The organism is Mycobacterium zoologicum, from assembly GCF_020181635.2.
Lineage (GTDB): Bacteria > Actinomycetota > Actinomycetes > Mycobacteriales > Mycobacteriaceae > Mycobacterium > Mycobacterium zoologicum.
In genome coordinates this window covers 1-57,671 of sequence record NZ_JAYJJS010000009.1, presented here as the reverse complement: position 1 = coordinate 57,671, position 57,671 = coordinate 1, and the positions used below count along the sequence as shown (strand labels likewise).

At 68.6% G+C, this 57,671-nt stretch carries 52 protein-coding genes (1 of these 52 running past the window's edge); 37 read left to right on the top strand and 15 right to left on the bottom strand.

The annotated features are described in order from the left end of the window. The 3 genes in view from zwf to tkt are tightly spaced (at most 16 nt apart) and all read right to left on the bottom strand, a layout consistent with a single transcriptional unit that may run on beyond the window. A protein-coding gene (gene zwf, locus K6T84_RS09790) for a glucose-6-phosphate dehydrogenase (RefSeq protein WP_224860604.1) crosses the window boundary here: on the bottom strand, window positions 1–194 show its 5' end (the start). It extends 1,360 nt beyond the left edge of the window; 194 of the gene's 1,554 nt are visible here — the first part of the coding sequence; it begins with the start codon at window positions 192–194; its stop codon lies off the left edge, out of view. Next, on the bottom strand, window positions 191–1,306 hold the full coding sequence (gene tal, locus K6T84_RS09785; protein ID WP_225400163.1) for a transaldolase: 1,116 nt from the start codon (window positions 1,304–1,306) through the stop codon (window positions 191–193). Before tal ends, zwf begins: the two co-directional genes overlap by 4 nt. Window positions 1,307–1,322: 16 nt before the next feature. Further along, the gene (tkt, locus tag K6T84_RS09780) at window positions 1,323–3,413 is read right to left on the bottom strand and encodes a transketolase (protein ID WP_224860600.1); all 2,091 of its coding nucleotides are present in this window, start codon (window positions 3,411–3,413) and stop codon (window positions 1,323–1,325) included. Window positions 3,414–3,525: 112 nt separating this feature from the next. Here tkt and K6T84_RS09775 point away from each other — a divergent pair, with 112 nt between their 5' ends. From K6T84_RS09775 to K6T84_RS09765, 3 genes are all read left to right on the top strand, one after another. Then, window positions 3,526–4,449 carry a heme o synthase gene (locus K6T84_RS09775; protein ID WP_225400162.1) on the top strand — a complete coding sequence of 308 codons (924 nt, stop codon included), beginning with the start codon at window positions 3,526–3,528 and terminating at the stop codon, window positions 4,447–4,449. Window positions 4,450–4,652: 203 nt separating this feature from the next. After that, window positions 4,653–6,293 (top strand): PPE family protein, encoded by a 1,641-nt coding sequence (locus tag K6T84_RS09770; RefSeq protein ID WP_225402016.1) that lies wholly within the window; start codon window positions 4,653–4,655, stop codon window positions 6,291–6,293. 51 nt (window positions 6,294–6,344) lie between these two features. Further along, the gene (locus K6T84_RS09765; protein WP_225400161.1) at window positions 6,345–7,832 is read left to right on the top strand and encodes a PPE domain-containing protein; all 1,488 of its coding nucleotides are present in this window, start codon (window positions 6,345–6,347) and stop codon (window positions 7,830–7,832) included. On the opposite strand, the gene K6T84_RS09760 is transcribed toward K6T84_RS09765, so the two are convergent. Then, window positions 7,829–8,812, bottom strand: coding sequence for a quinone oxidoreductase family protein (locus tag K6T84_RS09760; protein WP_225400160.1), 984 nt, complete (start codon window positions 8,810–8,812; stop codon window positions 7,829–7,831). The two genes, K6T84_RS09765 and K6T84_RS09760, sit on opposite strands and share 4 nt — an antisense overlap. A gap of 31 nt (window positions 8,813–8,843) precedes the next feature. Between K6T84_RS09760 and K6T84_RS09755 the strand changes: the two genes are divergently transcribed. After that, a complete protein-coding gene (locus tag K6T84_RS09755) occupies window positions 8,844–9,545 on the top strand; it encodes a DcsG N-terminal domain-containing protein (protein ID WP_225402015.1) in 702 nt (233 codons plus the stop codon). On the opposite strand, the gene K6T84_RS09750 is transcribed toward K6T84_RS09755, so the two are convergent. The 4 genes from K6T84_RS09750 to mptB are packed head-to-tail and all read right to left on the bottom strand — an operon-like array spanning window position 9,495 to window position 13,840. Continuing rightward, complete coding sequence (locus tag K6T84_RS09750; RefSeq protein WP_225396315.1) at window positions 9,495–10,436, bottom strand: COX15/CtaA family protein; 942 nt, start codon at window positions 10,434–10,436, stop codon at window positions 9,495–9,497. The genes K6T84_RS09755 and K6T84_RS09750 overlap by 51 nt on opposite strands. A gap of 1 nt (window position 10,437) precedes the next feature. Then, window positions 10,438–11,229, bottom strand: coding sequence for an ABC transporter permease (locus K6T84_RS09745; RefSeq protein WP_224860591.1), 792 nt, complete (start codon window positions 11,227–11,229; stop codon window positions 10,438–10,440). Then, a complete protein-coding gene (locus K6T84_RS09740) occupies window positions 11,226–12,164 on the bottom strand; it encodes an ABC transporter ATP-binding protein (protein ID WP_224860589.1) in 939 nt (312 codons plus the stop codon). Before K6T84_RS09740 ends, K6T84_RS09745 begins: the two co-directional genes overlap by 4 nt. After that, on the bottom strand, window positions 12,161–13,840 hold the full coding sequence (mptB, locus tag K6T84_RS09735) for a polyprenol phosphomannose-dependent alpha 1,6 mannosyltransferase MptB (protein ID WP_224860587.1): 1,680 nt from the start codon (window positions 13,838–13,840) through the stop codon (window positions 12,161–12,163). Before mptB ends, K6T84_RS09740 begins: the two co-directional genes overlap by 4 nt. 128 nt (window positions 13,841–13,968) lie before the next feature. Here mptB and K6T84_RS09730 point away from each other — a divergent pair, with 128 nt between their 5' ends. From K6T84_RS09730 to K6T84_RS09695, 8 genes are all read left to right on the top strand, one after another. After that, window positions 13,969–14,772 (top strand): helix-turn-helix transcriptional regulator, encoded by an 804-nt coding sequence (locus K6T84_RS09730; protein WP_224860585.1) that lies wholly within the window; start codon window positions 13,969–13,971, stop codon window positions 14,770–14,772. A 58-nt stretch (window positions 14,773–14,830) separates the two neighbouring features. Beyond that, window positions 14,831–16,288 (top strand): Fe-S cluster assembly protein SufB, encoded by a 1,458-nt coding sequence (sufB, locus tag K6T84_RS09725; protein WP_224860583.1) that lies wholly within the window; start codon window positions 14,831–14,833, stop codon window positions 16,286–16,288. Further along, complete coding sequence (gene sufD, locus K6T84_RS09720) at window positions 16,289–17,455, top strand: Fe-S cluster assembly protein SufD (protein WP_225400159.1); 1,167 nt, start codon at window positions 16,289–16,291, stop codon at window positions 17,453–17,455. A 29-nt stretch (window positions 17,456–17,484) separates the two neighbouring features. After that, window positions 17,485–18,270 (top strand): Fe-S cluster assembly ATPase SufC, encoded by a 786-nt coding sequence (gene sufC, locus K6T84_RS09715; RefSeq protein ID WP_225400158.1) that lies wholly within the window; start codon window positions 17,485–17,487, stop codon window positions 18,268–18,270. 3 nt (window positions 18,271–18,273) lie between these two features. Further along, window positions 18,274–19,536: a cysteine desulfurase gene (locus tag K6T84_RS09710; RefSeq protein ID WP_225400157.1), complete on the top strand. Its 1,263-nt coding sequence runs from the start codon at window positions 18,274–18,276 to the stop codon at window positions 19,534–19,536. Window positions 19,537–19,540: 4 nt separating this feature from the next. Further along, window positions 19,541–20,038, top strand: coding sequence for a Fe-S cluster assembly sulfur transfer protein SufU (sufU, locus tag K6T84_RS09705; protein ID WP_225400156.1), 498 nt, complete (start codon window positions 19,541–19,543; stop codon window positions 20,036–20,038). Continuing rightward, the gene (locus tag K6T84_RS09700) at window positions 20,035–20,376 is read left to right on the top strand and encodes a metal-sulfur cluster assembly factor (protein ID WP_225400155.1); all 342 of its coding nucleotides are present in this window, start codon (window positions 20,035–20,037) and stop codon (window positions 20,374–20,376) included. Before sufU ends, K6T84_RS09700 begins: the two co-directional genes overlap by 4 nt. A 97-nt stretch (window positions 20,377–20,473) precedes the next feature. Beyond that, complete coding sequence (locus K6T84_RS09695) at window positions 20,474–22,183, top strand: amidohydrolase (protein ID WP_329786673.1); 1,710 nt, start codon at window positions 20,474–20,476, stop codon at window positions 22,181–22,183. 4 nt (window positions 22,184–22,187) lie between these two features. Here K6T84_RS09695 and K6T84_RS09690 read toward each other — a convergent pair whose 3' ends face one another. After that, the gene (locus tag K6T84_RS09690) at window positions 22,188–22,829 is read right to left on the bottom strand and encodes a DUF5666 domain-containing protein (RefSeq protein ID WP_225400153.1); all 642 of its coding nucleotides are present in this window, start codon (window positions 22,827–22,829) and stop codon (window positions 22,188–22,190) included. 170 nt (window positions 22,830–22,999) lie between these two features. Between K6T84_RS09690 and trxA the strand changes: the two genes are divergently transcribed. From trxA to K6T84_RS09670, 4 genes are all read left to right on the top strand, one after another. Further along, complete coding sequence (gene trxA, locus K6T84_RS09685; protein WP_225400152.1) at window positions 23,000–23,365, top strand: thioredoxin; 366 nt, start codon at window positions 23,000–23,002, stop codon at window positions 23,363–23,365. A gap of 26 nt (window positions 23,366–23,391) precedes the next feature. Further along, on the top strand, window positions 23,392–24,213 hold the full coding sequence (locus tag K6T84_RS09680; protein WP_225400151.1) for an enoyl-CoA hydratase: 822 nt from the start codon (window positions 23,392–23,394) through the stop codon (window positions 24,211–24,213). Window positions 24,214–24,230: 17 nt separating this feature from the next. Continuing rightward, complete coding sequence (locus tag K6T84_RS09675; RefSeq protein ID WP_225400150.1) at window positions 24,231–25,868, top strand: ABC-F family ATP-binding cassette domain-containing protein; 1,638 nt, start codon at window positions 24,231–24,233, stop codon at window positions 25,866–25,868. A gap of 98 nt (window positions 25,869–25,966) precedes the next feature. Next, window positions 25,967–26,164 (top strand): helix-turn-helix domain-containing protein, encoded by a 198-nt coding sequence (locus K6T84_RS09670; RefSeq protein ID WP_225400149.1) that lies wholly within the window; start codon window positions 25,967–25,969, stop codon window positions 26,162–26,164. A 129-nt stretch (window positions 26,165–26,293) separates the two neighbouring features. Here the strand turns inward: K6T84_RS09670 and K6T84_RS09665 are convergent, their stop codons facing one another. Together K6T84_RS09665 and acnA are read right to left on the bottom strand one after the other, a co-directional pair. Then, window positions 26,294–26,857 (bottom strand): TetR/AcrR family transcriptional regulator, encoded by a 564-nt coding sequence (locus K6T84_RS09665; protein WP_224860554.1) that lies wholly within the window; start codon window positions 26,855–26,857, stop codon window positions 26,294–26,296. Window positions 26,858–26,871: 14 nt separating this feature from the next. Further along, a complete protein-coding gene (gene acnA / locus K6T84_RS09660) occupies window positions 26,872–29,688 on the bottom strand; it encodes an aconitate hydratase AcnA (protein WP_224860552.1) in 2,817 nt (938 codons plus the stop codon). A gap of 201 nt (window positions 29,689–29,889) precedes the next feature. Here acnA and K6T84_RS09655 point away from each other — a divergent pair, with 201 nt between their 5' ends. The 9 genes from K6T84_RS09655 to K6T84_RS09615 all read left to right on the top strand — a co-directional run bounded on the left by K6T84_RS09655 (window position 29,890) and on the right by K6T84_RS09615 (window position 38,599). Further along, a complete protein-coding gene (locus K6T84_RS09655; RefSeq protein ID WP_408066086.1) occupies window positions 29,890–30,372 on the top strand; it encodes an Rv1476 family membrane protein in 483 nt (160 codons plus the stop codon). Window positions 30,373–30,615: 243 nt separating this feature from the next. Continuing rightward, entirely contained in the window at window positions 30,616–32,037 is a 1,422-nt protein-coding gene (ripA, locus tag K6T84_RS09650; RefSeq protein ID WP_225396304.1) for an NlpC/P60 family peptidoglycan endopeptidase RipA, read from the top strand. An 83-nt stretch (window positions 32,038–32,120) separates the two neighbouring features. After that, entirely contained in the window at window positions 32,121–32,756 is a 636-nt protein-coding gene (gene ripB / locus K6T84_RS09645; protein ID WP_408066085.1) for an NlpC/P60 family peptidoglycan endopeptidase RipB, read from the top strand. A gap of 101 nt (window positions 32,757–32,857) precedes the next feature. After that, window positions 32,858–33,973, top strand: coding sequence for a chaperone MoxR1 (gene moxR1, locus K6T84_RS09640; protein WP_225400146.1), 1,116 nt, complete (start codon window positions 32,858–32,860; stop codon window positions 33,971–33,973). 53 nt (window positions 33,974–34,026) lie between these two features. Next, on the top strand, window positions 34,027–34,938 hold the full coding sequence (locus tag K6T84_RS09635; protein WP_224865800.1) for a DUF58 domain-containing protein: 912 nt from the start codon (window positions 34,027–34,029) through the stop codon (window positions 34,936–34,938). A 30-nt stretch (window positions 34,939–34,968) separates the two neighbouring features. Further along, window positions 34,969–35,976 carry a VWA domain-containing protein gene (locus K6T84_RS09630; RefSeq protein ID WP_225400145.1) on the top strand — a complete coding sequence of 336 codons (1,008 nt, stop codon included), beginning with the start codon at window positions 34,969–34,971 and terminating at the stop codon, window positions 35,974–35,976. 37 nt (window positions 35,977–36,013) lie between these two features. Continuing rightward, entirely contained in the window at window positions 36,014–36,757 is a 744-nt protein-coding gene (gene fabG1 / locus K6T84_RS09625; protein WP_225400144.1) for a 3-oxoacyl-ACP reductase FabG1, read from the top strand. A gap of 15 nt (window positions 36,758–36,772) precedes the next feature. Then, entirely contained in the window at window positions 36,773–37,582 is an 810-nt protein-coding gene (inhA, locus tag K6T84_RS09620; protein WP_224860538.1) for an NADH-dependent enoyl-ACP reductase InhA, read from the top strand. Next, window positions 37,583–38,599 carry a ferrochelatase gene (locus K6T84_RS09615; RefSeq protein WP_225400143.1) on the top strand — a complete coding sequence of 339 codons (1,017 nt, stop codon included), beginning with the start codon at window positions 37,583–37,585 and terminating at the stop codon, window positions 38,597–38,599. Here the strand turns inward: K6T84_RS09615 and K6T84_RS09610 are convergent. After that, window positions 38,596–39,408, bottom strand: a complete 813-nt coding sequence (locus tag K6T84_RS09610) for an Rv1486c family protein (protein WP_225396301.1) — start codon at window positions 39,406–39,408, stop codon at window positions 38,596–38,598. The two genes, K6T84_RS09615 and K6T84_RS09610, sit on opposite strands and share 4 nt — an antisense overlap. 41 nt (window positions 39,409–39,449) lie before the next feature. On the opposite strand from K6T84_RS09610, the gene K6T84_RS09605 reads away from it, so the two are divergent. Genes K6T84_RS09605 through K6T84_RS09595 form a run of 3 tightly spaced genes read left to right on the top strand, consistent with a single transcriptional unit; the run spans window position 39,450 to window position 41,437 of the window. After that, window positions 39,450–39,884, top strand: a complete 435-nt coding sequence (locus K6T84_RS09605) for an NfeD family protein (protein WP_224860532.1) — start codon at window positions 39,450–39,452, stop codon at window positions 39,882–39,884. Window positions 39,885–39,902: 18 nt separating this feature from the next. Continuing rightward, complete coding sequence (locus tag K6T84_RS09600) at window positions 39,903–41,051, top strand: SPFH domain-containing protein (RefSeq protein WP_224860530.1); 1,149 nt, start codon at window positions 39,903–39,905, stop codon at window positions 41,049–41,051. Beyond that, window positions 41,048–41,437 carry a DoxX family protein gene (locus K6T84_RS09595; RefSeq protein WP_224860528.1) on the top strand — a complete coding sequence of 130 codons (390 nt, stop codon included), beginning with the start codon at window positions 41,048–41,050 and terminating at the stop codon, window positions 41,435–41,437. The genes K6T84_RS09600 and K6T84_RS09595 overlap by 4 nt, the downstream gene beginning before the upstream one ends. Here the strand turns inward: K6T84_RS09595 and K6T84_RS09590 are convergent. Continuing rightward, on the bottom strand, window positions 41,434–42,291 hold the full coding sequence (locus K6T84_RS09590) for an MIP/aquaporin family protein (RefSeq protein ID WP_224860526.1): 858 nt from the start codon (window positions 42,289–42,291) through the stop codon (window positions 41,434–41,436). The genes K6T84_RS09595 and K6T84_RS09590 overlap by 4 nt on opposite strands. A 65-nt stretch (window positions 42,292–42,356) precedes the next feature. Here K6T84_RS09590 and K6T84_RS09585 point away from each other — a divergent pair, with 65 nt between their 5' ends. Then, window positions 42,357–44,186, top strand: a complete 1,830-nt coding sequence (locus K6T84_RS09585) for a DUF2207 domain-containing protein (protein WP_225400142.1) — start codon at window positions 42,357–42,359, stop codon at window positions 44,184–44,186. A 34-nt stretch (window positions 44,187–44,220) separates the two neighbouring features. Further along, entirely contained in the window at window positions 44,221–44,790 is a 570-nt protein-coding gene (locus K6T84_RS09580) for a LemA family protein (RefSeq protein ID WP_225396299.1), read from the top strand. Here the strand turns inward: K6T84_RS09580 and K6T84_RS09575 are convergent. Beyond that, a complete protein-coding gene (locus tag K6T84_RS09575; RefSeq protein WP_225396298.1) occupies window positions 44,775–45,266 on the bottom strand; it encodes a nitroreductase family deazaflavin-dependent oxidoreductase in 492 nt (163 codons plus the stop codon). The two genes, K6T84_RS09580 and K6T84_RS09575, sit on opposite strands and share 16 nt — an antisense overlap. Window positions 45,267–45,322: 56 nt before the next feature. Continuing rightward, window positions 45,323–46,099, bottom strand: a complete 777-nt coding sequence (locus tag K6T84_RS09570) for a TVP38/TMEM64 family protein (protein ID WP_225400141.1) — start codon at window positions 46,097–46,099, stop codon at window positions 45,323–45,325. Between the two features lie 176 nt (window positions 46,100–46,275). On the opposite strand from K6T84_RS09570, the gene mutA reads away from it, so the two are divergent. The 7 genes from mutA to K6T84_RS09535 form a co-directional block, all read left to right on the top strand. After that, window positions 46,276–48,195, top strand: coding sequence for a methylmalonyl-CoA mutase small subunit (gene mutA / locus K6T84_RS09565; protein ID WP_225400140.1), 1,920 nt, complete (start codon window positions 46,276–46,278; stop codon window positions 48,193–48,195). A gap of 5 nt (window positions 48,196–48,200) precedes the next feature. Next, window positions 48,201–50,495: a methylmalonyl-CoA mutase gene (gene scpA, locus K6T84_RS09560; RefSeq protein WP_225400139.1), complete on the top strand. Its 2,295-nt coding sequence runs from the start codon at window positions 48,201–48,203 to the stop codon at window positions 50,493–50,495. After that, complete coding sequence (gene meaB / locus K6T84_RS09555) at window positions 50,496–51,485, top strand: methylmalonyl Co-A mutase-associated GTPase MeaB (protein ID WP_225396294.1); 990 nt, start codon at window positions 50,496–50,498, stop codon at window positions 51,483–51,485. 47 nt (window positions 51,486–51,532) lie between these two features. Continuing rightward, the gene (gene lipL / locus K6T84_RS09550; RefSeq protein WP_224860509.1) at window positions 51,533–52,798 is read left to right on the top strand and encodes an esterase/beta-lactamase LipL; all 1,266 of its coding nucleotides are present in this window, start codon (window positions 51,533–51,535) and stop codon (window positions 52,796–52,798) included. 28 nt (window positions 52,799–52,826) lie between these two features. Further along, complete coding sequence (locus tag K6T84_RS09545) at window positions 52,827–53,540, top strand: thioesterase II family protein (protein ID WP_224860507.1); 714 nt, start codon at window positions 52,827–52,829, stop codon at window positions 53,538–53,540. A gap of 521 nt (window positions 53,541–54,061) precedes the next feature. Then, entirely contained in the window at window positions 54,062–55,819 is a 1,758-nt protein-coding gene (locus K6T84_RS09540) for an AMP-binding protein (protein WP_224860505.1), read from the top strand. Window positions 55,820–55,859: 40 nt separating this feature from the next. Continuing rightward, window positions 55,860–57,671, top strand: a 1,812-nt coding sequence (locus tag K6T84_RS09535; protein WP_329786672.1) for a type I polyketide synthase, incomplete at its 3' end; no start/stop codon positions are given.

Sequence of the window (57,671 nt, the reverse complement as noted above, 5' to 3'; positions counted from 1 at the left end):
AAGGTGGGCGGCAGCATGCCCCGGTTGGCCAGGTCGTAGATCGCCGGCATCAGCTTCTTGCGGGCCAGGTCGCCGGTGACCCCGAAGATCACCACCCCGCACGGACCTGCGATGCGGGGCAGGCGTTTATCGCGCTTGTCCCGCAACGGGTTCAGCCACGGCGCTGCGTCAGAGCGAGCGGCTGCCCCGGTCATTTCGAGGCGGCCTCGAGGCGGGTCTGGGTGGCTTCGAGAAGTTCGGCCCACGACTTCTCGAACTTCTCGACCCCCTCGGTTTCGAGGACCTTGAACACGTCCGGGATGTCGATGCCTATCGCGACCAGCTGATCGAAGACCTGCTGTGCCGCCGCACCGGTGCCGCTGACGGTGTCACCGCGGATCTCGCCGTGATCGGCGACGGCCTCAATCGTGTTCTCCGGCAACGTGTTGACGGTGTGTGGGGCCACCAGCTCGGTGACATAGAGGGTGTCGGGATAGTCCGGGTTCTTCACCCCGGTCGACGCCCACAGTGGCCGCTGAACCCGAGCGCCGTCGGCGGCCAGCGCGGCGAACGTGGCACCGCCGAAGACCTCTTCGTAGGCGGCGTAGGCCAGCCGGGCGTTGGCCACACCGGCCTTGCCGCGCAGGGCCAGAGCCGCCTCGGAGCCGATCTTCTCCAGTCGGGCGTCGATCTCGGTGTCCACCCGGGAGACGAAGAACGACGCCACCGAGTGCAGCTTCGACAGGTCGTGGCCACCGGACCTGGCGGCTTTCAGGCCGGCCAGGTAGGCGTCCATCACCTCGCGGTGCCGCTGCACGGAGAAGATCAGCGTGACGTTGACCGAAATCCCCTCGGCCAGTACCGCGGTGATCGCCGGAAGGCCCGCCTTGGTGGCAGGGATCTTGATGAACAGGTTGGGCCGGTCGACGATCTTCCACAGCTCGACGGCCTGCAGGATCGTCTTGTCGGTGTCGTGGGCCAGGCGCGGGTCGACCTCGATCGACACCCGGCCGTCCACCCCGTTGGAGGCCTCCCAGGCCGGGCGCAGCACGTCGCACGCGTCGCGGACGTCATCGGTGGTGACGGTGCGGATCATGGCGTCCACGTCGGCGCCGCGGGCGGCCAACTCGGCCACCTGGCTGTCGTAGGCGTGGCCCTTCTCCAGTGCCTTCTGGAAGATGGTCGGGTTCGTGGTCACCCCTACCACGCTGCGGGTCTCGGCGAGCTCGGCGAGGTTGCCCGAGGTGAGCCGGTCACGGGACAGGTCGTCCAGCCACACCGAGACTCCGGCGGCGCTCAGCGCGGCGAGGTTGGGGTTCTGAGTCATAAGACGGCGCTCCTTCTCAGTTGTTCAGGGCACGTTCTGCGGCCGCGACGACGGCTTCGGGGGTGAATCCGAACTCCCGGAACAGAGTCTTGTAGTCCGCGGATGCCCCGAAATGCTCGATCGAAACAATCTGCCCGGCGTCGCCCACCAGCTTATGCCAGCACTGGGCGATGCCGGCCTCGACGGCGACCCGCGCGCGCAGCGCCGGCGGCAGCACCTGGTCGCGGTAGGAGGCCGGCTGGGCCTCGAACCACTCCATACACGGCATCGACACCACCCGGGCCTTGATGTCCTTGTCAGCCAACAATTTCTGTGCTTCTACGGCCAGCTGCACCTCAGAACCGGTGGCGATCAGCACCACGTCGGGGTCACCGCCGGCCGCTTCGCTGAGCACGTAGCCGCCGCGGGCCACCCCGTCGGCGTCGGTGCCGGCCAGCACCGGCACGTTCTGGCGGGTCAGGATCAGGCCGACCGGGCCGCTGTCGGCGCCGCGGGCCAGCACCGTGCGCCAGGCGTAGGCGGTCTCGTTGGCATCGGCTGGACGCACCACCGACAACCGCGGGATCGCGCGCAGCGCGGCCAGGTGCTCAATGGGCTGGTGAGTCGGGCCGTCCTCGCCCAGGCCGATCGAGTCGTGGGTCCACACGTAGATCGGGTCGATGTCCATCAGCGCCGCCAACCGCACCGCCGGCCGCATGTAGTCGGAGAACTGCAGGAATGTCCCGCCATAAGCGCGGGTCGGCCCGTGCAGCACGATGCCGGACAGAATCGAGCCCATCGCGTGCTCGCGGATGCCGAAGTGCAGGGTGCGGCCGTAGGGATCGGCGGTGTACTCGCCGGTGGAGATCGACGCCGGCCCGAATGACTTCACACCGTCCATCGTGGTGTTGTTGCTGCCGGCCAGATCGGCTGAGCCGCCCCACAGTTCGGGCAGCTTCGGACCCACGGCGGAAAGCACTTTGCCGGACGCGGCGCGGGTTGCGATGTCCTTGGAGCCGGGCTCCCAGTACGGCAGCTCGGCGTCCCAGCCCGCCGGCAGTTCACCGGCCAGCAGCCGGTCGAGCAGGGCTTTGCGCTGCGGCTCCCGCGCCGCCCAGTCGTCGAACCCGGCCTGCCACTCGTCACGGGCCTTTTTGCCCCGGGCCACCAGCGAGCGGGTGTGGGTGATGACGTCGTCGGAGACGTCGAACGTCTTGTCGGGGTCGAACCCGAGCGCCTTCTTGGTGGCCGCCACCTCGTCGGCGCCCAGCGCCGAGCCGTGAATGCCGCCGGTGTTCATCTTGCTCGGGGCGGGGTAGCCGATGATCGTGCGCACCGAGATGAACGACGGCTTGTCGGTGACGGCCTGGGCCGCCGCGATGGCCTCCTCGATGCCGGTGACGTTCTCGCCGCCCTCGACTTCCTGGACGTGCCAGCCGTAGGCCCGGTAGCGGGCGGCGGTGTCCTCGCACAAGGCGATCGCGGTGTCGTCCTCGATGGAGATCTTGTTGTGGTCGTAGAACACGATCAGGTTGCCGAGCTGCTGCACGCCCGCCAGCGACGACGCCTCGCTGGTCACGCCTTCCTCGATGTCGCCGTCGGAGGCGATCACGTAGACGTAGTGGTCGAACGGGCTGGTGCCCGGCGCCGCGTCGGGATCGAACAGGCCGCGCTCGTAGCGGGCGGCCATCGCCATGCCGACCGAGGAGGCCAGGCCCTGCCCGAGCGGGCCGGTGGTGATCTCCACGCCCTTGGTGTGCCGGAACTCCGGGTGGCCGGGGGTCTTGGAACCCCAGGTGCGCAGTGCCTCGATGTCGGCCAGCTCCAGACCGAAGCCACCCAGGTACAGCTGGATGTAAAGGGTCAGGCAGGAGTGGCCGGGGGAGAGTACGAAGCGGTCGCGGCCGAGCCAGTGCGGGTCCGACGGGTCGTGCCGCATCACCCGCTGGAACAGCGTGTACGCCAGGGGAGCGAGGCTCATCGCGGTGCCGGGATGGCCGTTGCCGACCTTCTGTACCGCGTCGGCGGCCAGTACCCGGGCGGTGTCGACCGCCACGGAGTCGATGTCGGCCCAGTCGCTCGGGTGGTGCGGTCGGGTCAGGGCGGAGATCTCTGCAGCAGTGGTCACGAACGCCAAGCCTAGTGCGAATCGACCCTGCGATTCGGCGGGCCCGGCCACGCGGTCTACCATCGTCCGTAGTAGACGCTGCCGTCGCTGCTGTCATCCAAGGAGTCATCACGTGAGTATTCGCGAGGGCGTCGCGCCGCGCCGCATCCGCGCAATACGTTCCACGTTGCTGGCGTACCTGTCGCTGACCAAGCCGCGGATCATCGAGTTGCTGCTGGTTACCACCATTCCGGCCATGCTGTTGGCCGATCGCGGCAACGTCAATCCGCTGCTGATCTTCAACACCATGATCGGCGGCATGCTGGCCGCCGCCGGGGCGCACGCGCTGAACTGTGTCGTCGACGCCGACATCGACAAGGTGATGAAGCGCACGGCCCGCCGGCCGCTGGCCCGCGACGCGGTGCCGACACGCAACGCGCTGATCTTCGGCCTGATGCTGTCCGCGGTCTCGTTCGCCTGGCTGTGGCGCACCACCAACCCGATGTCGGGCATCTTGGCCATGGCCACCATTGCGTTCTACGTGCTGGTCTACTCGATGATGCTCAAGCGGCACACCTCACAGAACGTGGTGTGGGGTGGCGCGGCGGGCTGCATGCCGGTGGTGATCGGCTGGTCCGCGGTGACGGGCACCATCGGCTGGCCCGCGCTGGTTATGTTCCTGGTGATCTTCTTCTGGACTCCGCCGCATACCTGGGCGCTGGCGATGCGCTACAAGGACGACTACGCGGCAGCCGGTGTGCCGATGCTGCCGGTGGTGGCCAGCGAACGCGTCGTCACCCACCGCATCGTGCTCTACACCTGGGCGACGGTGGCCGCCACGCTGGCGCTGGTTCCCGCCGCCGGGTGGCTGTACGCGGCGGTCGCGGCGGCGGCCGGGGCCTGGTTCCTGACCATGGCCCACCAGCTCTACGCCGGGGTGCGCCGCGGTGAGCCGGTCAAGCCGCTGCGGCTGTTCCTGCAGTCGAACAACTATCTGGCCGTGGTGTTCTGCGCGCTCGCGGTGGACTCGGCCATCGGGCTGCCCACCCTGTTCTAACCGTTGGTCTAAGCCCTACTTGCCGAATCGGCATGTGAATGCTTGTTTCAGCCCGTCCATTGATGACACAGCAGTAGCGCAGGTAACACGAGGGCGCAGCGCCTTGTGCGGACGGCGTGGCCGGTATTGAATTTGCCGATAATGAAAATCATGTTCAACAATTCATCGGGTGGCCGACGGTGACCGCAGCTGCGCCGATCTGGATGGCGTCGCCGCCGGAAGTGCATTCGGCGTTGTTGAGCTCCGGGTCCGGGCCCGGCCCACTGCTGGCCTCGGCGGCGGCGTGGTCGCTGCTGAGCAACGAGTACACCGCGGTGGCCGACGAACTGACCGCGGTGTTGGGGGCGGTGCAGTCCGGGGCATACCAGGGGCCCAGCGCCGAATCGTATGTGGCCGCCCATGCCCCGTATCTGGCGTGGCTGAATCAGGCCTCCGCGGACAGCGCTGCGTCGGCGGTCCAGCTCGAGACGGCTGCCGGGTCCTATGTCAGTGCGCTGGCGGCGATGCCGACGATGGCCGAGCTGGCGGCCAACCACGCCACCCACGGGGTGCTGGTGGCGACGAACTTCTTCGGAATCAACACCATTCCGATCGCGCTCAACGAGGCCGACTACGGCCGGATGTGGGTGCAGGCCGCTACCGTCATGGGCACTTACCAGGCCGTTGCGGGCAGCGCCGTCGCCTCGGTTCCCCAGACCGCCCCGGCGCCGCAGATCGTGAAAACAGATGCGACACAGGCGCAGTCGGCCGACGACGACGAGAACCCGCTGGGTCTTCCGCAGTGGCTGGTGGACGAGTTGCAGAAGCTGGGGATCGGCAACAGCCAGCTGGCCCACGATCCGACGATCTCCAACGGGTTCGACCAGTACCTCGCACAGATCTTGCAGAACTTCGGGTACAACTGGAACCCATCGGGAGGCACCCTCAACGGATTCGACTACGACTACTACACCCATCCGGCGCAACTGAGCTTTTGGGTCGCACGGGCGCTGGAACTGCTGGAGGACTTCCAATACTTCGGCCAGCTGCTCTCCCAGAACCCGGTGCAGGCCATCCAATGGTTCATCAGCTGGCAGTTGTTCGACTTCCCGACCCACATTCTTGAGGTGGCCCAATTCCTGGCGGAGAACCCCGCCCTGATCGCCGCGCTGGCCGTCCCGGCCGTCGCGCCGTTGGGGGCCGCGGGCGGCCTGGCGGGATTGGCGGGCCTGGCCGCGCTGCCCCCACCGGTGCCCGCGACGGTGCCGATCGTGGCGGTGCCGGATCTTCTGCCGGCGTTCTCGGCCTCGACGACACCCGCGGTTCCGCCCGCACCGGCCCCTGCGCCCGCGCCGGCCCCGGTGCCGGCCGCCGGTGGAGTCGGCGGCCCGCCGCCCCCGGCGCCTCCGGTCGGGGCGGGCTCGGTCGCCTCGGCCACCTTCCTGCCCTATCTGCTCGGCCCGCCGGGTATCGGAACCGGTTCGGGCATGACTACCGGGGCGGGTGCGTCGCGCAAGTCTGCTGAGCCGCGCGGTTCGGCCGCGGTTGCCGCAGCGGCCGAGGCCGGAAGGGAGCAACGACTGGCCCGTCGCCGTCGGCGCGTCACGAAGCACCGGTCCGGCGACGGAGTCATGGACCTCACCGTCGAGCTGAAGCCGGATTGGGCCGATCCGGGGGGCGAACCCGAACAGCCGGTGACGGCGTCAGCGCGGGGTGCTCAGCTGGGTGGGATCACCGGGAGCTCGACCCGCGAGGACGCGCCGGCCACGGGATTGACGGTGTCGACCGGCGGTACCTATGACGACGGACCCCGGATGCCGTTACTCCCCGGCACCTGGCAGCGCCGGGAGCCCGAAGGCAACTGACGACACGGAGTTCGGGCAACCGAACAATAGTCTTCGAGACTATGAATTATTGTGTTCGAGATGTTGTGGATGGCGTCGCCACCGGAGGTGCATTCGGCATTGCTCGGCGCCGGGCCGGGCCCCGGTCCGCTCTTCGCGGCGGCGGCGGCGTGGTCGGCGCTCAGCGCGGAGTACGCCACCGTCGCCGAGGAACTGGCCGCCCTGGTGACATTGGTGTCGGCCGGGTTCTGGCAGGGCGCGGCCGGTGAGCAATACCAAGCAGCGCACCAGCCGTATCTGGCGTGGTTGAACCAGGCCGGCGCAGACAGCGCCCGGATGGCGGCGGCGCAGGAAGAGGCGGCAGCCGCCTATGTCACCGCGCTCGCCACCATGCCGACGTTGGCGGAGCTGGCCGCCAACCACGCCACCCACGGAGTGTTGGTGGCGACCAACTTCTTCGGGATCAACACCATCCCGATCGCGCTCAATGAAGCCGACTACTTCCGGATGTGGGTGCAGGCCGCCACCACGATGGCGACCTATGAGGCGGTCGCGGGCTCCGCGGTGGCCGCGGTGCCGCAGACCGGGCCGGCCCCGAACATCCTCGGCATCTCCGACGACCCATCCACCCACGATCCCAAGGTCGGCAGCCCGCTGGACCTGTCGATCGCGCAGCTGCTCAAGAACGTCGGGATCAACTGGGATCCGACCGGCGGAACGCTCAACGGGCACCTGTACGACTACTACGCCAACGCCAATGAGCCGATCTGGTACCTCGCCCGGACCCTGGAACTGCTGGAGAACTTCCAATACGCCGGCGGTCAGGACCCGACGGCGGGCCTGCAATACCTGCTCATGATCGCGCTGTTCGACTGGCCGACCCACGTGGCGCAGCTCGCCACCACCCTGAGTCAGTCGGCGCCGCTGCTGGCGGTCGCCGCCGGCGCGCTGGCCGCACCCGTGGGGGCCCTGAGCGGACTCGGCGGGTTGGTGGGCCTGCCGCAGACTCCGGCACCCGTGGCCGCGGCGCAGCCCGTGGCCACGCCGGTGCCGGCCGTCCCGGCGGCTGTCAGTGGCATCCCGGGGGTCCCCGCCACGGGGGCGCCTGCGGCGGCGTCACCGCCCGCGGCACCCGGACCGCCCGCCGCGCCGTCGCCGGTGCCGGCCCCGCCGTCGGCCGGGGTTCCGGCGTTCGCGTACCCGTATGTGGTCGGCGGCGGACCCGGATGCACACCGCGGGTCGGCACCGGCACCGGCGTGGGTGCGGCAGCCATCGCGAAGAAGAAGGCGCCGGAACCCGATTCGTCCGCGGCGGCCGCACAGGCGGCGACACGCTCGGCGGCCCGCCGCCGAAGGCGTCAGACCCGGCAGGACCACGAGGTGATCAAGGTCGGGGCATCGGATCATGGCGCGGGAGAACTGGGTTTCGCCGGAATCACGGCCAAGCCCGAGATGGCCGCGGTGGGCCTGACCCGGCTGGCCGGCACGTTCGACGGTGCTGCCCGGCTGCCGCTGCTGCCCGAGAGCTGGGGCGGTATCGATTCCGGCGGAAACCCTTAGGGCAACAGCACGATCGAGCCGGTCGTCTTGCGGGCCTGCAGATCCCGGTGGGCGTCGGCAGCCTGCGCCAGCGGGTAACGTCCGCTCACCGTCACCTCGATCGTCCCGGTGGCGATCGCATCGAATAATTCTCCTGCGCGCCAAGAGAATTCCTCCACGGTGCGGGTGAAATGCGCCAGGTTGGGCCGCGTCAGGTACACCGATCCCGCGGCGTTGAGGCGCTGTGGATCCACTGGGGGCACCGGCCCGCTGGCGGCACCGAACAGCGCCAGCGTGCCCCGCACCGCGAGGCTGGCCAGGCTGGCGCCGAACGTCGTCGCACCCACCCCGTCGTACACCGCGGCCACGCCACCTCCGGTCAGCTCCTTGATGCGGGCGCCGAACGTGGCGGCGTCGGAGTCCGTCGGGCCGGGATAGTCGAGTACTTCGACGGCACCGGCCTGCCGGCACAGTTCGGCCTTGGCCGGGGTCGATGCCGTGGTGATCACCCGAGCGCCCAGGGCGGTGGCCCACTGGGTCAGGATCAGCCCGACGCCGCCGGCCCCGGCATGCAGCAGGACGGCATCGCCGGGTTGCACCGGGTACACCGACTTGATCAGATAATGCGCAGTCAGCCCTTTGAGCAGGGCGGCCGCCGCCACGCCCGCGTCGATACCGGCGGGGATGGGGGCGGTCAGGGCCGCCGGCGCGGTGCTGTACTTCGCGTAGGCGCCGGTCGCCGAGGCACTGGCCACCCGGTCACCCACGTTCAATCCCGTCACACCGGCGCCGACTTCGGCGACGGTGCCCGCCACTTCGTTGCCGACCACGAACGGCAACGCGGCCGGATAGGTGCCGGAGCGGAAGTAGGTGTCGATGAAGTTGACCCCGACCGCGTCGGCGTGGATCAGCACCTGGCCGGCGGCGGGGGCCGGCTTCGGGCGCTTGACATAGCTCAGGACTTCGGGTCCACCGGTTTTCGCGACTTCGACGGCGTGCATGGTGACTATCATCTCCGAACGTGAGGTCTGCATGAAGTTGGCCCGGCCCGACATCTTCCATCCGCGCATCGTCTTGGCCGGGGATCCGCTGGCACCGGGCGAGAGCGGTGGCCGGGTTGACGATGTGGCTCTGGTGGAGTCGCTGCGGCGCCGCGGCCTGCAGGCGCGTTCGCTGTCCTGGGATGATCCAGACGCCCTGGCGGCGGATCTGGTGATCCTGCGGGCGACCCACGATGTGTTGGACCGCAAAGCCGAATTCCTGGCCTGGACGAGGCGGGTGCCCGCGTTGCTCAACGACCCCGACGTCATCGCCTGGAACGCCGAGGAACGCTACCTGCGGGATCTGGAATACGCCGGGGTGCCCACGATGCGGGGACAGTCGCGGGAAGATCCCATCGCACTGGTGTTCTTCGGCAGCGGGCAGTCGCATGCGTTCCGGACGGGGCACGCCGTCGACCCCGACTTCGAGATGTGGGACCTGGGCCGCTCGGCGCTGCGGGCGGCCGCGGAACGGCTCAGCATCCGCATCGACGAGCTGCTGTACGCCCGGGCCGATGTGATCGGACCGCCGTCAGACGCCCGATTGGTGAGCCTGGATCTGATCGCGCCGCAGCTGGGCTGGCGTCACATAAGTCCGGTCGACCGCGACGGCGCGCAGCGGCGCTTCACGCTGGCGGTGGAGTCAGCGCTGAATCGGCTCGGGTTGGGTCCGCTCGCGCAGCGACGCCCATAGCGCCGCGGTCGCCCCGGTGACCAGTACCGCGCCGGCGACATGCAACGTCACCAGCACAGCGGGCACCCCGGTGAAGTACTGAACGACACCGATCAGCCCCTGCGCGAACGCCAAGATGATCACCGTCGTCAGCCGGCGCAGCGCCGGCCTGCCCGCGCGCACCGCCAGCAACCCGAACGTCAGCCCCACCAGCAGGCCGAGGAAACCGATCAGCAGCGACTCGTGCACGTGGGCCAGGGTGGCCACCTCGACCTTGAGCCGCGCCACCGTGCGGGTCGCGCTCTTGTCCCCGGCGTGCGGCCCCGCTCCGGTCACCAGGGTGCCGCTGACGAGCACGGCGGCCAGCGTCGCCGCACACAACGCGGTCAGCAGGCGCAACGGCGCCGGAACCACCTCACGCACCACGGCGCCGGCGTCGGGCTCGCCGACCTTGACGTAGAACAGCACCGCCAGCCACACCATCAGCATCGACACCAGCAGGTGAACGGCCACCGTCCACCACGCCAGCCCGGTGCGCACCGTGATACCGCCGATCACCGCCTGCACCACCGTGGAGGCCGGCATCAGCCACGCGTAGGTCAGCACCTCGGTCCGTCGTCCCGCCCGGATCACCGCCAGTACCGCCAGCGCCGAAGTGATGACGACTGCGAAGGTGACCATCCGGTTGCCGAACTCGATGGCCTGATGAATCCGCGGCACCTCGGAGACCGCCACCGGGACATAACTGCCCGGGAAGCACTGCGGCCAGGTCGGACAGCCCAGCCCCGAAGCGGTCACCCGGACGATCGCACCGGTGACCGAGATGAATCCCTGGGTGAACACCACCGCGGCGGCCAGCAGACGCTGGGTGCGCAGGCTCGGTTCCGGCAGCAGGCCGATCAGTCGCTTCATCTCAGCTGAACCGGAACCAGCGAACCGCGGCGATCCCGGCCAGTGCGCCCCACACCGCCAGCACCGCGAAGCCGAACCAGTCGACCGAGCAGGCCAGCGCCTGGGCCAGCGACTCGGTCAGCGCACCCGCAGGTGTCAGCCGGGCCAGCCAGCGCGCCGCGTCGGGCACCAACTCGTTCTCCACCGTCAGCGCGGACAATCCGCCGAACACGAACCACAGCAGGTTGGCGATGGCCAGCACGATCTCGGCCCGCAGGCTGCCGCCGAGCAGCAGTCCCAAGGCCGCGAAGCAGACCGTGCCCAGTGCGATCGCGAACGCCCCCAACCCCAGCCCGGCCAGCGTGGGCCGCCAGCCCAGCACGGCGCCGATGGCCCCGAGCACAATCGACTGCAGCACCACCACCGTCGCCACCGACAGCGACTTGCCGGTGATCACACCCCACACCGGTAATGCGGTGGCGCCCAAGCGTTTGAGTGCGCCGTAGCGGCGGTCGAATGCCACGGCGATGGCCTGGCCGGTGAACGCGGTGGCGATCACCGCCAACGACATGATCACCGGCAGCAGCGTCGTGGCGCGCTCGGCCGAGCCATCACCGAAGGGACCCAGCGGCAGCACCGACAAACCGATCAGCAGGGTGATCGGGATGAACATCGTCAGCAGCAGCTGTTCGCCGTTGCGCAGCAGCAGCGTCAACTCCAGCCGGTACTGCGCGGCCAACATGGCCGGCACCCGGCTGGGCCGCGGGTCGGGGGTGAAGGTCCCGGGCGGGAAGGACTGATCGGCTGTGGTCATGCGCGCAGCTCCCGTCCGGTCAGCTCCAAGAAGACGTCTTCGAGGCTGCGCTGCTCGACCCGCAGCGCAGTGGCCAGTACGTCGAGTTGAGCGCACCACGCCGTCACCGTCGCCAGTACCTGCGGGTTGACCGGGCCCTCCACCAGATACTCGCCGGGCAGCACCTCGTTGGCCCGGTAGCCCTCCGGCAACGCGGCCAGCAGCAGCGACAGCTCCAGCTTCGGCGGTGCACTGAAGCGCACCTGGCCCTGGGCGCCGCTGCGGGTCAGCTCCGCCGGCGTGCCGGAGGCCACCACGGCGCCGTGGTCGATGATCAGCAGCCGGTCGGCCAGTTCCTCGGCTTCGCGCAGGTGGTGGGTGGTCAGCACCACGGTCACGCCGTCGCGGCGCAACGCGTCGATCAGCTCCCACACCAGCAGCCGGGCGTGGGCGTCCATTCCGGCCGTGGGCTCGTCGAGGAACACCAGCTCGGGACGCCCGACCAGCGCGCAGGCCAGGGCCAGGCGCTGTTGCTGGCCGCCGGAGAGTCGCCGGTAGGTGGTGCGGGCGGCGTCGGTGAGGCCCAGGGTGTCCAGCAGCCACTGCGGGTCCAACGGGTTCGCCGAGTACGACGCCACCAGCTTGAGCATCTCGCCGGCGCGGGCCGCCGGGTAGCCGCCGCCGCCCTGCAGCATCACCCCGATGCGTTCCCGCAGCCGGTCGTTGTCGGCGACCGGGTCCAGGCCGAGTACCTCGATGGTGCCGGCGTCGGGACGCACGAAGCCCTCGCACATCTCGACCGTCGTCGTCTTACCGGCCCCGTTCGGGCCGAGCAACGCGAACACCTCGGCGGTGTGCACGTCGAGGTCAAGGTCCCGGACCGCTTCGGTCGCCGAAGGACCAGCGCCGAAAGTCTTGCGCACTCCGCGTAACCGCACCGCGACAGCTGAACTCACGGGGACTCAGCGTAAGCGTCGTCGGCCGCGACGGAATCAGCGGTGGGGTCGGGGCCGGCGACGGCAGGGCGGGGGCGTTCGGCCGGCATCTGCCGCCACGGCAGCCAGCGGTGGGTCGCCAGTATCAGCGTCAGCACCACGACACCGCTGGCCAGGGTGGCGTCCACGATCTGGAACAGGGCGAAGCGGTCGCCGTTGGCGGTCGGGCCGAAGATGCCCACCACCAGCGTCACCGCGATCACCGCGACCCGGAAGCTGGGCCGGGTGGCCCAGGCGGCCAGCGGGATGATCGCCCACAGCAGGTACCAGGGCTGCACGACCGGGAACAACAGGACCGTGACGCCCAATGCGACACCGAGTCCGCCGACCGGATGCAGCCGCCCCTGGAACACCACCAGCAGCAGCCAGAGGACCACCACCATGATGATCAACACGCCGATCCCACGGGTCAGCGACAGTACCGCGGTGGTGTGGTCGCCCAAGCCCAGCAGAATGCCCACCTGGCCGGTGCCCAGTGCGATCAGCGTCGGCGGTGACATCCAGCTGCGCACCACGTTGGCGGTGCCCAGCGTGAAGACCCAGCCGAAGCCCAGCCCGCTGGCCCAGCCGATCAGGCCGGTGATTGCGGCGGCGATAGCGGTCATGCCGGTGCCGGCGAGCAGAAACGCCCGCAGATCACCGCCCAGACGCCAGCCCAGCGCCATCGTCACGAAGCCCAGCGCCAGCAGCGACGGCAGTTTGACCTGGGATGACATCGTGATCAGCACAGCGCCGGCGACCAGTTCGGCCAGCGGCATCCAGGCCCCCGGATGTCGGCGTAACTCGGGCAGCAGCGGTTGGGCCGCGGAAATGCCGCGCATGGCGAACTCGGTGCCGGTCAGCATCAGGCCGAGCATCAGAGCCTCGTTGTGGATACCGGCCACCAGGTGCATCAGCAGCAGCGGGTTGGCCGCACCCAGCCACAGCGCACTGACCTCGGCCACGCCGCAGCGGGCCGCCAGCCGAGGTACCGCCCAGACGATCAGCCCGACACCGACCAGCACCACCACTCGGTGACACAGCACCGCGCCGACGATGTTCTCCCCGGTCAGCGCCGAGATGCCCCGGCCGATCCACAGGAACAGCGGGCCGTAGGGCGCCGGCGTCTCGCGCCAGAGGCTGGGCACCGACAGGGTGAACACGTGATCCAGGCCCAGCGCCGGTGCCGGACCCACCCGGTAAGGGTCCAGGCCCAGCCGGGAGATCTGGCTCTGCGCCAGGTAGGAGTAGACGTCCTTGCTGTACATCGGCGGGGCGACCAGCAGCGGCAGCATCCACAGCAGCAGGGTGCGATCGAGTTGACTGCGCGACATCCGGCGCCGCCCGAGTGCGAATCGGCCCAGCATCAGCCACGCCAGGGTCATCATCACCGCACCGGTGGTCGTCATGGTCAACGCCACCGTCTGCAGCCGCGACGGCAGGTTCAACAGTCGCACCCCGAATGTCGGGTCCTGCACCACCGGCCGGGCTCCCGCGCCGAGCGCACCGATCGCCATCAGCACGGTTCCGGTCGCGCCCAACAGCCGGGTTCGCCGCAGGCCGATGAGTTCACCGGCATTGAGCGGGGAGCCGACGGTGCGCTCGTCGCCGTGCAGATGCGCGATCGACGTGCTCAACGAGTGCCGCCGGACTGACATCCCAGCAGCGTAACGGCCGCTTGCCCGCTGGCCGTAGGGCCCGGCTGTGACGAGCGCAACGGTGTTTCGGGGCCGAACTGAGGTAACCCTTTCTAGACCCCGCCCTGGAATTGCGTCACACTGGTGTTGTGAAAATCGAGGCCACCGATCAGGCCGAGGTCAAGGCCGATACCGAAACCGCCGGGCAGCGCCCCGGCGGTCCGGTTCTGCCCGACCCCGCTGACCTGGCCGGTGGCCACGAATCACCCGAAGGCCGCACCCGCCATGCGGTGGTCCGGCTGCTGATGGAATCCGGCTCGATCACCGCGGGGGAGATCGGCACCCGGCTGGGGTTGTCGGCCGCCGGCGTGCGCCGTCACCTCGACGCGCTGATCGAGATGGGCGACGCCGAGTCGCACGCGGCGGCGGCCTGGCAGCAGGTCGGTCGGGGCCGGCCGGCGAAACGCTTCCAGCTCACCGAGGCGGGCCGCGGCAAGCTCGGGCACCGCTACGACGATCTTGCGGTGGCCGCGATGCGCCAACTGCGGGAGATCGGCGGGGAGGACGCGGTGGTCGCGTTCGCGCGCAAGCGCATCGACGCGATCCTGGGCAATGTGGCGGCCGCGGTCGCCGGCGCCGACGGAGAGGTGGAGTCGACGGCCGAACGGATCGCCGCGGCGCTGACCGAGGCCGGCTACGCCGCCACCACCGCCCATGTCGAGGGCGGGGTTCCGGGTTTGCAGATCCTGCAGCACCACTGCCCGGTGGCCAACGTCGCCAAGGAGTTCCCCGAGCTGTGCCAGGCCGAGCGTCAGGCCATGGCCGAAGTGCTCGGCACCCACGTACAGCGGTTGGCGACCATCGCCGACGGCGGCTACGTGTGCACCACCCATGTACCACTGACCGACAAGGCGAAGACCGGCAAGTCTGTAGTCGCCAAAAAGCTTCACTAGCACCACCTTCGGTGCGCATCGAGCACCGAAGCCATGACGAGCATCGAAGGAGCGTCACATGACACTCACACCGGAGGCCACCGCTTCCTCGCCGGTGGCCGCAGAGCCGCTGAGCCAGGACGAGACGATCGCGTCGCTGGGCCGATACGAATTCGGTTGGGCCGACAGCGACGCCGCCGGTGCGGCCGCCCAGCGGGGCATCTCCGAGGCTGTGGTGCGTGACATATCCGCGAAGAAGAACGAGCCGGAGTGGATGCTGGAAGCCCGGCTGCGCGCCTACCGGACCTTCATGAAGAAGCCGATGCCCAACTGGGGCAGCGACCTGTCCGGCATCGACTTCGACAACATCAAGTACTTCGTGCGGTCCACCGAGAAGCAGGCCCAGACCTGGGAGGACCTGCCCGAGGACATCCGCAACACCTATGACCGCCTCGGTATCCCCGAAGCCGAGAAGCAGCGCTACATCGGTGGGGTCGCGGCTCAGTACGAGAGCGAAGTCGTCTACCACAAGATCCGGGAAGACCTTGAGGCACAAGGGGTCATCTTCCTCGACACCGACACCGCGCTGAAGGAGCATGAGGAGCTGTTCCGGGAGAACTTCGCCACGGTGATCCCAGCTGGGGACAACAAGTTCTCGGCACTGAACACCGCGGTGTGGAGTGGTGGGTCGTTCATCTACGTGCCCAAGGGCGTACACGTCGACATCCCGCTGCAGGCCTACTTCCGGATCAACACCGAGAACATGGGCCAGTTCGAGCGGACCCTGATCATCGTCGACGAAGACGCCTACGTGCACTACATCGAGGGTTGCACCGCGCCGGTGTACTCCAGTGACTCGCTGCACTCGGCGGTGGTGGAGATCGTCGTCAAGCCCCGGGGCCGGTGCCGCTACACCACCATCCAGAACTGGTCGATCAACGTCTACAACCTGGTGACCAAGCGGGCGCGCGCCGAGGAGGGCGCCACCATGGAATGGGTCGACGGCAACATCGGCTCCAAGGTCACCATGAAGTACCCGGCGGTGTGGATGACCGGCGAGCACGCCAAGGGCGAGGTGCTCTCGGTGGCGTTCGCCGGCGAGGACCAGCACCAGGACACCGGCGCCAAGATGCTGCACCTGGCGCCCAACACCTCGAGCAACATCGTCTCGAAGTCGGTGGCGCGCAGCGGCGGCCGGTCCTCCTACCGGGGCCTGGTGGAGATCCACAAGGGCGCGCACGGGTCGAAGTCGAGCGTGAAATGCGATGCGCTGCTGGTCGACGACGTCAGCCGCAGCGACACCTATCCCTACGTCGACATCCGCGAGGACGACGTCACCGTCGGCCACGAGGCCACCGTGTCCAAGGTCAGCGAGAACCAGTTGTTCTACCTGATGAGCCGCGGCATCACCGAGGACGAGGCGATGGCGATGGTGGTGCGCGGCTTCGTCGAGCCGATCGCCAAGGAACTGCCCATGGAGTACGCGCTCGAACTCAACAAGCTGATCCAGCTGCAGATGGAAGGCTCGGTGGGCTGAGTGACGACGAATCTGACCGAGGCAGCCGAAGGCGTCAACAAGGGCACCGCATTCACCTCGTTCGACGTGGAGGCATTCGAGGTGCCGCACGGCCGTGATGAGGCGTGGCGGTTCACCCCGTTGCGGCGACTGCGCGGCCTGCACGACGGCACCGCGGTCGCAGCGGCCAGTGCGGCCATCGAGGTGACGGCTGACGCGGCGGTGCGCATCGAGACCGTTCAGCGCGGCGATGACCGGCTCGGTGCCGCGGGCGTGCCCGCAGATCGGGTTGCCGCCCAGGCATTCTCGGCGTTCCGCGAGGCGACCGTGGTCACCGTGCCCAAGGGCGCCGACATCGCCGAGCCGATCACGATCACCGTCACCGGCCCGGGTGCCGGAGCGGTCGCCTACGGGCATCTGCAGGTGCGCGCCGAGGAACTCGCACAGGCCACCGTCGTGATCGACGTGCGGGGCGGCGGAACCTACGCCGACAACGTCGAATTCGTGGTCGGCAACAGCGCGCAGCTGACCGTGGTCTGGGTCGCCGAATCAGAAGCCGACATGGTGCACGTCACCATGCACCACGCGGCGCTGGGCAAGGATGCGGTGTTGCGTCACAGCGCAGTTCAGCTCGGTGGCGAGCTGGTCCGGCTGACCGGCCGGGTGCGCTTCGACGGGCCCGGCGGCGACGCCGAGATGCTCGGGCTGTACTTCGCCGACGACGGTCAGCACCTGGAATCGCGCCTGCTGGTCGACCACAGCCAGCCCAACTGCCGGTCCAACGTGCTCTACAAGGGTGCGCTGCAAGGGGATCCCGATTCGGATCTTCCCGACGCCCACACCGTGTGGGTCGGCGACGTGCTGATCCGCGCCGCGGGGGTGGGTACCGACACCTTCGAGGTGAACCGCAACCTGGTGCTGGCCGACGGCGCCAGGGCGGACTCGATTCCCAACCTGGAGATCGAGACCGGCGAGATCATCCAGGCCGGGCACGCCAGTGCCACCGGACGATTCGACGACCTGCAGCTGTTCTATCTGCAGGCCCGCGGAATTCCCGAAGAGCAGGCACGCCGGCTGATCGTGCGGGGCTTCTTCGGCGAGATCATCGCCAAGATCCCCGTGCCGTTCGTGCAGGAGCGTCTCACCGAGGCCGTCGAGCGTGAACTCGCAGTCACCGAGAACAACTAACCGTCAAGATCTAAGGACTCGAAACAGCAATGAGCACACTGGAAATCAAGGACCTGCACGTGAGCGTGTCGCCGGGCGGCGTCGGCGATGAGGGCGCCGCGGCGATCCCGATTCTGCACGGCGTCGACCTGACCGTGAGCTCCGGCGAGACACACGCCCTGATGGGGCCCAACGGCTCGGGCAAGTCCACGCTGTCCTACGCCATCGCCGGTCACCCGAAGTACACCGTGACGTCCGGGTCGATCACCCTGGACGGCCAGGACGTGCTGGCGATGACCGTCGATGAGCGCGCCCGGGCGGGCCTGTTCCTGGCCATGCAGTACCCGGTCGAGGTGCCCGGTGTGTCGATGTCGAACTTCCTGCGCACCGCGGTGACCGCGATGCGCGGCGAGGCGCCGAAGCTGCGGGCCTGGATCAAGGAGCAGCGTGCGGCGTTCGCCGAGCTGGGCATCGACTCCGCCTTCGCGGAGCGCAATGTCAACGAAGGGTTCTCCGGTGGTGAGAAGAAGCGCCACGAGATCCTGCAGCTGAGCCTGCTCAAGCCCGAGATCGCCATCCTGGACGAGACCGACTCGGGTCTGGACGTCGATGCGCTGCGAGTGGTCAGCGAAGGTGTGAACCGCTACCAGCAGACCGACAACGGTGGCGTACTGGTCATCACGCACTACACCCGGATCCTGCGCTACATCCAGCCGCAGTTCGTGCACGTATTCGCCGGCGGGCGGATCGTCGAGTCCGCCGGGCCGGAACTGGCCGACGAACTCGAAGCCAACGGCTACGAGCGGTTCGTCGGGGCGGCAGCGGCGGGAGCCTGAGCCATGACGCTCTCGGTCAGTCGCCCGGTGATGCCGGACATCGACGCGATTCGGGCGGACTTCCCCATCCTGAACCGCGTGATGCGCGGCGGAAGCCGGTTGGCCTACCTGGATTCGGGCGCCACCTCGCAACGTCCGCTGCCGGTGCTCGATGCCGAGCGGGAGTTCCTGCTGCACTCCAACGGTGCGGTGCACCGCGGGGCACACCAGCTCATGGAGGAGGCCACCGACGCCTACGAGGACGGTCGCTCCGCCATCGCGGAGTTCGTCGGCGCCCAGCCCGATGAGCTGGTGTTCACCAAGAACGCCACCGAATCACTGAACCTGCTGGCGTATGTGCTGGGGGACAACCGCTTTGCCGGCTCTGTGGGCCCCGGCGACGTCATCGTCACCACCGAGCTGGAGCACCACGCCAACCTGATCCCTTGGCAGGAGTTGGCCCGGCGCACCGGCGCCACGCTGCGCTGGTATCAGGTGACGCCCGACGGCCGTATCGACCTGGATTCGCTGGAACTCGACGAGCGGGTCAAAGTTGTTGCGTTCACCCATCACTCGAATGTCACCGGCGCATTGGCCCCGGTCGCCGAGCTGGTGTCGCGGGCCCGCGCGGTGGGTGCGCTGACCGTGCTGGACGCCTGCCAGTCGGTGCCGCACCAGCCGGTCGACTTCCACGGCCTCGGCGTCGACTTCGCCGCCTTCTCCGGGCACAAGATGCTGGGACCCACCGGGATCGGCGTGCTCTACGGCAGGCGTGAGCTGCTGGCGGCGCTGCCGCCGTTCCTTACCGGCGGGTCGATGATCGAGACTGTGACGATGGCGTCGAGCACCTATGCGCCGGCGCCGCAACGCTTCGAGGCCGGCACCCCGATGACCTCGCAGGTGGTCGGACTGGCCGCGGCCGCCCGCTACCTGGATGCGATCGGGATGGACGTGGTGGCGGCCCACGAGCGCGAGCTGGTGGCCGCCGCACTCGACGGCCTGGCCGCCATCCCCGGGGTGCGCATCGTGGGGCCCACCACCATGGCCGACCGGGGTTCGCCGGTGGCGTTCGTCATCGACGGTGTGCACGCCCATGACGTGGGTCAGGTGCTCGACGACGACGGCGTCGCGGTCCGGGTGGGTCATCACTGCGCCATGCCGTTGCACCGCAAGTTCGATGTGGCCGCCACCGCGCGGGCGTCGTTCGCGATCTACAACACCCACGAGGAGGTGGAGCGTCTGCTGGCGGGCGTTCGCCGTTCCGTGGAATTCTTCGGGGGAGCGTGAGACGTTGCGTCTTGAGCAGTTCTACCAAGAGGTGATCCTCGATCACTACAAGCATCCGCAGCACCGCGGCCTGCGGGAGCCGTTCGGCGCGCAGGTGCACCACGTCAACCCCACCTGCGGCGACGAGCTGACGCTGCGAGTGGCGCTCTCGGCCGACGGCACCCGGGTCGACGACATCTCCTACGACGGGCAGGGCTGCTCGATATCGCAGGCGGCCACCTCGGTGCTGGCGTCGGAGTTGATCGGATTGACTGTGCCGCAAGCACTGTCGAAGTTCGACGCATTCCACGAGATGATCTCCTCGCGCGGAACCGTCGACGGCGACGAGGATGTGCTCGGCGACGGCGTCGCGTTCGCCGGCGTGGCCAAGTACCCGGCCCGGGTCAAGTGCGCCCTGCTCGGCTGGATGGCGTTCAAAGACGCGCTCGCCCAAGCGCTGGCGAAGACAGAGGAACAGGCGCTGGCATCCGTCAGCGGGACAACCCAGGAGATGAAGCAATGAGCGAAACCGCATCGGACGAGTTGCTGGCCGAGGTGGAGGAGTCGATGCACGACGTCATCGACCCCGAAATCGGCATCAACGTCATGGATCTGGGGCTGGTCTATGACCTGGCCATCCGCCAGGACGAGGAAGGCGCGGCTGCGGTGGTCACCATGACGCTCACCTCGCCGGCATGTCCGCTGCAGGACATGATCTACGAGCAGGTCGAGAACGCGACTGTGGGCGCCGGTCTGGTCAAGGCGCTCGACCTCACCTGGGTCTGGGAGCCGGCCTGGGGACCGGACAAGATCACCGATGAGGGCCGCGAGATGATGCGCGCCGTCGGCTTCACCGTCTGAGGCACCCAGTACTGACATACTCGTCGCGGGAACCGTCGAGCGGCGGTCTGCGACCGAGGAAGATCGGACACGGGTGACGACGAGTAGGCGACGGTTCATGGCCGGAATGGCCGCCGCGGCGGCCGGAACGGCAGTCGGTGGCCTGGCGGCGTGCGGACCACGGGGCCCCGGCGCCGACACCATCTTCGTCGGCGGCCCGGTGGTGACCGTGGTTCCCGGTGTCCCCGAGGCCGAGGCGCTTGCGGTCAGCGGCGGGCGGATCGTCAAGGTCGGCTCGCGCGACGACGTGCTGCGACTGCGGGGTTCGGGGACCACCGTCGTCGATCTGCGAGGGCGTGCCCTGCTCCCGGCGTTCATCGAACCGCACGGTCACCCGTTCGAGATGGGGACCACGCTGGCGCCCCCGGCGATCGACGTGCGGCCCTTCACCGTATCGACCGCAGGCGGCGTGTTCGCCAAGCTCACCGAGGCGGTGGACGACACCCCCAAGGGGCAGCCGATCCTGCTCAACGGAGTCGACCCGCTGCTGCAGACCGGGCTCAAACCGTTCAGCCGCAAGGAACTGGACCGGCTGGCACCGAACAACCCGGTGGTCATCATCTCCAACAGTGGGCACGCCGCCTACGCCAATACCGCCGCATTCGCCGCCGCGGGGATCACCAAGACCACCCCCAATCCGGTTGGGGCACAGTTCATGCGCGGGCCCGATGGGCAGCTGACCGGCGAAGTGCGCGAAGTGGCGGCGCTGATGGCGCTGGCCGCGCCGTTCTTCGGTGCCGTCACGGCCAATGCCGGCGACAATCTGCGCTGGGCGTACGCGCAGCTGGCGCGGGCGGGCATCGCCACGGCCACCGAGCACTCCTATGACTCACGGACGCAGGCGGAGGTGTACTCCAAGCTTGCTGCGCAGGAAGACTGCGCGATCAGGGTGCGTGCCTACGAGGTCGGCACCCAGGAGCTGGCCGACACCCCGAATCATGTGCGTGGCAAGCGGTCCGGTGCCGATGTGCTGTTCGACAAGATCGGCATGAAGATCTGGGCCGACGGATCGCCGTGGCAGGGAAACATCTTCACCACCTTCCCGTACCTGACGAATGCGACCACCGCGAGCATGGAGCTGGGGCCGGGCCACCGCGGTCAGATGAACTACAGCCCAGAACAGATCCAGCAGCTGACGGCGGCTTTCATCGACCAGCGCTGGCAGGTCTCGGTGCATGTGCACGGCGACGCCGCGATCGACGTCGTACTGGATGCCTTCGAGAAGGCGAAGGTGCCACCGGCACTGCGGCCGCGCATCGAACACGTCGGCGCCATCACGCCCGAGCAGTGCGCGCGCGCCGCGCACCTGGGCGTCACCCCGAGCATGTTCATCGAGCACGTCTACTTCTGGGGAGACGTGCTGGTGGACAAGCTGTTCGGGCCGGAACACGGATCAACCTGGATGTCGGCGCGTTCGGCGATGGACGCCGGCCTGCGGCTGTCGTTCCACAACGACGGCACCGTCACCCCGCCCGACCCGATCGGCAACATCGCCACCGCGGTCAACCGGATCGCCAAGGGCAGCGGCCGGGTGCTGGCCCCCGAGCAGCGGATCGGCATCGACGAGGCGATCCGGGCGCAGACCCTCAACGCCGCCTGGCAGCTGCGGCTGGACACCGAGATCGGCAGCCTGGAGCCCGGCAAGTACGCCGATCTGGTTGTGCTGTCGGCCAATCCGCGGCGTGTTCCGCCCGGCGAACTGCGTGACGTGGCGGTCGAGGCGACCTACCTGATGGGGCGCCAGACCTACGGCAAGCTGCTGGGGTAGCGGCCTAGGCCGGCGGCGTGGGGCAGTTGCCGTTGCCGTTCCACACCGTCACCCGGCTGGCCTGCAGCACGCCGTCGCCGTCGGTGGCGCCACGGGCGGCCACGCACTTGCCCGCGCTGATCGACGGCGCGCTGACCGCGATCATCCGCCGGACGTGGGTGGCGTCGTTGATCGTGACCGTGGTCGGCCCCGACGGCCCGTTGACGGTCACGGTGTCATCGGAGACCGACTCGACCACACCGCGGACGCCGTGGTGGCGTGCGACCGCCGGAGCGTCGGCCGGGCGCTGCGGGCACTTACCGTCCACGGTGGCGGTGATCGCCACGAACTTGGCGGTGATCGCGCCGCTGTCGGCGGGTGCGCTGTCGGGGGTGGCACCGGCCTTGATGCAGGTGCCGGTGGTGATCTCGGCGCGCTGGGCGGGCACCGACTCGAGTACCCGGGCGCCGTCGGCCAGATTGACGGTGACCGTTCCGGCCGAGCCGGCCACCTCGAAGGTGTTGCCCGAGGCCGAGGCCGAGGCGACCGAGCCGATGACGTGGTCGCCCTGGGCGTGCGCCAGTGCCGGGGTCAGCAGTGCTGCGGCGAACAGGGTGGCTGCGCCGGTCAGCGTGCGCAACGCCGGGGTGGTGGTGCTGGGGGCCATCGGGTTTCTCCATTCGTCAAGGCGACGGGTGCCGCCGGACCGTGTCACCACCGTCGACGGTGGAGTTAGCGGCCAGCTTGCCCTCAGCTGTGTGCGCGCTGTGTATGCCGATTCCGGGCCCGCCCGGCCGCGGTGGGAACACCACGGGGTGTCCGGGCGTTAGGGCAATCATGGCAACTCAAGACCTGACCGCTGCGCAATTCGAAGAAACCATCGCCGGCAATGACATCGTGCTGGTCGATTTCTGGGCGTCCTGGTGTGGCCCGTGCCGGCAGTTCGCGCCGACATTCGCCGCCGCCTCGGAGAACCACCCCGACGTGGTGTTCGCCAAGGTCGACACCGAGGCCGAGCAGCAGCTGGCCGCCGCGGCCGAGATCCGCTCGATCCCCACGCTGATGGCGTTCAAGAAGGGCACCCTGGTGTTCAACCAGGCCGGCGCGTTGCCGGCAGCGGCCCTCGAGCACCTCGTCCAGCAGGTCAAGGACCTCGACCTGGAAGCTGCGATGGCCGCTCAGGACAAGCCCGACCAGGTCTGACGGCCCGCACGCGATAGCGTGCAGCGGTGACCACCACATCCGAGTACGTCCTGGTCGACCGTCCGCGGCCGCACGTCGCCTTGATCACGTTGAACCGCCCGGAGCGGATGAACTCCATGGCCTTCGACGTGATGGTGCCGCTGCGCGAGGTGCTGTCCGAGATCGGCTACGACAACGCGGTCCGCGTGGTGGTGCTGACCGGAGCCGGCTGGGGATTCTCCTCCGGCGCCGACCACAAGTCCGCGGGGTCGGTGCCCCACGTGGCCGGACTGACCCGCCCGGCTTTCGGCCTGCGGTCGATGGAGCTGCTCGACGACATCATCTTGTCGCTGCGCCGGCTGCACCAGCCGGTGATCGCCGCGGTCAACGGCGCCGCCATCGGTGGCGGACTGTGCCTGGCGCTGGCGGCCGACATCCGGGTCGCCGCGTCGGGCGCATATTTCCGGGCGGCCGGGATCAACAACGGACTGACCGCCAGCGAGCTGGGCCTGAGCTACCTGCTGCCGCGGGCCATCGGCGCGTCGCGGGCGTTCGAGATCATGCTCACCGGCCGCGACGTCGACGCCGCCGAGGCCGAGCGGATCGGCCTGGTGTCCCGGGTCGTCGAACAGCCGGAACTGCTCGAGACCTGCTACGAGCTGGCCGAGCGGATCGCGGGGTTCTCCCGGCCGGGGACCGAATTGACCAAGCGGACGCTCTGGAGCGGACTCGATGCCGGTAGTCTGGAGGGGCACATGCAGGCCGAGGGGCTCGGACAGCTCTACGTGCGCCTGCTGACCAGCAACTTCGAGGAAGCCGTCGCTGCGCGCGCCGAGAAGCGTCCACCGGTCTTCACTGACGACAAATAGTTCAGGAGTACGCGCGCGTGATTACCGCAACGGGCCTGGAGGTCCGCGCCGGAGCGCGCACCCTGCTCGACTCAGTGGACTCGGTGCTGCGGGTGCAGCCCGGCGACCGGATCGGTCTGGTCGGCCGCAACGGCGCCGGAAAGACCACCACGTTGCGCATCCTGGCCGGTGAGGGCGAGCCCTATTCGGGCACCATCACCCGCACCGGTGAGGTCGGCTACCTGCCTCAGGACCCTCGGGAGGGCAACCTCGACGTGCTGGCCCGCGACCGGGTGCTCTCAGCTCGTGGCCTCGATCAGATCCTGGCCGACCTGGAGAAGCAGCAGGTGCTGATGGCCGAAGTGGTCGACGACGCCGAGCGTGACCGGGCCATCCGCCGCTACGGTCAACTCGAAGAGCGCTTCTCGGCACTGGGCGGCTATGCCGCCGAGAGCGAGGCGGGCCGGATCTGCACCAGCCTGGGCCTGCCCGAGCGGGTGCTGACCCAGCCGCTGCGCACCCTGTCCGGCGGGCAGCGGCGCCGGGTCGAGCTGGCCCGCATCCTGTTCGCCGCGGGTGAGGGTGGATCCGGCGGCGCCGGTTCGGGCACCACGCTGCTGCTCGACGAGCCGACCAACCACCTCGACGCCGACTCGATCGGCTGGCTGCGAGACTTCCTCAAGAACCACAGCGGGGGACTGGTGCTGATCAGCCACGACGTGGATCTGCTGGCCGACGTGGTCAACCGGGTGTGGTTCCTCGATGCGGTGCGCGGTGAGGCCGATGTCTACAACATGGGCTGGCAGAAGTACCTGGACGCCCGGGCCACCGATGAGCAGCGCCGCCGTCGGGAGCGGGCCAACGCCGAGCGCAAGGTGGCCGCGTTGCGTACCCAGGCCGCCAAGCTCGGCGCCAAGGCCACCAAAGCCGTTGCGGCGCAGAACATGCTGCGTCGAGCCGACCGGATGCTGGCCGCCCTGGACGAAGAGCGCGTCGCCGACAAGGTCGCCCGGATCAAGTTCCCCACCCCGGCTGCGTGCGGAAAGACGCCGCTGATGGCCAGTGGACTGACCAAGATGTACGGCTCGCTGGAGGTGTTCAGTGGGGTGGACCTGGCCATCGACCGGGGCTCACGGGTGGTGGTGCTGGGTCTCAACGGTGCCGGCAAGACCACGCTGCTGCGCGTGCTGGCCGGGGTCGAAACCCCCGACGCCGGACAACTGGAGCCCGGATACGGTTGCAAGATCGGCTATTTCGCGCAGGAACACGACACCATCGACAACGCGGCCAGCGTCTGGGAGAACATCCGGCACGCCGCACCCGACACCGGCGAGCAGGATCTGCGCGGGCTGCTGGGCGCGTTCATGTTCACCGGGGCGCAGCTGGATCAGGCGGCGGGCACCTTGAGCGGCGGTGAGAAGACCCGCCTGGCCCTGGCCGGCCTGGTGGCCTCCACCGCCAACGTGTTGCTGCTCGACGAGCCGACCAACAACCTCGACCCGGCCTCGCGCGAGCAGGTGCTCGACGCGCTGCGCAGCTATGCCGGTGCGGTGGTGCTGGTCACCCACGACCCCGGAGCGGCCGAGGCGCTCGACCCGCAGCGGGTGGTGCTGCTGCCCGACGGCACCGAGGACCACTGGTCGCCGGAGTACCGCGACCTGATCGAACTCGCCTAAGCCCTGTAACCGGTTGCATTTCGGGCAAAGTCGCCCGGTTTCGGTGCCGCGTTCCTACGCTGAACCCCATCGGAGCGGCGAGGGGATGGTGAGTGGACGTGGCGACGACGACGAAGCCGAACAAGCTACGTGATCGGCTGAAGGTCGAACTGCGCAGTGCCTATGAGAGCGGGGCCAGTATCCGCACCCTGGCGGCCTCGACCGGGCGCTCCTACGGCACGGTGCACAGCCTGCTGCGCGAAGCCGGCTGCACGATGCGCAGCCGCGGCGGGCCCAACCACCGCCGCCACCGCTGAATTTACTCGCGCGACCGTGCAGAGTTGTTCGGCAAAACGCAGGTGGGGGCGGACATTTCTGCACGCTCGCGCTAGGAGTAGTACGGGCACGCTCGCGCGAGGAGAAGTACGGGCACGCTTGCGCAGGGGTCAGCGCTGCCGCACCGAATCCTCCACCAGATCCAAGACCGCGGACAGTCGCTGGGGGTCTTCGCCGGAGGCCAGCCGGGCCACCAGGCCGTCGAGCACCAGATCCAGGTAGCAGTGCAACACATCGCCGGGCACATCGTCGCGCAGCCGGCCGGCCTGCTTCTGCCGGCTCAGGCGATCTGTTGCCGCAGCGGACAATTCGGCTGACCGCTCGGCCCAGCCGCGGCTGAACTCCGGATCGTGGCGCAGCTTGCGCGCGATCTCGAGCCGAGTGGCCAGCCAGTCGAACTGTTCCGGCGCCGCCAGCATGTCCCGCATGACACCGATCAGGCCCTCGCGAGAGGCGACGTCGGCCATCCGCTCCGCGTCCTCGCGCGCCAACTCGAAGAACAGCGTGTCCTTGTCGCGGAAGTGGTGAAAGATCGCCCCGCGCGACAGTCCGATCGTCTGCTCCAACCGCCGCACCGTGGCGCCGTCGTAGCCGAAGTCGGCGAAGCAGCGCCGGGCGCCGTCAAGGATCTGACGGCGCCGGGCCGCCAGATGATCCTCGCTGACCCTGGGCATCCGGGGCTATCCGCCTACGCGGAATCCTTCGCCTTGAGCATGTTGCGCAGCACGTACTGCAGGATGCCGCCGTTGCGGTAGTAGTCGGCCTCACCGGGGGTGTCGATGCGCACCACGGCGTCGAACTCGGTGACGCTTCCGTCGGCCCGGGTTACCTTGACGCGCACCGTCTTCGGGGTCTTGCCCGCGTTGAGTTCTTCGATGCCGGTGATGTCGTAGATCTCGGTGCCGTCGAGCTTCAGCGACGCGGCGGACTCGCCGGCCGGGAACTGCAGCGGGATCACGCCCATGCCGATCAGGTTGGAGCGGTGGATGCGCTCGAAGGACTCGGTGATCACGGCCTTGACGCCCAGCAGCGTGGTGCCCTTGGCCGCCCAGTCCCGCGACGAACCCGATCCGTATTCCTTGCCGCCCAACACAACCAGCGGAATACCGGCCTTCTGGTAGTTCACGCACGCGTTGTAGATGAACTCCTTGGGGCCACCCTCCTGAGTGAAGTCCCGGGTGTAGCCGCCCTGCGTGCCCTCCAGGCCGATGGTGTCCAACAGCCGGTTCTGCAGCCGGATGTTGGCGAACGTGCCACGGACCATCACCTCGTGGTTACCGCGCCGGCTGCCCAGCGAGTTGTAGTCCTTGCGGGCCACGCCGTGGGCGTCGAGGTAGTCCGCGGCCGGGGTGCCCGGCTTGATCGGACCGGCCGGGCTGATGTGGTCGGTGGTCACCGAGTCACCCAGCAGCGCCATCACCCGGGCGCCGGAGATGTCCGAGACCGGCGACGGCTCCAGCGCCATGCCGTCGAAGTAGGGAGCCTTGCGCACATAGGTCGACGAGTCGTCCCAGTCGAAGGTGTCACCGTCGGGGGTGGCCAGGCTGCGCCAGCGCTCGTCGCCCTTGAACACGTCGGCGTAGGACTTGCGGAACATGTCCTGGCTGATCGTGCTCTTGATGGTGTCGTCGATCTCCTGGGCCGACGGCCAGATGTCGCGCAGGAACACGTCGTTGCCGTCGTTGTCCTTACCCAGCGAGTCGGTCTCGAAGTCGAAGTCCATGGTGCCGGCCAGGGCGTAGGCGATGACCAGCGGCGGGCTGGCCAGGTAGTTCATCTTGACGTCGGGGGAGATGCGGCCCTCGAAGTTGCGGTTACCCGAGAGCACCGCGGTGACGGTCAGGTCTTCGTCGTTGACCGCCTTGGAGATGGCCTCCGGCAGCGGACCGGTGTTGCCGATGCAGGTGGTGCAGCCGTAACCGCCCAGGTAGAAGCCGAGCTTCTCCAGGTAGGGCCACAGGCCGGCCTTCTCGTAGTAGTCGGTCACCACCTGCGAGCCCGGGGCCATGTTGGTCTTCACCCACGGCTTGGAGGCCAGGCCCTTCTCGACGGCGTTGCGCGCCAGCAGGGCCGCGCCGATCATCACCGACGGGTTGGAGGTGTTGGTGCAGGAGGTGATACCGGCGACGGCGACGGCGCCGTGGTCGAGGATGAACTCGCCGCGCTCGCTCTTGACCCGGATCGGCTTGCTCGGCCGGCCCTCGGAACCGTTGGCCGCGGACGGGATGCGCACGGCGTCGTCGTCGGCGAAGCTGAGCTCGGCTGCGGCACCGACCGTGGCGCCACCGGTCGGGACCTTCTCGGCCACCGCGTCGTCGGTGTAGTCGTGGATGTCCTTGCGGAAGGCGATCTTGCTCTCCGACAACGGGATCCGGTCCTGCGGGCGCTTCGGTCCGGCGATCGACGGGACCACGGTGGACAGGTCGAGCTCCAGGTATTCGGAGAAGGTGGGCTCGTTGTCCACGTCGTGCCACATGCCCTGGGCCTTGGCGTAGGCCTCGACCAGCGCGAGCTGCTCGTCGGTGCGCCCGGTCAGGCGCAGGTAGTTGATGGTCTCTTCGTCGATCGGGAAGATCGCGCAGGTGGAGCCGAATTCGGGGCTCATGTTGCCCAGGGTGGCGCGGTTGGCCAGCGGCACCTCGGCCACGCCCTTGCCGTAGAACTCGACGAACTTGCCGACCACGCCGTGCTTGCGCAGCATGTCGGTCACGGTGAGCACCACGTCGGTGGCGGTCACGCCCGGCTGGATCTCCCCGGTCAGCTTGAAGCCGACGACGCGCGGGATCAGCATCGACACCGGCTGGCCCAGCATGGCGGCCTCGGCTTCGATACCGCCGACGCCCCAGCCCAGCACGCCCAGGCCGTTCTGCATGGTGGTGTGGCTGTCGGTGCCCACACAGGTGTCGGGATAGGCCTGACCGTCGCGCACCATCACGGTGCGCGCCAGGTACTCGATGTTGACCTGGTGCACGATGCCGGTGCCCGGCGGGACGACCTTGAAGTCGTCGAAAGCGCCCTGGCCCCAACGCAGGAACTGGTACCGCTCGGAGTTGCGCTGGTACTCCAGTTCCACGTTGCGCTCGAAGGCGTCGGCCGAGCCGAACACGTCGAGGATGACCGAGTGGTCGATCACCATCTCCGCCGGCGAGAGCGGGTTGACCTTGTTCGGGTCGCCGCCCAGGGCCGCGACGGCCTCCCGCATGGTGGCCAGGTCGACCACGCAGGGCACGCCGGTGAAGTCCTGCATGATGACCCGGGCCGGGGTGAACTGGATCTCGATGCTCGGCTCGGCCGAGGCGTCCCAGTTGGCCAGGGCCAGGATGTGGTCCTTGGTGATGTTGGCGCCGTCTTCGGTGCGCAGCAGGTTCTCGGCCAGCACCTTGAGGCTGTAGGGGAGTTTCTCGGTGCCGGGAACGGCGTTCAGGCGGTAGATCTGATAATCGGTGTCACCCACGGTGAGGGTGTCGCGCGCTCCGAATGAATTCACCGAATCTGTGCTGGTCACTTCCGCTCCCCGGGATCGAGTTCTCATCCGGCGACGGGTCCGCGCCACCGGGCGGACTCACTCTAACAGTACGTTTGTCCTGTATGAAGTAAGGTTCCCCTCACCTGCGCGGGGTTGATACCGTCGTCAACCGTGACGATCCAGCACCCGCCGGCCTACATCCCCGGCGAGCTCTGCATCACCGTCGGCCTCGACCCGGCCATGCCGCCGGACGAGTGCATGACGCTGGTGAAGATGGACGTCGCCGGGGACGGGGTCAGCGCGCCGGCGTCCGACGTGCCCGCCCTGCGCGAGGTGGTCGCCGATGCGGGCCGTGCCGGCATCGACCTGAAGATCGTCGAGGTCGCGCGGAACCCCGGTATGGACACCGCATTGCGCGACGTCGCCACCGTGGTGGGCTACGACTACCCCGATGCCACCGTGCTGGTGGTCAGCCCCAACTACGTCGGCAGCTACAGCGGCCAGTTCTACCGGGCCAAGCTGGAGGCCGCCGAGGACCATGCCAAAACCGGTGATCCGGTGGTGTCGGCGCGGCATTTCCTGCACGAGCTTGAAAGCACCGATCTGCCCTGGACGGGCCTGACGGTAGTGCTGTTGATGGGGGTCGCGGCAGCCGCGGTCGGAACCCGCTGGCTGCAACGGCGCAGCAAACGCGCAGACGCCGGGGTTGGCGCAGCCGACTAGGGGATATCGGCAGTTCGCGGTCTATGTCAGCGGCTGCCTGCCGCAAATACTGACGGTCTAGCAAATTATTGTGTCACCGGTTGGTCACAACCGGCTTAATTACAACAACGTAGTTTGTTACGAACGTTTCTCTAGTGACAGATGTGACGTATGGTTCAAAAGTCGTAGCTGTTGTATCAGTGCTATTTGTCACCGGCCGAAGCGCGGCACCGACTGCCCAGAGTCCGAGGAGATACCAGCCGAATGAGACGCACCCGCTGTGGCTCCGATGGCTCCGCCTCGGGGCTCACCGTCCGGCTCACCCAACCCGCGGTCGCCTCGGTGCTCAGCGCCGCGATGCTGCTGGGCACCCCGGGCCTGGCCACTGCGCAACCGGCCGACCCCGACGGCATCGCCGCGCTGATCGCCGACGTCGCCGAGGCCAACCAGCAGCTGCAGGACCTGGGCGCCCAGATCCAGCAACAGAAGGAGAGCGTCAACAAGGCGCTGGTGGACCTGCAGTCCGCGCGTGACGACGCCGCCGCCGCCCAACACGACGTGGAAGCCGGCCGGCAGGCCATCGCCGACGCTGACGCCGCGATCGTCGCCGCGCAGAAGCGGTACAACACCTTTGCGGTCTCGACCTACGTCAACGGGCCGTCCGACAGTTACCTGACCGCCAGTGACCCTTCGGAGATGATCGCCGCCGCCGCCGCCGGCCAGACCCTGGCGCTCAGCTCCCAGCAGGCGATCGACACCCTCAAGCGCGCCCGCACCGAGCAGATCAACTCCGAATCCGCCGCCCGGCTGGCCAAGCAGAAGGCCGAGCAGGCCGTCGCCGACGCGCAGTCCAGCCAGGACGCCGCGGTCAATGCGCTCACCGACACCCACCGCAAGTTCGGCGAACAGCAGGCCGAGATCAACCGGCTGGCCGCCCAGCGCGAGCAGGCGCAGGTCAGGCTGGCCGCTGCACGTCCCCAGCAGCCCGCCTCGGCGCCTGCCGAAGGCGCGCCCGCCCAAGCCGACCGGTGGGGCAATCCCGCCGGGCCCGCGCCCGCCGGCCAAGCCTCGCGGTGGGACGGTCCGTGGGACCCGACGCTGCCGATGGTGCCCAGCGCCAACGTTCCCGGGGACCCGGTGGCGGTGATCAACCAGGTGCTCGGCATCTCCCAGACCTCGGCGCAGGTGACCGCGAACCTGGGCCAGAAGTTCCTGGAGTCGATCGGGCTGGCCCGCCCCGAATCCACCGGCATCAACAACGGCCAGATCCCGCGGGTCTACGGCCGGCAGGCATCTGAGTACGTGATCCGCCGCGGGCTCTCGCAGCGCGGCGTGCCCTACTCGTGGGGCGGCGGTACCGCGGCCGGACCGGGGCGTGGGATCGGATCTGGTTCGGGCACTGTGGGTTTCGACTGCTCTGGCCTGGTGTTGTACGCGTTCGCCGGGGTCGGTATCAAGCTGCCGCACTACTCCGGCGCGCAGTACAAGATGGGCCGGCAGATCCCGACCGCGCTGGCACGCCGCGGCGACGTCATCTTCTACGGTCCGGGCGGCAGCCAGCACGTGGCGCTGTATCTGGGCAACGGTGCCATGTTGGAGGCCCCCGACGTGGGCCAGACCGTGAAGGTGTCGCCGGTGCGTAAGAGCGGCATGACGCCCTTTGTTGTCCGATACATCGAATACTGACGGTGGAGCGAATGCGACAGAGTTCACTACGTCTTACCCGGGGCCTGTCCCGGGCCGTCGGGTCGCTGCTGGTGGCGATCCCGATGATGCTGAGCGTGGCCGGGCCGGCCGCGGCGGACCCGGGATGGGACCCCACCCTGCCCGCCATGATCAGCGCCGGAGCGCCCGGCGACCCGCTGGCGATCGCCAACGCATCGCTGCAGGCGACCGCGAATGCCACCCAGACCACCATGGACCTGGGGCGTAAGTTCCTGTCCGGCTTGGGCTTCAACGTCGGCGACGCCAGCAACATCTCGCCCGGCCAGCGGGTGCACGGCAAGCAGGCCATCGAATACGTCATCCGGCGCGGCGGCTCGCAGATGGGCGTGCCGTACTCCTGGGGCGGCGGATCGCTGACCGGGCCGAGCAAGGGAATCGACTCCGGGGCGGGCACCGTCGGCTTCGACTGCTCGGGTCTGATGCGCTACGCGTTCGCCGGTGTCGGCGTGCTGATCCCGCGGTTCTCCGGCGACCAGTACAACGCCGGCCGGCACATTCCGCCGAGCCAGGCCCGCCGCGGCGACCTGATGTTCTACGGGCCCGGCGGCGGCCAGCACGTCACCATGTTCCTGGGCGGCGGAAAGATGCTGGAAGCCTCCGGCAGCGAAGGCAAGGTGGTGGTCAGCCCGGTGCGGACCGCCGGAATGACCCCGTACCTGACCCGCATCATCGAGTACTGACGGGCCCGTACGTCGACGGATGCTGTGATCCCTGGAATAGTGAAACGCGGGCACGACGCTGCCCCAATTGTGTCTGACCGACAGGTGTGGAGGATTTCTCGATGACGTCATCGGATGGGACGCCCGCGGGCGCCGGCGGATTCCCGGGTTCGGCCGGTGCCGAGGGGAGCGGTAGCGGGCTGGCCGCCGACGTACATGCGCTGGAGCGGGCCATCTTCGAGGTCAAGCGAGTCATCGTCGGTCAGGATCAGCTCGTCGAGCGCATTCTGGTCGGGCTGCTGGCCAAGGGCCACGTGCTGCTGGAGGGCGTACCCGGTGTCGCCAAGACGCTGGCCGTCGAGACGTTCGCCAAGGTGGTCGGCGGGTCCTTCGCCCGCATCCAGTTCACCCCGGACCTGGTGCCCACCGACATCATCGGCACCCGGATCTACCGGCAGGGCCGCGAGGAGTTCGACACCGAACTCGGCCCCGTCATGACGAACTTCCTGCTGGCCGACGAGATCAACCGGGCGCCGGCCAAGGTGCAGTCGGCACTGCTGGAGGTCATGCAGGAGCGCAAGGTGTCCATCGGCGGCAAGAGCTTCCCGCTGCCCAACCCGTTCCTGGTGATGGCCACCCAGAACCCGATCGAGCACGAGGGTGTCTACCCGCTGCCCGAGGCGCAGCGCGACCGCTTCCTGTTCAAGATCAACGTCAGCTACCCCTCGCCCGAAGAAGAGCGCGAGATCATCTACCGGATGGGTGTCGCCCCGCCGGAGCCCAAGCAGATCCTGGGCACCGGCGACCTGGTGCGGTTGCAGACGCTGGCGGCCAACAACTTCGTGCACCACGCGCTGGTCGACTACGTGGTGCGTGTCATCACCGCCACCCGCCACCCCGAACAGTTCGGTATGCCCGACGTCAAGAACTGGCTGTCCTTCGGGGCGTCGCCGCGTGCCTCGCTGGGCATCATCTCCGCGTCTAGGGCACTGGCCCTGGTGCGCGGACGCGACTACGTGATCCCGCAGGACGTCATCGAGGTCATCCCCGACGTGCTGCGGCACCGGCTGGTGCTGCCCTATGACGCCCTGGCCGACGAGATCACCTCGGAGATCGTCATCAACCGGGTGCTGCAGACCGTGCCGCTGCCCCAGGTGAACGCCGTGCCGCAGCAGCAGCAACCGCACCAGGCGCCTCCCGGCGCCCCGACCGCGGCGGCAGCGGCCAGCGGTCGGTGAGCGAGCCCGGCACCGGGTCGCCCGATCCGGACACACCCAACGCGCCGCCGTCGATGCTGCGGGGCGGCATCAGCGACCCGAAACTGGCCGCCGCACTGCGAACCCTTGAGCTGACCGTCAAACGCAAGCTGGACGGGGTGCTGCACGGCGACCACCTCGGGTTGATCCCCGGGCCGGGTTCCGAACCCGGCGAGTCGCGTCTGTACCAGCCCGGCGACGACGTGCGCCGGATGGACTGGTCGGTGACCGCCCGCACCACCCATCCGCACGTCCGCCAGATGATCGCCGACCGCGAGCTGGAGACGTGGCTGGTGGTCGACATGTCGGCCAGCATGGACTTCGGCACCGCGACCTGCGAGAAGCGTGACATGGCGGTGGCGGCCGCGGCGGCCATCATCTACCTCAACAGCGGCGGCGGTAACCGGCTGGGCGCGTTGGTGGCCAACGGCGACAAGGTGGTGCGGATACCGGCGCGCTCCGGCCGCAACCACGAGCAGACGATGTTGCGCACCATCGCCACCATTCCGCGGGCCCCGGTCGGGGTACGCGGCGACCTGGGCGCCGTCATCGACGCGTTGCGCCGGCCGGAACGGCGCCGCGGCATGGCGGTGATCATCAGCGACTTCCTCGGCCCGATCACCTGGATGCGCCCGCTGCGGGCGATCGCCGCGCGCCACGAGGTGCTGGGCATCGAGGTGCTCGACCCGCGCGACGTCGAGTTGCCCGACGTCGGCGACGTGGTGCTGCAGGACACCGAATCCGGCGTCACCCGCGAGTTCACCATCGACGCCAAGCTGCGTGACGACTTCGCCCGGGCGGCATCAGCGCACCGGGCCGACGTCGCGCGCGCCCTGCGCAGTTGCGGGGCCCCGCTGCTGTCGCTGCGCACCGACCGGGACTGGATCGCCGACATCGTCCGATTCGTCGAGTCCCGCCGGCGCGGCGCGCTGGCAGGCATGGCCTAAACCCGCCCCGATGGACAAGACAGGTCTGCTATGACATTGCCGCTACTCGGGCCGATGACGCTGTCCGGCTTCGCCCACCCCTGGTTCTTCCTGTTCCTGCTGGTGATCCTGGGACTGGTCGGGCTCTACATCCTCATGCAGCTGGCGCGGCAGCGGCGGATCCTGCGGTTCGCCAACATGGAGCTGCTGGAGAGGGTGGCACCCAAGACGCCGACCCGCTGGCGGCACCTGTCGGCGGTGCTGCTGATCAGCTCGCTGGTGCTGTTCACCGTCGCGATGGCGGGCCCCACCCACGACATCCGCATTCCGCGTAACCGTGCGGTGGTGATGCTGGTGATCGACGTGTCGCAGTCGATGCGGGCCACCGACGTCGAACCCACCCGGCTGGCCGCGGCGCAGGAGGCCGGCAAGCAGTTCGCCGACGAGCTGACCGCCGGCATCAACCTGGGCCTGATCGCCTACGCCGGCACCGCGACGGTGCTGACCTCGCCCACCACCAACCGCGAGGCCACCAAGGCGGCAATCGACAAGCTGCAACTTGCCGACCGGACCGCCACCGGCGAGGGCATCTTCACCGCGCTGCAGGCGATCGCGACGGTCGGTGCGGTCATCGGTGGCGGCGACACCCCTCCGCCGGCCCGCATCGTGCTGCTCTCCGACGGCAAGGAGACGGTGCCGTCCAACCCGGACAACCCCAAGGGTGCGTTCACCGCGGCGCGCACCGCCAAGGACCAGGGCGTGCCGGTCTCGACGATCTCGTTCGGCACCGCCTACGGCTACGTGGAGATCAACGAGCAGCGCCAGCCGGTGCCGGTCGACGACGACTCGCTGAAGAAGATCGCCGACCTGTCCGGCGGCAGCGCCTACACCGCCTCCAGCCTGGCCCAGCTCAAGGAGGTCTACGCCACGCTGCAGGACCAGATCGGCTTCGAGACCATCCGCGGCGACGCCAGCACCGGCTGGTTGCGGCTGGGTGCGTTCGTCCTGGCGCTGGCCGGGTTGGCGGCGTTGCTGCTGAACCGCCGCCTGCCCGCCTGATTTCGGTGCGTGCCGTCGCAGACGATAAGTTGGCCGGGTGACAGACAGCGAAACTCCCGCAGGCAAACCTCCCTTCGTCTCGCGTTCGGTCCTTGTCACCGGTGGAAACCGGGGCATCGGGCTGGCGATCGCCCAGCGTCTGGCCGCCGACGGCCACAAGGTGGCGGTGACCCACCGCGGTTCCGGCGCACCCGAGGGCCTGTTCGGGGTGGTGTGCGATGTCACCGACAACGACGCCGTCGACCGCGCCTTCAGAGAGGTCGAGGAACACCAGGGGCCGGTGGAGGTGCTGGTGGCCAACGCCGGCATCTCCAAGGACGCGTTCCTGATGCGGATGACCGAGGAGCGCTTCGAAGAGGTCATCAACGCCAACCTCACCGGCGCGTTCCGGGTGACCCAACGGGCGTCGCGCAGCATGCAGCGCAAGCGTTTCGGCCGGATCATCTACATCGGATCGGTCTCGGGCATGTGGGGCATCGGCAACCAGGCCAACTACGCCGCGGCCAAGGCGGGTCTGATCGGTATGGCCCGCTCGATCTCCCGTGAGCTGTCCAAGGCCGGTGTCACCGCCAACGTCGTCGCACCCGGCTACATCGACACCGAGATGACCCGGGCCCTCGACGAGCGCATCCAGGAGGGTGCGCTGGAGTTCATCCCGGCCAAGCGGGTCGGCACCGCTGAGGAGGTCGCCGGTGCGGTGAGCTTCCTGGCGTCGGAGGACGCGGCCTACATCGCCGGCGCAGTCATCCCCGTCGACGGCGGCATGGGCATGGGCCACTAAAGGTAAAGGACTGAAATGACAGGCATTCTCGAAGGCAAACGCATCCTGGTCACCGGGATCATCACCGACTCGTCGATCGCGTTCCACATCGCCAAGGTGGCCCAGGAGGCCGGCGCGCAACTGGTGTGCACCGGCTTCGACCGGCTGCGGCTGATCCAGCGCATCATCGACCGGTTGCCGGAACCGGCGCCGCTGCTGGAGCTCGACGTGCAGAACGAAGAACACCTGGGCTCGTTGGCCGAGCGTGTCACCGAGGTGATCGGCGAGGGCAACAAGCTCGACGGCGTGGTGCACTCGATCGGCTTCATGCCGCAGACCGGCATGGGAATCAACCCGTTCTTCGACGCACCCTACGAGGATGTCGCCAAGGGCATCCACATCTCGGCGTATTCCTATGCGTCGCTGGCCAAAGCGGTGCTGCCGATCATGAACCCCGGCGGCGGCATCGTCGGCATGGACTTCGACCCGACCCGCGCCATGCCCGCCTACAACTGGATGACCGTGGCCAAGAGCGCCCTGGAGTCGGTGAACCGGTTTGTGGCGCGCGAAGCCGGCAAGGTCGGTGTGCGGTCGAATCTTGTTGCGGCCGGTCCGATCCGGACCCTGGCGATGAGCGCGATAGTCGGCGGCGCACTCGGTGAGGGGGCCGGCGAGCAGATCCGGCTGCTCGAAGAGGGCTGGGACCAGCGGGCCCCGATCGGCTGGGACATGAAGGACCCGACGCCGGTGGCCAAGACCGTCTGCGCGCTGATGTCCGACTGGCTGCCGTCCACCACCGGAACGGTCGTCTACGCCGACGGCGGTGCGCACACCCAGCTGCTCTAGATGGAACTTCAGGCCGTCCTGCTGCTGTCCTTCGGGGGACCCGAAGGACCCGAGCAGGTTCGGCCGTTCCTGGAGAACGTCACCCGGGGGCGCGGTATCCCACCGGAACGCCTGGATGCGGTCGCCGAGCACTACCTGCACTTCGGCGGGGTGTCGCCGATCAACGCTATCAACCGGGCACTTGCTGAACAGCTGCAGGCCGAATTACCGGACCTGCCGGTCTATTTCGGCAACCGCAACTGGGAGCCCTACGTCGAGGACGTGGTCGCACAGATGGCAGCCGACGGAATCCGCCGCGCCGCGGTGTTCCCGACGTCGGCCTGGGGTGGGTACTCCGGCTGCGATCAATACTCGCAAGACATCGCCCGGGCGCGGCGGAAGGTGGGGGACCGGGCACCGGAACTGGTGAAACTGCGCCAGTACTTCGACCATCCGTTGTTCGTGGAGATGTTCGCCGAGGCCATCGCCACCGCCGCCGACACCCTGCCCCCCGGCCTGCGCGACGAAGCCCGGCTGGTGTTCACCGCGCATTCGATCCCGGTGGCCGCCGACGAACGCTACGGCCCGAAGCTCTACAGCCGCCAGGTCGCCGCGGCGACCGCCCTGGTCGCGGCCACGGCGGGCTACGCCGACTACGACCAGGTGTGGCAGTCGCGTTCGGGCCCACCGCAGGTGCCGTGGCTGCAACCCGACGTCGAAGCCCATCTGAGCGGGCTGGCCGACGCGCGCGTGCCCGCGGTGATCGTGTGCCCGATCGGCTTCCTCAGCGACAACATCGAGGTGATCTGGGATCTCGACAGCGAAGTGCGCGACCAGGCGCAGGCGGCCGGTATCGGCTACGCGCGGGCGACAACTCCGAATGCCGACCGGCGGCTGGCCAGGCTGGCCCGCGGGCTGATCGACGAGCTGCGCGACGGTGGCGCGCCTGCGCGTGAACTGGGCTGTGGATTCGGCGTCAACGGGGCGCCGTGCGGGTCGTCGCACTGCGTCGCGGCCGTGGCGCCGCCGTCGCGCTAGTCGCGCCAGGCCGAGTGCAGGATCGCGGTCACCGCGGCGCTGCGCGCCGAGCGCACCACGGTCGACAGCGGCTGTACCGCGTCGACGGCCCGCTGCACCGCCGCCGATGACTGCGCGCCGGCCGTCAACAGCTCGGCGCTGACCGTGATGATCGCCTCGACGTGGGCGGCGCTGTGCAGGACACGCACCGCGCGGGTCGGCGCATGATCGGGAATACGGTGCAGGGCAAAGGCTTCCATCATCTGCTCGACCTGCAGGCGGGGATCCTCGACGCCGTAGTCGGCCCAACGCGAACCCGCGGAGCCCAAGGCTTCGGCGGCCGTTCGCACCGCCGAACGCAACGAGAATTCGGCGTCACCGAGATCGTGCTGCTCGGCGGCCGGGACCCCCGGCAGGGCGTACACGATCCAGGACAGTGCCTCGGATTCGTCATACTCGGGAACCATCCCGATCGCGTCACCGCGCGGACCGGAGACCACGATCGCTTCGCCCGCCGCCACCGCATCCTGCGCGAATTGGGTTCCGGCCGGCAGACCGCGCACGTCGCCGGGGACCGGCAGCACCACGCTGATCGTCGGCTCGGTGCGCCCACCGGCCGCGGTGCGCAGCGTCTGCAGCAACGACGTCGTCCCGGATTCGGTGACATCGGGCCAGGGCAGCCCCGAACTGCCGGCGGCCACGGAGTCATAGGCGTAGACCGATTGCGCTGGTGCCCAAGCGGATAGCGCGTCCAGGACATCGTCGGGCGCCGCCTGGCCCGCAAGCCAGGCGTTGGCCCATACCGACAGGGAAACACTGGGGCACCACATGATGGACGCAGTGTATGCGGTCCAGCGGCTATCCTGACGGCATGCCCACGGCCCTGATCTGGTTGGTCTTCGCGCTCGGGCTCGCGGGGGCCGAAGCACTCACCGGCGACCTGTTCCTGGTGATGCTGTCCGGCGGCGCGCTGTCGGCGGCGCTGACCAGTTGGCTGATCGGGTGGCCGATCTGGGCCGACGGCGCGGTGTTCCTGGTGGTCTCGGTGCTGCTGCTGGCGCTGGTGCGTCCCCCCGTGCGCCGGCGGCTGCTGTCCAGCCTGGGCGCCGAGACCGGCGTGCTGGCGCTGCAGGGCAAGACCGCCCTGGTGCTCGACCGCGTCGAGCAGCACAGCGGCCGGGTCAAGCTCGACGGTGAGGTGTGGACGGCGCGGCCGCTCGCCGACGGCGAGGTCTTCGAACCGGGTGAACATGTCACGGTGATGCACATCGACGGAGCCACGGCCGTGGTCAGCAGGGTCCTTTAGGAGCAGAGGGAGTAGTTCATGGAAGGTGTGACCACCGGCCTGGTGTTGCTGGCCGTACTGGTCCTGTTCGGAGTGATCGTCGTCGCCAAATCGGTGGCGCTGATCCCGCAGGCCGAGGCAGCCGTGATCGAGCGGCTGGGCCGCTACAGCCGTACCGTCAGCGGCCAGCTGACTCTGTTGGTGCCCTTCATCGACCGTGTTCGGGCACGTATCGACCTGCGCGAGCGGGTGGTGTCCTTCCCACCCCAGCCGGTGATCACCGAGGACAACCTGACGCTGAACATCGACACCGTCGTGTATTTCCAGGTCACCAACCCCAAGGCCGCGGTCTATGAGATCAGCAACTACATCGTCGGTGTGGAGCAGCTGACCACCACCACGCTGCGCAACGTGGTCGGCGGCATGACCCTGGAGCAGACCCTGACCTCGCGCGAGGTGATCAACAGCCAGTTGCGCGGTGTGCTCGACGAGGCGACCGGCCGCTGGGGCCTGCGGGTGGCTCGGGTGGAGCTGCGCAGCATCGACCCGCCGCCGTCGATCCAGGCGTCGATGGAGAAGCAGATGAAGGCCGACCGCGAGAAGCGGGCGATGATCCTGACCGCCGAGGGACAGCGCGAGGCCGCCATCAAGCAGGCCGAGGGCCAGAAGCAGTCCGAGATCCTGACCGCTGAGGGCGCCAAGCAGGCGGCGATTCTGGCTGCCGAAGCCGATCGGCAGTCGACGATGCTGCGGGCCCAGGGTGAGCGGGCCGCCGCCTACCTGCAGGCCCAGGGTGAGGCCAAGGCAATCGAGAAGACGTTCGCGGCGATCAAGGCCGCCCGGCCCACCCCCGAGCTGCTGGCCTACCAGTACCTGCAGGTGCTGCCGGAGATGGCTCGGGGCGAGGCCAACAAGGTGTGGGTGGTGCCCAGCGATTTCGGCACCGCGCTGCAGGGCTTCACCAAACTGCTCGGCGCCCCCGGCGAGGACGGTGTGTTCCGCTACCAGCCGTCGCCCGACGACGAGCCCCGACACCGGGCCGCCGACGACAGTGACGAGGTCGCCGACTGGTTCACCACCCAGACCGATCCGGCGATCGCTCAGGCGGTGGCCAAAGCGGAGGCCGACGCGCGCAAGCCGGTCGAGGGGACCATGCTGCCGCCGCAGCTCGATGCGGGCCCCGCGTGAATGTTCTGACCGCGCGGCCGACGTATGCGGCGCTGGCGGCGTTCCTGGCCGGTGACGCGGTGGCGACGGCGATTCCGGTGCCCTATGTCGCGGCTAATATGGACGCCATGCGGGTGCCGGCCCGGATCCGTCCGGCGGTCCCGGTGGTCAAGGCGGCCGCCGCGCTGGGCCTGGCTTCGGTGTTCCGCTATCCGGCGGTCGCCCGGCTCACCACCGGGCTGTTGACCCTGTACTTCGCCGTGGCCCTCGGGATCCATGTGCGGGTGCGCAATCAGCTGGCCAACATCATTCCGCCGGTGGTGCTGTTGGGTGTTTTCGCCGTCATGACAGCCCGGGGCCCGCACCCCGCGCCAGGCGGTGAGCGGGCCCCGGGTTCGGCGTCTTAGCCCTTGCGCGCGGCCGTGTGCTCGTCGAGATTGGTCGCCTTGTAGGCGTAGGCGGCCACGGCCCCGCCGAGTACCTGCGCCACCAGGTAGACCCAGAGGAACTTCCAGGCGAAGATCCCCGACAGCATCAGGCCGAACGTGATGGCAGGGTTGAACGAAGCGCCGGAGATGCCACCGACGGCCACCACGCCGACGGTCACGATGAAGCCGATCGCCAGGCCGTAGAAGCTGTTGCCGGCACTGTCCTTGCTGGTTGCGGTGTGCAACACGATGTAACACAGCGCGAACGTGAAGACCAGCTCGGCCAGCAGCGCCGGCCAGACGGAACCGGTCAGATCCAGCGCTCCGGGCGAATACTTGTCGTGCCACAGCCCGAACCCCACTCCGAAGGCAGCGAGGGCACCGACCAGCTGAGCGACGATGTAGGGCCCGAGATCACTCATGGGAAGGGCGCCCCGCAAATACGCGGCGATCGAAACCGCCGGGTTGAGATGCCCACCCGAAATGTGCCCGCTGGCATACACCATCACCATCAATGCGGCACCGATGCCCACCGAGATGGCGGCGACGCATTCCGTACCGCTGAGGAGGATACCGATTACCGCGAACACGAAAATGAACGTGCCGATCATTTCGGTCAAATACTTGCGCACCGAGGCGTTCCGATCAGCCATTGATCCGCTCCCTTCATCCGTAAAGCGCTTGTCAAATTTTTGCTGTGCCGGCACATGGCACTGAGATGAGGTTAACGGGCTACCAGTGCGTAACCCGATATTGAAGGATGTTTTTAAACCAAATTGTTGCCGGATTGTCCAATGTTTTGTGTTGTTTGCCGGAAAGCGATTTCCGGCCATCGCCGCCTAATCGGACAAGGTGTGTGAGAATCGCGCATCGATCCTCAAACGGGAGGAGAGCTCCGGTGGCCCGCGAACACCGACAACGAGCCGTCGCGATGGTGTTCGTCGTGCTGGCCGCGCTGGGCGTGTCATGGCCACTGCTGCATCAGGTGTTCGTGACCACAGTGGCTTCGGATCCACACGGCCGGGCCGTCGACCCCGAGTCGACGATCACCGACTACACCGCGACCTATCGGATCGACGCCGACGGGCGCCTGTCGGCGACCGAGGTGTTGACGGTGCGGCTGCCCGACTCTCGGCACGGCATCTTCCGCTTCTTCCCGGTGGCCGATCCGACCGGCCCGCGCGCCCGGCTGATTCCCCGCGTCTCCTCGATCACCCTGGATGGCGGGCCAGTCCCGGTCAGCTACTCCTGGCGAGACGCCCGCACGGTGTTCGTCGCCCAGATCGGCGACCCGGATTTCACTGTGAGCCCCGGCGTACACGCCTACTCGATCAGCTATGCCATCGACGGTGTGCTGGTGGCGCCACCCACCGGCCTGGGTGAGTTCACCAGCCGGGCCGGCACGAACGCGGTCGCGCCGTCGGCGACGTTCTACTACAACGCGGTCGGATTCTGGGCGATGCGCATCGACAACGCCCGGACGCTCATCGAGTTGCCGGGTTCGTCTGGTCTGGTGCAGTGCGCGGCCGACGACAGTGGTGCGACACCGTGCCGGATCGACGGCGCCGGCACCGACCGCATCACGGTGACGGCCGCGAACCTGCCGGCGCAGAACCCGGTTACCGTCCGCGTCGACCTGCAGGTCCCATTGCCCGACCGGGCGACCCTGCCCTGGCCGGTGCGCTATGACAAGATCCTCGGCCGCTCCCTGCCGGCCGTCGCGGTGATGGCGCTGCTGTCGGTGCTCGCCGCGGTGGCCGGACATGTGTGGACCCGCCGGGCCCGTGAGCCCCAGCCCGGCCACCCGGTGATGTATGTGCCACCCGAGGGGCTCGGGCCGGTGCAGACCGTCTACATCGTGACCGAGACGGTGGGCGACCACGCCCTGGTGTCCACGCTGCTCTATCTGGCAGAGCGGGGTGTGGTGCGGCTGACCGGCGGTGCAAAGCGCTGGACCATCACCGCAACAGGCACACCCGAGCGGTGGGCGGCCCTGGATCCGGTCAGCCGGAAGGTCGGTGAGGCACTCGGGGTCACCACCGCCGGCGCGGTGTTTCATGCCGGCGGGGGCGTGAAAGCGGGGGAGAAGCTCACGACAGCTACCGCCGAGCTGAAGTCGAGCTGCGCGGACTGGGCGATGACCCAGGGTCTGATGGTCAACGACAGGCTGGAGAAGATCGGCCAGATCGCGGTGGGCCTGTCGATGATCGCGGCCATCGCGGCGTTCTGCGGATTCTTCACACTCACCATGTGGGGCGTGCCGTTCGCCGCGTTCGTCATCGCCGGCATCGGGCTGCTCGCCGCAGGGGTGGGCACCCGGCGCACCCTGCCGGGCCGTCGGATGTGGTCACGGGCAGCAGGATTCGAGCGGCTGCTGTCCACCCCGTCCAGCGAGGACAGATTCGACTACGCCGCCCGCAAGGACCTGTTCATCGCCTACATCCCCTATGCGGCAGCGTTCGGGGTCGCCGACCGCTGGGCGGCGAAGTACCGGACCGCGACTGGCACCGAGCCACCCAACCCGGGGTGGTACCCGGTGTCATCGGCCGGAAGTCCGGCCACGCTGTACTCGGCAGGCGGTCCCCGCGGCTTCGATGCCGCGGTGGCCTCCTCGATCAGCGCCTATCGCAGTTCGCAGAGCTCGTCGTCGAGTTCGGGCGGCTCTGGTTTCAGCAGCGGTGGTGGCAGCTGGGGTGGTGGCGGCGGAGGCGGGGGAGGTACCTGGTGAGGCGTCAACAACATCAACAGAAGGAGGTTCGCCGATGAGCAGCACCGTTGTCGTCGTTGTCGTGGTGGTTGTGCTGGTTGCGTTGGCCGGGTTCGGTGTCACCGCGTTCAACCTGCTGCGCCGTCTCGACGTCAAGGCTCGTGAGGCGCTGGGCGGTATCGACGTCCAGTTGACCCGCCGTGCCGAGCTGGTGCCCAACCTGGTCAATACCGTCAAAGGGTATGCGGCACATGAGCAGAAGATCTTCGAAGAGGTCACCGCGGCCCGCACCGGGGTGACTCGTGCCGCCGAGGCGGGAACGGTGCAGGACAGGGCTCAGGCCCAGGCGCGGCTGGACCGGGCGATCGGCGGGGTGCTCGCGGTGGCTGAGAACTACCCCGACCTGAAGGCGTCGGCGAACTTCCTGCAGCTGCAGGACCAACTCGCCGACACCGAGAACCAGCTGGCGTTCGCTCGCCAGTACTACAACGACGCCGCGGCTGAGCTGAATCAGCGGGTGGTCACTGTGCCGTGGCTGTTGTTCACCGGCCTGGCCGGCGTGGGCCAGCGACCGTTCTACCAGGCCCCGCAGGGCCAGCAGGGCCCGCCTCAGGTGCAGTTCTGATCCAGGCGCAGCTCGACCAACGGCAGCGGGTTGTCGGTCTCGGTGATCTCGGCGCCGAGGGTGTCCTCCAGGACGGCCTTGAACCGCGCCCAGGCACGTGGATGCGCACCGATGTATTCGGCCAGGCTTCGGTCGGCTTCGGCCTGGTCGAGGACGCGGGCGGTGGCCGGTGCGGGGGCGTGCGATCCGGCCCAGACCCGGACCCGCGGATTGGCCCGAATATTACGGAACCACTGGGCTTTTTCGCCGAAGCCGGAGGCCACCAGGTAGCGCTCCGGTGCGGCGTGATCCAGCACCTCCAGTACGACGTAGCGTGCCGCACCGGATGTGCGTCCGGTGTGTTCGAGCATCAGCATCCGCGGACCGACCAGTGCGCCGAGGCGAAACCTGTACAGCCAGATCGGCATTCGCACCAGCCGGCGTGACCGCAGCAGCCCCGCCGCTGAAGTGACGTACCAGGGTTGTGTGCGCGGCATGCCTGCCTCCCTATTCCGCGGCGCCTTCGCCGAGCCCGCCGCGATAGATCGTTTGTTTAGTCGCTTGACAAGGGCACGCTGCGAAAGCCCCGTTCAGACTGTGGAGACGCGTCGGTCGTCGTGGCCGGGCGCCGGCGGTGGATACGCACCTCATAGACCAGCAGCGCCACCCCGACGGCCGCGGTGCACGCCGACACAAGCAGGAGCATCGGGCTGACATCTCCGGTGAGCCCATCGCCGAGCACCACGACCGCCACGGTGCCCGGCAACAGCCCGATCAGGGTGGCGGCGGAGTAGGGCAGCAGCCGGATCGCCGACGCCCCGGCGGCGTAGTTGATCACCGAGAACGGGATGGCCGGAATCAACCGCAGCGAGATCACCGCGGGCGAACCGCGCCGGCGCAGCCGCGCATCGAGCGCGCTCACCTTGGGGTGCCCCACCCAGCGGCTCAGCTGCCAACCGAACACCCGCATCATCACCAACACCGTAACCGCGCTCAGCGTGCTGGCCACCACCGCGAGCACCACGCCCAGCATCGGCCCGAACAGCAGCCCGGCGGCCAGCGTGAAGGCGGTGCGCGGGAACGGGAACACCGTGATGGCGGCGTGGGCGCCCAAGAACGCCAGCGGGAACCACGGGCCCAACTCCTGCGCCCAGTCACGCAGTTGCACAGCGGTGGGCACATGCACCAGCAGGGCCACCGCGGCCACGATCGCCACCGCCGCCGTCGTCACCGCCAGGCGCCACACCGGAACCTGGCGTGCCGTGGCGATGGTCGCCGAGAGCACGGCACGCAGCGGCCGGGCGATCTCACGGCGAGGAGCGGTGGTCACGCCGCCCGAGACTACGGGCCCAACGTGAACGGCAGGCTTCGGGACCGCCGCACACACCCGGCGTTTCGCCGCTCGGCGCACCTCCGCAGCGACCGCCGGTCGGCATCATTTAGCCTGGTTAACACATGTCGGGTAGCGATCCATGTGCTACTCGCGAGTAACTTCAGGAGTCACCGGTGTCAGTAGAGGTATCCGCCGAACTCGAGCAGTCCCGCGCCCGCTGGCGTGCCGGGGTGGCCGGGGTGTTGGCGAAGAGCTCGCGCCGCGAAGCGGCGGACATCGAACGCGACACCGGCGGCGAGCCGGAGCGCCTGCTGGACACACCCATAGCTGGTGGGGCGGGGCCGGAGGGTTTGACGATCCGCGCGCTCTACACCGCGTTGGACGAACTGCCCGAGCCGCCGCTGCCGGGCCACTGGCCCTTCCTGCGCGGAGCCGACGGGCTGCGCGACGTCAACAGCGGCTGGAAGGTCGCCGAGGCATTCCCCGGGGCGGGCGCCGAGCGATCCGGAACCGACGTCAACGGCGCCGTGCTGAGCGCGCTCGGCGACGGATCCAGCGCACTGACGGTGCGGGTCGGACCGGCCGGGGTGGCGGCCGCTGAACTGGGCCGAGTGTTCGACGGCGTCTACCTGGACCTGGTGCCGGTGTTGCTCGACGGTGCCGGGGCGGGTGACTACTCGGCGGCCGCTGAGACCATGCTGGCGCTGGTCGACGCTCTGGATCCGGACAACCGCGCCGGGCTGTCGGTGGATCTGGGTGCCGATCCGCTGAGCGCGCCGCTGGCGCAGCTCGCGTCGCCGCCGATCGACGAGGTGATAACGGTGGCATCGCGCGCCGCCTGCCATCGGGGCGTGCGGTCGATCGCGGTCAACGGCCCGGTGTTCCACAACCTCGGTGCTGATGCGGCCGGCGAGCTCGCGGCAGCCCTGGCCACCGGGGTGGCCTACCTGCGGTTGCTGACCGACGCCGGACTGCCGACGGCGGAAGCGCTGCGCCAGATCAGTTTCCGGCTGGCCGCCGACGACGATCAGTTCACCACCATCGCCAAGATCCGGGCCATGCGCCGGCTCTGGGCGCGGGTCAGCGAGGTGGCCGGTGAGCCGGAATCCGGCGCGGCCGTGGTGCACGCCGAGACGTCGCTGGTCATGATGACCCAACGCGACCCTTGGGTGAACATGCTGCGTACCACGCTGGCTGCCTTCGGCGCCGGCGTCGGCGGTGCGGACACCGTATTGGTGCGGCCGTTCGACGTGGTCATCGCCGGGGGCCAACCCGGGACCTCGGCCGGCTTCGCCCGCCGCATCGCACGCAACACCCAGCTGCTGCTGCTGGAGGAGTCCCACCTGGGCCGGGTACTGGACCCGGCCGGTGGGTCGTGGTTCGTCGAAGACCTCACCGACCAGCTGGCACAACACGCCTGGCGCCACTTCCAGCAGGCCGAAACGCGTTCAGCCGAAGGCGGATTCGATGCCGCACTGGGCTACTTCACCGAGCTGGTCGACGCCTCGGCCGCCGCGCGGGCCGACGACGTCGCGCACCGGCGCACCGCGATCACCGGGGTCAACGAGTACCCGAACCTGGCCGAGCCGGCGTTGCCGCCGACCGCAGTGACCTCCGCGGAGCTCGGCACACCGGGATTGCGGCGCTACGCCGCGCAATTCGAGGCGCTACGGGATCGGTCCGACGCCTACCTGGCCCGAACCGGGGTCCGCCCACAGGTGCTGCTGCTGCCGGTGGGCCCGCTGGCCGAACACAACATCCGGACCACGTTCGCCGCCAACCTGCTGGCCTCCGGCGGGATCGACGCAGTCAACCCGGGGCCGCTGGACGCCGACGGGGTGGCCGCCGCGGTCGCCGCGGCCGGAACGCCGGTGGCGGCGGTGCTGTGCGGCACCGATACGCGCTACGCGACCGAGGCGGCCGAGGTGATCGGGGCGGCCCGCGCCGCCGGCGTCGCCCGGGTCTATCTGGCCGGCCCGGCGACGGCGCTGGCCGGCAACTCCGAGGACGATCCGCGCCCAGACGACTACCTGACCATGAAAATCGATGCGGTGCAGGCGTTGTCGGATCTACTGACTCGATTGGGGGCCTGACAGCCATGACCACCAGCACCTCACGCCCCACCATCGGCAGCTTCGCCGGCGTCGAACTCGGTGACCGCCGTGCCGAAGCCGTCACCGCGGCCGATGTCGCCGAACACGTGGCGGTGGCCGCGGCCGCCCACGGCTACACCCCCGAGCAGTTGGACTGGGAGACACCGGAAGGTATTGCGGTCAAACCGGTCTACACCGCCGCCGACCGCGCCGCCGTGGCCGCCGACGGCTACCCGCTGAACAGTTTCCCGGGTGATCCGCCGTTCCTGCGGGGCCCGTACCCGACCATGTACGTCAACCAGCCGTGGACCATCCGCCAGTACGCCGGGTTCTCCACCGCCGCGGACTCCAACGCCTTCTACCGCCGCAACCTGGCCGCCGGGCAGAAGGGCCTGTCGGTCGCGTTCGACCTGGCCACTCACCGTGGTTACGACTCCGACCATCCCCGGGTGCAGGGTGACGTCGGAATGGCTGGTGTGGCAATCGATTCCATCCTGGACATGCGTCAGCTGTTCGACGGGATCGACCTGAGCGCGGTCAGTGTCTCGATGACGATGAACGGTGCCGTGCTGCCGATCCTGGCCCTGTACGTGGTCGCGGCCGAGGAGCAGGGGGTGCCGCCGGAGAAGCTGGCCGGGACCATCCAGAACGACATCCTCAAAGAGTTCATGGTCCGCAACACCTACATCTATCCGCCGAAGCCGTCGATGCGGATCATCTCCGATATCTTCGCCTACACCAGCGCCAAGATGCCCAAGTTCAACTCGATCTCGATCTCCGGATACCACATCCAAGAGGCCGGTGCCACAGCGGATCTGGAGCTGGCGTACACGCTGGCCGACGGGGTGGACTACATCAAGGCCGGCCTGGACGCGGGTCTGGACATCGACAAGTTCGCGCCCCGGTTGTCGTTCTTCTGGGGCATCGGGATGAACTTCTTCATGGAGGTGGCCAAGCTGCGCGCGGGCCGGCTGCTGTGGAGTGAGCTGGTCGGTGAATTCAGTCCCAAGAGTTCGAAATCGCTGTCGCTGCGCACCCATTCGCAGACCTCCGGCTGGTCGCTGACCGCCCAGGACGTCTACAACAACGTGGCCCGCACCTGCATCGAGGCGATGGCCGCAACCCAGGGTCACACCCAGTCGCTGCACACCAACGCCCTCGACGAGGCGCTTGCGCTGCCCACCGACTTTTCGGCTCGCATCGCCCGCAACACCCAGCTGCTGCTGCAACAGGAATCGGGCACCACCCGCCCGATCGACCCGTGGGCCGGCTCCTACTACGTGGAGTGGCTGACCCATCAGCTCGCGCAGCGCGCCCGCGCCCACATCGAAGAGGTCAAGGCACACGGCGGAATGGCGCAGGCCATCAACGAGGGCATCCCGAAGCTGCGCATCGAGGAGGCCGCCGCGCGCACCCAGGCCCGGATCGACTCCGGACGCCAGCCGCTGATCGGCGTCAACAAGTACCAGGTCGCCGAGGACCAAGAGATCGAGGTGCTCAAGGTCGAGAACAGCCGGGTGCGCGCCGAGCAGCTGGCCAAACTCGAGCAGTTGCGGGCCGACCGCGACGAGGCGGCCTGCCAGGCCTCGCTGGCCGAGTTGACCCGAGCGGCCGGCGCCAGCGGTCCTGCTGGAGAGGACGGTCTGGGCAACAACCTGCTGGCGCTGGCTATCAACGCCGCCCGGGCCCACGCCACCCTCGGAGAGATCTCCGATGCGCTGGAGAAGGTCTACGGTCGCCATCAGGCCGAGATTCGTACGATCTCCGGCGTCTACCGTGACGAGGTGGGCGGCTCAACGGGAGGAGGCAACATCAGCCCACTTTCCAACGCAACCGCCCTGGTGGAGAGGTTCGCCGAGGCCGACGGCCGCCGGCCCCGCATCCTGGTCGCCAAGATGGGCCAGGACGGGCACGACCGGGGCCAGAAGGTGATCGCCACCGCGTTCGCCGACATCGGCTTCGACGTCGACGTGGGCGCCCTGTTCTCCACTCCCGACGAGGTGGCCCGTCAGGCCGCCGACAACGACGTGCACGTGGTCGGGGTGTCGTCGCTGGCGGCCGGGCATCTGACGCTGGTTCCGGCGCTGCGCGACGCGTTGGCCGCGGTGGGCCGCCCCGACATCATGGTCGTGGTCGGCGGTGTGATCCCACCGGGCGACTTCGACGAGCTCTATGCCGCCGGGGCCACCGCGATCTTCCCGCCAGGCACGGTGATCGCCGACGCCGCGGCCGACCTGTTGCGGACGCTGGCGTCGCGGCGGGGGTACGACCTCGCCGAGGCCGCTGCAGACCCGAAATAGATGGCGGCCGACCCTGGAGGCACCGTCGCCGAACTGGCGGCGGCGATCCGCGCCGGTGATCGTTCGGTTCTGCCGCGGGCCATCACCCTGGTCGAATCCACCCGCCCCGACCACCGCAGAGCCGCTCAGGAACTGCTGCTGGCGCTGTTGCCGGCCGCCGGCGGCGCCCGACGGATCGGTATCACGGGCGTTCCCGGGGTGGGTAAGTCGACCAGCATCGAGGCACTCGGGATGCTGCTCGTCGAGCGCGGGCACCGGGTGGCCGTGCTGGCCGTCGACCCGTCCTCGACCCGTACCGGCGGATCGATCCTGGGGGACAAGACCCGCATGCAGCGGCTGGCCACCCACGACAGCGCCTACATCCGGCCGTCGCCGACGTCGGGCACCCTGGGCGGAGTAGCCAAGGCGACACGCGAGACCGTGGTGCTGCTGGAGGCGGCGGGCTTCGACGTGATCCTGATCGAGACCGTCGGCGTCGGCCAGTCCGAGGTGACCGTGGCCAACATGGTCGACACCTTCGTGTTCTTGACGTTGGCTCGCACCGGCGACCAATTGCAGGGCATCAAAAAGGGTGTGCTGGAACTGGCCGACATCGTGGTGGTCAACAAGGCCGACGGCGAGCATCTGGCCGAGGCGCGGATGGCGGCTCGTGAGCTGTCGTCCGCGATCCGGCTGATCTACCCTCGGGAAACACTCTGGCGGCCACCGGTTTTGACGATGAGCGCGGTTGAGGGCACCGGGCTGCCGGAACTGTGGGACACCATCGAACGGCATCGGCAGACATTGATCGATGCCGGTGAGTTCGAAACCCGCCGCCGCGCCCAGCAGGTGGAGTGGACCCGCCAGCTGGTGGCCGACGCCGTGTTGGAGCGCGCCCTGTCGGACCCGGCGGTGCGCGAGGTCCGCGCCGCGGTCGAGCAGCAGGTGCGCAGCGGGGAACTGACGCCTGCGCTGGCCGCCCAGCAGATCCTCGCCACCATCTGGCAATAACGCCTGCCGAAGCGCTTACGGTATGGCTGTCCGGTAGATTGCCAGCCATGACCAACGCCCTGGAATTCGGCCGCGAGGCGCTTCCGGCGCATGTGCACGGTGCGGCTGACCCGAATTTCGCCTGCGTGGTGCGCGCCTTCGCCGCCATGTTCCCCGGCCGGCGCTGGGGCGGCGGCGCCCTGACGGTCTACCAACACGGCCGGCCGCTGGTCGACGTATGGACCGGCTGGTCGGACCGGGCCGGCACCGTGCCATGGTCGGAGAACACCGGGGCCATGACGTTCTCGGCGACCAAGGGCGCGGCGTCCACGGTCATCCACCGGCTGGTGGACCGGGGACTCATCGACTACGACACCCCGGTGGCCCACTACTGGCCTGAGTTCGGTGCCGCAGGCAAAGCCGCCATCACCGTCCGGCAACTGCTGGCGCACCGGGCCGGACTGACTCACCTGCGCGGTGCCGAGCGGGCCGACATGCTCGATCACCTCACGATGGAAGCACGGATGGCCGCCGCGCCTCCCGGACCGGAGCTCGGCAAACCCGCCTACCACGCGATGACCTACGGCTGGTTGCTGTCGGGCCTGGCCCGCGCCGTCACCGGCCTGGGCATGCGACAGCTGTTCCGCACCGAGTTGGCCGCACCGCTGAACACCGACGGCCTGCACCTGGGGCGGCCACCGGCCGGTGCGCCGACCGTCGCCGCCGAGATCGTCATGCCGCAGCGTGGGCGGCGGTACCGGATCGTCGACTACCTGTTGCCCAAGGCCGCCTCGCTGCTCCCGTTCGGGGGACTGGGCGCGTTCTATTTCCCCGGTGTGATGGACACCATGCGCGGCGATACCCCGTTTCTGGACACCGAGGCCGCCGCCATCAACGGTGTGTTCACCGCCCGCGGGCTGGCGCGGCTCTACGGCGCACTGGCCAACGGCGGGCAGATCGACGGCACCCGGTTCCTGTCCGCCGGCCTGGTGGCCGGCCTGCCCGGCCCGCACACCCTGGAGTGGGACCGCACCGTCGGGATCCCGCTGGCATTCCACCAGGGCTATCACGCGGTTCCGTTCGGATCGGTGCTGCCCGGATTCGGTCACGTGGGGTTGGGTGGATCACTGGGCTGGGCCGACCCGGACTCGGGCCTGGCGTTCGGGTTCGTGCACAACCGGCTGCTGACCCCGTTCGTAGCGCTCGACCACGCCGGATTCGTCGGCACGGCCGCGCTGATCCGCCAAGCCATCAACCGGGCCCGGGGCAATGAGCTGGTTCCGATCCCGCAGCTGGGATCGCCGTTCGTCGAGCTGGACGCCGCGCTCGGTTAGTGGCCGCACGACCACTAGGGTGTCCCGGGTGACTGACCGAACGACGAAGCTCTATATCTTCCCGCACGCCGGCGGGTCGCCGCAGTTCTACGTTCCCTTCTCCAAGACGTTCACCACCGACGTCAAACGCGTCGGCGTGCAGTATCCGGGCAAGGGCGGCAGCCACGACCTGGGAGCGTTCACCAGCATCGAAGACCTGGCCGACCGGGTCTGCACCATGGTGCCCCCGCCGCAGGCCGGCGACGCCCCGGTGGCTTTCTTCGGCCACAGCATGGGCGCACTGCTGGCCTTCGAAGTGGCCCGCCGGTTCGAGGCGGACGGCCAGCCGATCGCGGCGTTGTTCGTGTCCGGGGCGGGAGCGCCGGGTCGCGCGGGATATGACAACATCGGTGACTCTGATCGCGGTCTTCTCGAGGCGGTCAGCCAGATGACCGGGGTGAACCCGGAGTTCCTGCAGAACGAGGAGTTCGCAGCCAAGATCCTGCCCACGCTGCGGGGCCTGAAGGCCATTGCGAACTACGACTGCCCGCCCGAGGCCCGGGTGTCCTGCCCGATCTTCGCCTACCACGGCGACGACGACGACGTCGCCACCGCGGAGAAGGTGGCGCCGTGGGCCGAGCGGACCACCGCGGAGTTCGGTATCCGGATGTTCACCGCGCCGGGTCATCACTTCTACCTCAGTGACCACTTGCCGGAACTGGTCGGCGATATCGAGAACAAGATCACCCAGCACTGCCGCTGAAACGGCCGTCACTGGCGTCACACACGTTTCTTGCGCTACAATGCCCGATCTGCCCTAAAGGGGCTGTACGTAGGCCGTAAATTCCCTGTCAGCAGGGCCTACGTGGTAGCCTCCGCGGGAGGGAAACACCTGGGATGTCGGGGTCCGAGGAGTTTTGACGTCGGTTCCACAATCTCCAGAAGGGGTACCCGTGTCAATGGTCGATTCAATCCGCACCGCCCGCTTCGGCTGCGCGATCTCGGCGCACGGATGCACAGGGCCCCGACTTTCGGTAAGGCGCATTACCGGCCGACGGTGAGGTTGAGGTTTCTCAGCCGGCAGCACGCTAAGTGATGCCCACAAGGCCTGATCCCGTGAGGGAAGTGTCCCGATGCCGCCAATCCAACCGCATAACTCCGCTGTGCAGGGCCGCGCAGCAAGACCGTCACCGGTGGCCGCACCCGCCGGGCTCGTGACGGGGCCGAACTACTCAGCACGTGAGGTCTTCAGAGGACCTGACAGCACAAGGAGAAGACAACGCAATGCCGGTCACTCACACGCACATCCCGACCCTGCTGGCGCATCGGGCCCAAGAGAAGCCGAACGACCCCGCATATACCTTCATCGACTTCGACGTCGACCCGGAGGGCTACCGCGACACCGTGACCTGGTCGCAGCTGCGCAACCGGGCGCAGGTGGTGGCCGCGGAGCTGGCGACCTGCGCATCCCCAGGTGACCGGGTGGCGCTGCTGGCCCCGCAGAGCATGGAATACATCATCGGGTTTTACGGCGCCTTGGAGGCGGGAATGATCGCCGTCCCGCTGCCGGTGCCGATGTTCGGTGTGCATGACGAGCGGGTGTCCGCGGCCCTGCGCGACTGCCAGCCGGCCGCGATCCTGACCACCACGGCCGCCGTCGGCGACCTCGCCAGCTCGATCAACGACCTGCCGGGCAAGCCCCCCGTGGTGATCGAGGTGGACGCTCTGGACCTCGACTCCGAGCCGATCGCGGCACCCACGGCCACCGCCCACACCAAGACGGCGTTCCTGCAGTACACCTCCGGCTCGACCCGGACCCCGGCCGGCGTGATGGTCGGGCACCAGAACGCGATCGTGAACATGCAGCAGATGATCGACGACACGTTTGAGAACGTCGGCAAGACGGTGCCGGCCGACACCACGCTGGTGGTGTGGCTGCCCTTCTACCACGACCTGGGCCTGATGTGCGGCATCATCTTCCCGCTGGTGGGCGGCCACCAGGCGGTGGTCTTCAGCCCGATGGCCTTCCTGGCCAAGCCGGCCCGCTGGATGCAGCTGGTGGCCAGCTACCCCAACGCTTACACCGGTGGGCCGAACTTCGCCTACGAGCTGGCTGTCCGGCGCACCTCCGACGAGGACATGGCCGGCCTCGACCTGAGCCGCGTTCACACCTACGCGTTCGGCGCGGAGCGTGTGCACGCCGCGACGCTGCGGCGGCTCGTCGACCGGTTCTCCAAGTTCAACCTCAACCCGGCGGCCCTGCGCCCCGGCTACGGGCTGGCCGAGGCCACCGTGTACCTGACGTCGAACACCCCCGGCACCCCGCCGCCCACCGCGCGTTTCGACTACACCAAGCTCGCGAACGGTACCGCGGAGTTGGCCGGGCCCGAGGGCGGCGTCGAGCTGGTCAGCTGCGGCGTGCCGCGTGCCTGCACCGTGCGCGTCGTCGACCCGGACACCCAGCGGGAGAACCCCGAGGGTCAGGTCGGCGAGATCTGGGCCCACGGAACCAACGTCACCGCCGGCTATTGGCACAACCAGCAGGCCACCGAGGCCACCTTCGGCGGCAAGCTCGTCGACCCGTCGCCCGGAACCCCGCAGGGGCCGTGGCTCAAGACCGGCGACCTCGGAGTCATCTCCGACGGCGAGCTCTACATCGTCGGCCGGATCAAGGACCTGCTGATCGTCGACGGTCGCAACCACTACCCGGACGACATCGAGGCCACCATTCAGGAGATCACCGGCGGGCGTGTCGCGGCCGTCTCGATCGCCGACAGCCGTTCTGAGCAGCTCGTCACCATCGCCGAGTTCAAGAACAAGGGCGGGTCGGACGCGGAGATCCAGGACAGGCTGCACGAGGTGAGGCGGAAGGTCGCGGCGGCGCTGTCCAAGGCGCACGGCCTGGCGGTCGGTGATCTGGTGCTGGTGCCCCAGGGCGCCATCCCGATCACGACGAGCGGCAAGATCCGCCGCTCCAGCTGCGTAGAGATCTACCAACGTGACGGATTCGACCGGCTGGATGCTTCCGCTCGGTCTGTATGAAAGGTGACGAGCTGCTCGCGCGGCTTTCGGGGAGGTTGAGTTGAGCGAGAAGAGTGTTACACCGGCCGGGGGGCCGGACCGTCGGGCGATTTTTGCTGATGCGCTGCGCAAGATCGATGATCTGACCGAGCGTTTGGCGGTTGCTGAGGCCGGTGATACCGAGCCGATCGCGGTGGTGGGTATGGGTTGTCGCCTTCCCGGTGGCGTTGATGGGCCGGCGGCTTTTTGGCAGTTGTTGTGTGATGAGGGTTCGGGCATTGTTCGGGTGCCGGCGGATCGGTGGGATGCCGATGCGTTTTTCTCGTCGGATCATTCGGTGCCGGGGACGATTTGTTCGCGTGAGGGTGGGTTTTTGTCGTCGTGGCAGCCTGCTGAGTTTGATGCGGAGTTTTTTGGTATTTCGCCGCGTGAGGCCGATGCGATGGATCCTCAGCAGCGGTTGCTGATGGAGGTCACCTGGGAGGCACTGGAGAACGCCGGGATCACCCGCGAGGCTATTCGGGGTACCCAGACCGGTGTTTTCGTCGGCCTGACCACCAACGACTACGCACTGATCGCCACCGAGCTGCTCGGGGTGCGCGACACCGACCCCTACCTGGCTTTCGGTAATGCTCCTAATTTTGCGGCGGGTCGGTTGTCGTATTTCCTGGGTGTGCATGGTCCGGCGATGATGGTGGATACGGCGTGTTCGTCGTCGTTGGTGTCGATTCATCTGGCGTGTGCGAGTTTGCGGCGCCGGGAGTCGGATCAGGCGTTGGCGGCCGGGGTGAACCTGATGTTGACCCCGCAGAACAGCATTGCGACGTCGCGGTGGGGGATGTTGGCCCCGGACGGGCAGTGCAAGACATTTGATGCTGCTGCCGACGGCTACGTCCGCGGCGAAGGCGCTGGGGTGGTGGTGCTCAAGCGTTTGTCGGATGCCCAGCGTGATGGTGATCGGGTTCTGGCGGTGGTGTCGGGTTCGGCGGTGAATCAGGATGGGCCGTCGTCGGGTCAGACGGTGCCGTCGGGTCCGGCGCAGCAGAAGGTGGTGCGGGCGGCGTTGGCGTCGGCCCGGTTGGAGCCGGGCGATGTGGATTATGTCGAGGCGCATGGTACCGGGACGGCGTTGGGTGATCCGATTGAGTTGGATGCCTTGTCGGCGGTGTTCGGTGAGCGGGGTGGTTCGGCGCCGTTGGTGTTGGGTTCGGTGAAGACCAATCTGGGTCACCTGGAATCTGCTTCCGGTGTGGCGGGTTTCATCAAGACGGTGTTGTCGGTGCAGCACGGGTTCATCCCGCGGCACCTGAACTTCTCGCAACTGACCCCCAACGCCGGTGTCGGAGCTTGGAATTTCGTGGTCGCCGGGCAGTCGATGGACTGGCCTGCGGTGTCGCGTCCGCGTCGGGCGGGGGTGTCCTCGTTCGGGGTGTCGGGCACCAATGCGCATGTGATCGTCGAGCAGGCCCCGGTCACCGAAGCGGTTGCGGCTGAGGTTCTTCCGGAGCCGGTGGTGAGCACCTTGCTGGTGTCGGGTAAGTCTCCGGCGCGGATCGCGGCCACCGCGGGTGCGCTGGCGGCGTGGATGCAGACCGACGGCGCCGAGGCGACCTTGGGCGACATCGCCCACGCGCTCAACCACCACCGCACCCGGCATCAGAAATTCGCCACCGTCGCGGCCCGCGATCGCGAACAGGCCATCGCCGGACTTACCGCGTTGGCCGCCGGTGAATCCGCGCCGGGCGTGGTGGAACCCGCTGCGGTGCTGCCGGGCCGAGGCACGGTGTTCGTGTTTTCGGGTCAGGGTTCGCATTGGGCGGGTATGGGTCGTCGGTTGTTGGCTGATGAGCCGGTGTTTGCTGCTGCGGTTGAT

What these genes read in the sequence shown, in the direction of transcription:
- tal (WP_225400163.1), bottom strand. Translation starts at nt 1,306, where the DNA reads ATGACTCAGAACCCCAACCTCGCCGCGCTGAGCGCCGCCGGAGTCTCG.
- K6T84_RS09770 (WP_225402016.1), top strand. Translation starts at nt 4,653, where the DNA reads ATGGCGTCGCCGCCGGAAGTGCATTCGGCGTTGTTGAGCTCCGGGTCC.
- K6T84_RS09760 (WP_225400160.1), bottom strand. Translation starts at nt 8,812, where the DNA reads ATGCACGCCGTCGAAGTCGCGAAAACCGGTGGACCCGAAGTCCTGAGC.
- K6T84_RS09755 (WP_225402015.1), top strand. Translation starts at nt 8,844, where the DNA reads ATGAAGTTGGCCCGGCCCGACATCTTCCATCCGCGCATCGTCTTGGCC.
- K6T84_RS09750 (WP_225396315.1), bottom strand. Translation starts at nt 10,436, where the DNA reads ATGAAGCGACTGATCGGCCTGCTGCCGGAACCGAGCCTGCGCACCCAG.
- K6T84_RS09745 (WP_224860591.1), bottom strand. Translation starts at nt 11,229, where the DNA reads ATGACCACAGCCGATCAGTCCTTCCCGCCCGGGACCTTCACCCCCGAC.
- mptB (WP_224860587.1), bottom strand. Translation starts at nt 13,840, where the DNA reads ATGTCAGTCCGGCGGCACTCGTTGAGCACGTCGATCGCGCATCTGCAC.
- sufB (WP_224860583.1), top strand. Translation starts at nt 14,831, where the DNA reads ATGACACTCACACCGGAGGCCACCGCTTCCTCGCCGGTGGCCGCAGAG.
- sufC (WP_225400158.1), top strand. Translation starts at nt 17,485, where the DNA reads ATGAGCACACTGGAAATCAAGGACCTGCACGTGAGCGTGTCGCCGGGC.
- K6T84_RS09710 (WP_225400157.1), top strand. Translation starts at nt 18,274, where the DNA reads ATGACGCTCTCGGTCAGTCGCCCGGTGATGCCGGACATCGACGCGATT.
- K6T84_RS09700 (WP_225400155.1), top strand. Translation starts at nt 20,035, where the DNA reads ATGAGCGAAACCGCATCGGACGAGTTGCTGGCCGAGGTGGAGGAGTCG.
- K6T84_RS09695 (WP_329786673.1), top strand. Translation starts at nt 20,474, where the DNA reads ATGGCCGGAATGGCCGCCGCGGCGGCCGGAACGGCAGTCGGTGGCCTG.
- K6T84_RS09690 (WP_225400153.1), bottom strand. Translation starts at nt 22,829, where the DNA reads ATGGCCCCCAGCACCACCACCCCGGCGTTGCGCACGCTGACCGGCGCA.
- trxA (WP_225400152.1), top strand. Translation starts at nt 23,000, where the DNA reads ATGGCAACTCAAGACCTGACCGCTGCGCAATTCGAAGAAACCATCGCC.
- K6T84_RS09665 (WP_224860554.1), bottom strand. Translation starts at nt 26,857, where the DNA reads ATGCCCAGGGTCAGCGAGGATCATCTGGCGGCCCGGCGCCGTCAGATC.
- K6T84_RS09655 (WP_408066086.1), top strand. Translation starts at nt 29,890, where the DNA reads ATGCCGCCGGACGAGTGCATGACGCTGGTGAAGATGGACGTCGCCGGG.
- ripA (WP_225396304.1), top strand. Translation starts at nt 30,616, where the DNA reads ATGAGACGCACCCGCTGTGGCTCCGATGGCTCCGCCTCGGGGCTCACC.
- ripB (WP_408066085.1), top strand. Translation starts at nt 32,121, where the DNA reads ATGATGCTGAGCGTGGCCGGGCCGGCCGCGGCGGACCCGGGATGGGAC.
- moxR1 (WP_225400146.1), top strand. Translation starts at nt 32,858, where the DNA reads ATGACGTCATCGGATGGGACGCCCGCGGGCGCCGGCGGATTCCCGGGT.
- K6T84_RS09635 (WP_224865800.1), top strand. Translation starts at nt 34,027, where the DNA reads ATGCTGCGGGGCGGCATCAGCGACCCGAAACTGGCCGCCGCACTGCGA.
- K6T84_RS09630 (WP_225400145.1), top strand. Translation starts at nt 34,969, where the DNA reads ATGACATTGCCGCTACTCGGGCCGATGACGCTGTCCGGCTTCGCCCAC.
- inhA (WP_224860538.1), top strand. Translation starts at nt 36,773, where the DNA reads ATGACAGGCATTCTCGAAGGCAAACGCATCCTGGTCACCGGGATCATC.
- K6T84_RS09615 (WP_225400143.1), top strand. Translation starts at nt 37,583, where the DNA reads ATGGAACTTCAGGCCGTCCTGCTGCTGTCCTTCGGGGGACCCGAAGGA.
- K6T84_RS09610 (WP_225396301.1), bottom strand. Translation starts at nt 39,408, where the DNA reads ATGTGGTGCCCCAGTGTTTCCCTGTCGGTATGGGCCAACGCCTGGCTT.
- K6T84_RS09605 (WP_224860532.1), top strand. Translation starts at nt 39,450, where the DNA reads ATGCCCACGGCCCTGATCTGGTTGGTCTTCGCGCTCGGGCTCGCGGGG.
- K6T84_RS09600 (WP_224860530.1), top strand. Translation starts at nt 39,903, where the DNA reads ATGGAAGGTGTGACCACCGGCCTGGTGTTGCTGGCCGTACTGGTCCTG.
- K6T84_RS09590 (WP_224860526.1), bottom strand. Translation starts at nt 42,291, where the DNA reads ATGGCCGGAAATCGCTTTCCGGCAAACAACACAAAACATTGGACAATC.
- K6T84_RS09580 (WP_225396299.1), top strand. Translation starts at nt 44,221, where the DNA reads ATGAGCAGCACCGTTGTCGTCGTTGTCGTGGTGGTTGTGCTGGTTGCG.
- K6T84_RS09575 (WP_225396298.1), bottom strand. Translation starts at nt 45,266, where the DNA reads ATGCCGCGCACACAACCCTGGTACGTCACTTCAGCGGCGGGGCTGCTG.
- scpA (WP_225400139.1), top strand. Translation starts at nt 48,201, where the DNA reads ATGACCACCAGCACCTCACGCCCCACCATCGGCAGCTTCGCCGGCGTC.
- meaB (WP_225396294.1), top strand. Translation starts at nt 50,496, where the DNA reads ATGGCGGCCGACCCTGGAGGCACCGTCGCCGAACTGGCGGCGGCGATC.
- lipL (WP_224860509.1), top strand. Translation starts at nt 51,533, where the DNA reads ATGACCAACGCCCTGGAATTCGGCCGCGAGGCGCTTCCGGCGCATGTG.
- K6T84_RS09540 (WP_224860505.1), top strand. Translation starts at nt 54,062, where the DNA reads ATGCCGGTCACTCACACGCACATCCCGACCCTGCTGGCGCATCGGGCC.